At 70.6% G+C, this 56,279-nt stretch carries 51 protein-coding genes and 1 pseudogene (1 of these 52 running past the window's edge); 25 read left to right on the top strand and 27 right to left on the bottom strand.

Going from position 1 to position 56,279, the window contains the following annotated elements:
* On the bottom strand, positions 1–206 hold the start of the coding sequence (locus ACN6LB_RS12530; RefSeq protein ID WP_445025874.1) for a DinB family protein. It extends 307 nt beyond the left edge of the window; only the first 206 of its 513 coding nucleotides appear in the window; its start codon is at positions 204–206; its stop codon lies off the left edge, out of view.
* A gap of 134 nt (positions 207–340) precedes the next feature.
* Between ACN6LB_RS12530 and ACN6LB_RS12525 the strand changes: the two genes are divergently transcribed.
* Positions 341–1,114, top strand: a complete 774-nt coding sequence (locus ACN6LB_RS12525) for a class I SAM-dependent methyltransferase (RefSeq protein WP_445025873.1) — start codon at positions 341–343, stop codon at positions 1,112–1,114.
* A gap of 38 nt (positions 1,115–1,152) precedes the next feature.
* Here the strand turns inward: ACN6LB_RS12525 and ACN6LB_RS12520 are convergent, their stop codons facing one another.
* From ACN6LB_RS12520 to mgrA, 3 genes are all read right to left on the bottom strand, one after another.
* A complete protein-coding gene (locus ACN6LB_RS12520; RefSeq protein ID WP_445025872.1) occupies positions 1,153–2,325 on the bottom strand; it encodes a winged helix DNA-binding domain-containing protein in 1,173 nt (390 codons plus the stop codon).
* A gap of 356 nt (positions 2,326–2,681) precedes the next feature.
* Entirely contained in the window at positions 2,682–3,017 is a 336-nt protein-coding gene (locus tag ACN6LB_RS12515) for a DUF192 domain-containing protein (RefSeq protein WP_445025871.1), read from the bottom strand.
* Positions 3,018–3,401: 384 nt separating this feature from the next.
* Entirely contained in the window at positions 3,402–4,442 is a 1,041-nt protein-coding gene (mgrA, locus tag ACN6LB_RS12510) for an L-glyceraldehyde 3-phosphate reductase (RefSeq protein WP_445025870.1), read from the bottom strand.
* A gap of 168 nt (positions 4,443–4,610) precedes the next feature.
* On the opposite strand from mgrA, the gene ACN6LB_RS12505 reads away from it, so the two are divergent.
* The 4 genes from ACN6LB_RS12505 to ACN6LB_RS12490 all read left to right on the top strand — a co-directional run bounded on the left by ACN6LB_RS12505 (position 4,611) and on the right by ACN6LB_RS12490 (position 9,748).
* Positions 4,611–5,384, top strand: coding sequence for an isoprenyl transferase (locus ACN6LB_RS12505; protein ID WP_356147178.1), 774 nt, complete (start codon positions 4,611–4,613; stop codon positions 5,382–5,384).
* A 333-nt stretch (positions 5,385–5,717) separates the two neighbouring features.
* Positions 5,718–7,043 carry a PhoH family protein gene (locus ACN6LB_RS12500; RefSeq protein WP_445025869.1) on the top strand — a complete coding sequence of 442 codons (1,326 nt, stop codon included), beginning with the start codon at positions 5,718–5,720 and terminating at the stop codon, positions 7,041–7,043.
* 436 nt (positions 7,044–7,479) lie between these two features.
* Positions 7,480–8,193 carry an aggregation-promoting factor C-terminal-like domain-containing protein gene (locus ACN6LB_RS12495; RefSeq protein WP_458576039.1) on the top strand — a complete coding sequence of 238 codons (714 nt, stop codon included), beginning with the start codon at positions 7,480–7,482 and terminating at the stop codon, positions 8,191–8,193.
* Positions 8,194–8,338: 145 nt separating this feature from the next.
* A complete protein-coding gene (locus ACN6LB_RS12490; protein ID WP_445025868.1) occupies positions 8,339–9,748 on the top strand; it encodes an AI-2E family transporter in 1,410 nt (469 codons plus the stop codon).
* 76 nt (positions 9,749–9,824) lie between these two features.
* On the opposite strand, the gene ACN6LB_RS12485 is transcribed toward ACN6LB_RS12490, so the two are convergent.
* Together ACN6LB_RS12485 and ACN6LB_RS12480 are read right to left on the bottom strand one after the other, a co-directional pair.
* Entirely contained in the window at positions 9,825–10,358 is a 534-nt protein-coding gene (locus ACN6LB_RS12485; protein ID WP_356147166.1) for an alkyl hydroperoxide reductase, read from the bottom strand.
* A gap of 3 nt (positions 10,359–10,361) precedes the next feature.
* Positions 10,362–10,916 carry a peroxiredoxin gene (locus ACN6LB_RS12480; protein ID WP_445025867.1) on the bottom strand — a complete coding sequence of 185 codons (555 nt, stop codon included), beginning with the start codon at positions 10,914–10,916 and terminating at the stop codon, positions 10,362–10,364.
* 159 nt (positions 10,917–11,075) lie between these two features.
* On the opposite strand from ACN6LB_RS12480, the gene ACN6LB_RS12475 reads away from it, so the two are divergent.
* From ACN6LB_RS12475 to ACN6LB_RS12460, 4 genes and pseudogenes are all read left to right on the top strand, one after another.
* Positions 11,076–12,044: a LysR substrate-binding domain-containing protein gene (locus ACN6LB_RS12475; RefSeq protein ID WP_445025866.1), complete on the top strand. Its 969-nt coding sequence runs from the start codon at positions 11,076–11,078 to the stop codon at positions 12,042–12,044.
* A gap of 206 nt (positions 12,045–12,250) precedes the next feature.
* Positions 12,251–13,309 (top strand): MarR family transcriptional regulator, encoded by a 1,059-nt coding sequence (locus tag ACN6LB_RS12470; RefSeq protein ID WP_445025865.1) that lies wholly within the window; start codon positions 12,251–12,253, stop codon positions 13,307–13,309.
* A gap of 83 nt (positions 13,310–13,392) precedes the next feature.
* Positions 13,393–13,755 (top strand): annotated as a pseudogene (locus ACN6LB_RS12465) (roadblock/LC7 domain-containing protein); the annotation flags it as partial.
* A gap of 172 nt (positions 13,756–13,927) precedes the next feature.
* The gene (locus ACN6LB_RS12460) at positions 13,928–14,356 is read left to right on the top strand and encodes a hypothetical protein (protein WP_356147152.1); all 429 of its coding nucleotides are present in this window, start codon (positions 13,928–13,930) and stop codon (positions 14,354–14,356) included.
* A 49-nt stretch (positions 14,357–14,405) separates the two neighbouring features.
* On the opposite strand, the gene ACN6LB_RS12455 is transcribed toward ACN6LB_RS12460, so the two are convergent.
* The 5 genes from ACN6LB_RS12455 to ACN6LB_RS12435 form a co-directional block, all read right to left on the bottom strand.
* On the bottom strand, positions 14,406–16,736 hold the full coding sequence (locus ACN6LB_RS12455; protein ID WP_445025864.1) for an ABC transporter permease: 2,331 nt from the start codon (positions 16,734–16,736) through the stop codon (positions 14,406–14,408).
* Complete coding sequence (locus ACN6LB_RS12450) at positions 16,733–17,425, bottom strand: ABC transporter ATP-binding protein (RefSeq protein ID WP_445025863.1); 693 nt, start codon at positions 17,423–17,425, stop codon at positions 16,733–16,735. Before ACN6LB_RS12450 ends, ACN6LB_RS12455 begins: the two co-directional genes overlap by 4 nt.
* Positions 17,422–17,946, bottom strand: a complete 525-nt coding sequence (locus ACN6LB_RS12445; RefSeq protein ID WP_356136740.1) for a PadR family transcriptional regulator — start codon at positions 17,944–17,946, stop codon at positions 17,422–17,424. The genes ACN6LB_RS12450 and ACN6LB_RS12445 overlap by 4 nt, the downstream gene beginning before the upstream one ends.
* A gap of 231 nt (positions 17,947–18,177) precedes the next feature.
* Positions 18,178–18,432, bottom strand: a complete 255-nt coding sequence (locus ACN6LB_RS12440) for a type II toxin-antitoxin system antitoxin (RefSeq protein WP_356136742.1) — start codon at positions 18,430–18,432, stop codon at positions 18,178–18,180.
* Positions 18,429–19,364 carry an SPFH domain-containing protein gene (locus tag ACN6LB_RS12435; protein WP_356136744.1) on the bottom strand — a complete coding sequence of 312 codons (936 nt, stop codon included), beginning with the start codon at positions 19,362–19,364 and terminating at the stop codon, positions 18,429–18,431. Before ACN6LB_RS12435 ends, ACN6LB_RS12440 begins: the two co-directional genes overlap by 4 nt.
* Before the next feature lie 291 nt (positions 19,365–19,655).
* On the opposite strand from ACN6LB_RS12435, the gene ACN6LB_RS12430 reads away from it, so the two are divergent.
* The gene (locus ACN6LB_RS12430; RefSeq protein ID WP_445025862.1) at positions 19,656–22,061 is read left to right on the top strand and encodes a transglycosylase domain-containing protein; all 2,406 of its coding nucleotides are present in this window, start codon (positions 19,656–19,658) and stop codon (positions 22,059–22,061) included.
* A gap of 91 nt (positions 22,062–22,152) precedes the next feature.
* Here the strand turns inward: ACN6LB_RS12430 and ACN6LB_RS12425 are convergent, their stop codons facing one another.
* The 4 genes from ACN6LB_RS12425 to ACN6LB_RS12410 all read right to left on the bottom strand — a co-directional run bounded on the left by ACN6LB_RS12425 (position 22,153) and on the right by ACN6LB_RS12410 (position 28,661).
* Complete coding sequence (locus tag ACN6LB_RS12425) at positions 22,153–24,327, bottom strand: SpoIIE family protein phosphatase (protein ID WP_445025861.1); 2,175 nt, start codon at positions 24,325–24,327, stop codon at positions 22,153–22,155.
* A 439-nt stretch (positions 24,328–24,766) separates the two neighbouring features.
* Positions 24,767–25,459 (bottom strand): cytidylyl-2-hydroxypropylphosphonate hydrolase, encoded by a 693-nt coding sequence (fomD, locus tag ACN6LB_RS12420; protein ID WP_445025860.1) that lies wholly within the window; start codon positions 25,457–25,459, stop codon positions 24,767–24,769.
* Between the two features lie 73 nt (positions 25,460–25,532).
* Entirely contained in the window at positions 25,533–26,918 is a 1,386-nt protein-coding gene (locus ACN6LB_RS12415) for a class II fumarate hydratase (RefSeq protein ID WP_356136752.1), read from the bottom strand.
* A gap of 75 nt (positions 26,919–26,993) precedes the next feature.
* Positions 26,994–28,661, bottom strand: coding sequence for a fumarate hydratase (locus ACN6LB_RS12410; RefSeq protein ID WP_445025859.1), 1,668 nt, complete (start codon positions 28,659–28,661; stop codon positions 26,994–26,996).
* 233 nt (positions 28,662–28,894) lie between these two features.
* Here ACN6LB_RS12410 and ACN6LB_RS12405 point away from each other — a divergent pair, with 233 nt between their 5' ends.
* Positions 28,895–29,632, top strand: coding sequence for a DUF1707 SHOCT-like domain-containing protein (locus ACN6LB_RS12405; protein ID WP_445025858.1), 738 nt, complete (start codon positions 28,895–28,897; stop codon positions 29,630–29,632).
* A 243-nt stretch (positions 29,633–29,875) separates the two neighbouring features.
* Positions 29,876–30,250 carry a WhiB family transcriptional regulator gene (locus tag ACN6LB_RS12400; RefSeq protein ID WP_356136756.1) on the top strand — a complete coding sequence of 125 codons (375 nt, stop codon included), beginning with the start codon at positions 29,876–29,878 and terminating at the stop codon, positions 30,248–30,250.
* Between the two features lie 85 nt (positions 30,251–30,335).
* Here ACN6LB_RS12400 and glpX read toward each other — a convergent pair whose 3' ends face one another.
* The gene (gene glpX, locus ACN6LB_RS12395; protein WP_445025857.1) at positions 30,336–31,370 is read right to left on the bottom strand and encodes a class II fructose-bisphosphatase; all 1,035 of its coding nucleotides are present in this window, start codon (positions 31,368–31,370) and stop codon (positions 30,336–30,338) included.
* A 127-nt stretch (positions 31,371–31,497) separates the two neighbouring features.
* Here glpX and ACN6LB_RS12390 point away from each other — a divergent pair, with 127 nt between their 5' ends.
* Positions 31,498–32,034, top strand: coding sequence for a DUF4245 domain-containing protein (locus tag ACN6LB_RS12390; RefSeq protein WP_445025856.1), 537 nt, complete (start codon positions 31,498–31,500; stop codon positions 32,032–32,034).
* 74 nt (positions 32,035–32,108) lie between these two features.
* Here ACN6LB_RS12390 and ACN6LB_RS12385 read toward each other — a convergent pair whose 3' ends face one another.
* From ACN6LB_RS12385 to ACN6LB_RS12370, 4 genes are all read right to left on the bottom strand, one after another.
* Positions 32,109–32,699 carry a malonic semialdehyde reductase gene (locus tag ACN6LB_RS12385; RefSeq protein ID WP_356136762.1) on the bottom strand — a complete coding sequence of 197 codons (591 nt, stop codon included), beginning with the start codon at positions 32,697–32,699 and terminating at the stop codon, positions 32,109–32,111.
* Between the two features lie 199 nt (positions 32,700–32,898).
* Positions 32,899–33,132 carry an exodeoxyribonuclease VII small subunit gene (locus tag ACN6LB_RS12380; RefSeq protein WP_445025855.1) on the bottom strand — a complete coding sequence of 78 codons (234 nt, stop codon included), beginning with the start codon at positions 33,130–33,132 and terminating at the stop codon, positions 32,899–32,901.
* 9 nt (positions 33,133–33,141) lie between these two features.
* Entirely contained in the window at positions 33,142–34,350 is a 1,209-nt protein-coding gene (gene xseA / locus ACN6LB_RS12375; RefSeq protein WP_445025854.1) for an exodeoxyribonuclease VII large subunit, read from the bottom strand.
* A 70-nt stretch (positions 34,351–34,420) separates the two neighbouring features.
* On the bottom strand, positions 34,421–35,806 hold the full coding sequence (locus ACN6LB_RS12370) for an APC family permease (RefSeq protein ID WP_445025853.1): 1,386 nt from the start codon (positions 35,804–35,806) through the stop codon (positions 34,421–34,423).
* A gap of 96 nt (positions 35,807–35,902) precedes the next feature.
* On the opposite strand from ACN6LB_RS12370, the gene ACN6LB_RS12365 reads away from it, so the two are divergent.
* Both ACN6LB_RS12365 and ppgK read left to right on the top strand, forming a co-directional pair.
* Complete coding sequence (locus ACN6LB_RS12365; protein WP_445025852.1) at positions 35,903–36,919, top strand: 4-hydroxy-3-methylbut-2-enyl diphosphate reductase; 1,017 nt, start codon at positions 35,903–35,905, stop codon at positions 36,917–36,919.
* A gap of 29 nt (positions 36,920–36,948) precedes the next feature.
* Positions 36,949–37,695 (top strand): polyphosphate--glucose phosphotransferase, encoded by a 747-nt coding sequence (gene ppgK, locus ACN6LB_RS12360; RefSeq protein ID WP_445025851.1) that lies wholly within the window; start codon positions 36,949–36,951, stop codon positions 37,693–37,695.
* 30 nt (positions 37,696–37,725) lie between these two features.
* Here ppgK and ACN6LB_RS12355 read toward each other — a convergent pair whose 3' ends face one another.
* Complete coding sequence (locus ACN6LB_RS12355) at positions 37,726–38,148, bottom strand: DUF6542 domain-containing protein (protein WP_445025850.1); 423 nt, start codon at positions 38,146–38,148, stop codon at positions 37,726–37,728.
* Positions 38,149–38,509: 361 nt separating this feature from the next.
* On the opposite strand from ACN6LB_RS12355, the gene ychF reads away from it, so the two are divergent.
* Together ychF and ACN6LB_RS12345 are read left to right on the top strand one after the other, a co-directional pair.
* Positions 38,510–39,598, top strand: coding sequence for a redox-regulated ATPase YchF (gene ychF, locus ACN6LB_RS12350; RefSeq protein WP_356136777.1), 1,089 nt, complete (start codon positions 38,510–38,512; stop codon positions 39,596–39,598).
* Between the two features lie 122 nt (positions 39,599–39,720).
* Positions 39,721–40,449 carry a carbon-nitrogen hydrolase family protein gene (locus tag ACN6LB_RS12345; RefSeq protein WP_445025849.1) on the top strand — a complete coding sequence of 243 codons (729 nt, stop codon included), beginning with the start codon at positions 39,721–39,723 and terminating at the stop codon, positions 40,447–40,449.
* Between the two features lie 53 nt (positions 40,450–40,502).
* On the opposite strand, the gene ACN6LB_RS12340 is transcribed toward ACN6LB_RS12345, so the two are convergent.
* Positions 40,503–41,609 carry a threonine synthase gene (locus ACN6LB_RS12340; protein WP_445025848.1) on the bottom strand — a complete coding sequence of 369 codons (1,107 nt, stop codon included), beginning with the start codon at positions 41,607–41,609 and terminating at the stop codon, positions 40,503–40,505.
* 178 nt (positions 41,610–41,787) lie between these two features.
* On the opposite strand from ACN6LB_RS12340, the gene ACN6LB_RS12335 reads away from it, so the two are divergent.
* The 6 genes from ACN6LB_RS12335 to ACN6LB_RS12310 all read left to right on the top strand — a co-directional run bounded on the left by ACN6LB_RS12335 (position 41,788) and on the right by ACN6LB_RS12310 (position 48,475).
* The gene (locus ACN6LB_RS12335) at positions 41,788–43,029 is read left to right on the top strand and encodes a DUF4190 domain-containing protein (RefSeq protein WP_445025847.1); all 1,242 of its coding nucleotides are present in this window, start codon (positions 41,788–41,790) and stop codon (positions 43,027–43,029) included.
* Positions 43,030–43,176: 147 nt separating this feature from the next.
* Positions 43,177–43,929, top strand: a complete 753-nt coding sequence (locus tag ACN6LB_RS12330) for a GntR family transcriptional regulator (protein ID WP_356136785.1) — start codon at positions 43,177–43,179, stop codon at positions 43,927–43,929.
* 351 nt (positions 43,930–44,280) lie between these two features.
* A complete protein-coding gene (locus tag ACN6LB_RS12325) occupies positions 44,281–44,472 on the top strand; it encodes an SPOR domain-containing protein (protein WP_356136787.1) in 192 nt (63 codons plus the stop codon).
* A gap of 45 nt (positions 44,473–44,517) precedes the next feature.
* A complete protein-coding gene (locus ACN6LB_RS12320) occupies positions 44,518–44,919 on the top strand; it encodes a (deoxy)nucleoside triphosphate pyrophosphohydrolase (protein ID WP_356136789.1) in 402 nt (133 codons plus the stop codon).
* A gap of 212 nt (positions 44,920–45,131) precedes the next feature.
* The gene (locus ACN6LB_RS12315) at positions 45,132–45,575 is read left to right on the top strand and encodes an ATP-binding protein (protein ID WP_356136792.1); all 444 of its coding nucleotides are present in this window, start codon (positions 45,132–45,134) and stop codon (positions 45,573–45,575) included.
* A 305-nt stretch (positions 45,576–45,880) separates the two neighbouring features.
* The gene (locus ACN6LB_RS12310; protein WP_445025846.1) at positions 45,881–48,475 is read left to right on the top strand and encodes a SpoIIE family protein phosphatase; all 2,595 of its coding nucleotides are present in this window, start codon (positions 45,881–45,883) and stop codon (positions 48,473–48,475) included.
* 78 nt (positions 48,476–48,553) lie between these two features.
* On the opposite strand, the gene ACN6LB_RS12305 is transcribed toward ACN6LB_RS12310, so the two are convergent.
* A complete protein-coding gene (locus tag ACN6LB_RS12305) occupies positions 48,554–50,350 on the bottom strand; it encodes a TPM domain-containing protein (RefSeq protein WP_445025845.1) in 1,797 nt (598 codons plus the stop codon).
* Between the two features lie 292 nt (positions 50,351–50,642).
* Between ACN6LB_RS12305 and ACN6LB_RS12300 the strand changes: the two genes are divergently transcribed.
* Together ACN6LB_RS12300 and ACN6LB_RS12295 are read left to right on the top strand one after the other, a co-directional pair.
* Positions 50,643–51,884 carry a hypothetical protein gene (locus tag ACN6LB_RS12300; protein WP_445025844.1) on the top strand — a complete coding sequence of 414 codons (1,242 nt, stop codon included), beginning with the start codon at positions 50,643–50,645 and terminating at the stop codon, positions 51,882–51,884.
* A gap of 88 nt (positions 51,885–51,972) precedes the next feature.
* Complete coding sequence (locus ACN6LB_RS12295) at positions 51,973–52,293, top strand: hypothetical protein (RefSeq protein ID WP_445025843.1); 321 nt, start codon at positions 51,973–51,975, stop codon at positions 52,291–52,293.
* Here ACN6LB_RS12295 and ACN6LB_RS12290 read toward each other — a convergent pair.
* The 4 genes from ACN6LB_RS12290 to ACN6LB_RS12275 are packed head-to-tail and all read right to left on the bottom strand — an operon-like array spanning position 52,277 to position 56,115.
* Positions 52,277–53,044: a succinate dehydrogenase/fumarate reductase iron-sulfur subunit gene (locus ACN6LB_RS12290; protein ID WP_445025842.1), complete on the bottom strand. Its 768-nt coding sequence runs from the start codon at positions 53,042–53,044 to the stop codon at positions 52,277–52,279. The genes ACN6LB_RS12295 and ACN6LB_RS12290 overlap by 17 nt on opposite strands.
* Complete coding sequence (locus tag ACN6LB_RS12285) at positions 53,041–54,987, bottom strand: fumarate reductase/succinate dehydrogenase flavoprotein subunit (RefSeq protein ID WP_445025841.1); 1,947 nt, start codon at positions 54,985–54,987, stop codon at positions 53,041–53,043. The genes ACN6LB_RS12290 and ACN6LB_RS12285 overlap by 4 nt, the downstream gene beginning before the upstream one ends.
* Positions 54,987–55,808, bottom strand: a complete 822-nt coding sequence (locus tag ACN6LB_RS12280; protein WP_445025840.1) for a hypothetical protein — start codon at positions 55,806–55,808, stop codon at positions 54,987–54,989. The genes ACN6LB_RS12285 and ACN6LB_RS12280 overlap by 1 nt, the downstream gene beginning before the upstream one ends.
* Positions 55,809–55,827: 19 nt before the next feature.
* Positions 55,828–56,115: a hypothetical protein gene (locus ACN6LB_RS12275; protein WP_356136804.1), complete on the bottom strand. Its 288-nt coding sequence runs from the start codon at positions 56,113–56,115 to the stop codon at positions 55,828–55,830.
* Between the last annotated feature and the right edge of the window lie 164 nt (positions 56,116–56,279).

The following is a 56,279-nucleotide window of genomic DNA, read 5'->3' as shown; positions in this document are numbered from 1 at the left end:
AACCAGCCGTACTCGACGGACGCGAGGTGCTTCACCAGGCCCAGCAGGTTGGTGCCCGACGGGGTCATCACCCGCCGCACCTGTTCGTCGTCCAGGCCGTCCAGCTTCCACAGCACGGCGTCCCGGTGCCGCTGCAGACTCGCGTGCAGGATTTCCTTCTCGCCGCCGATGTACGGCACCGCGACCTGCCCTGGATTCGTGGTCATGCCCGGAACGTAGCAGCGGGCACTGACAGCCGGCACTGACAGCGCACCGCAGCGGAGCCGCCCCCGACCCGCAGCGGAGCCGCGCCGGGAAATCTCGGTCGCGAGCCCGTTCATCTCTTGGCAGGATCCCTGCCATGACCGCCACCAGCCGTACCTTCGACGACCTCGTCGCCGAGGCCGACGCCGCGCCCGTCGAGGGCTGGGACTTCTCCTGGTTCGAGGGCCGGGCCACCGAGGAGCGCCCGTCCTGGGGGTACGCGCGGGCGATGGGGGAGCGGATGTCCCGGGTGGCGGCCGCGCTCGACATCCAGACCGGCGGCGGTGAAGTCCTCGCCTCGGTACCGGAGTTGCCCCCGCTGACCGCGGCCACCGAGGGCTGGCCGCCGAACGTCGCCAAGGCCACCGCGCTGCTCCACCCGCGCGGCGCCGTGGTCGTCGCCGCAGCGGAGGACGCGCCGCTGCCCTTCGCGGACGGCGCCTTCGACCTGGTCGTCAGCAGGCACCCCGTCCACACGTACTGGGACGAGGTCGCCCGCGTCCTGCGGCCGGGCGGTACGTACTTCGCCCAGCACGTCGGGCCCGCCAGCGTCTTCGAGCTCGTCGAGCACTTCCTCGGCCCGCAGCCCGAGGCGGTGAGGAACGGCCGCCACCCCGCCCGCGCCCGCGCCGCCGCCGCAGCCGCCGGCCTCGGCGTCGTCGACCTGCGCTCCGAACGGCTGCGCATCGAGTTCCACGACATCGGAGCCGTCGTCCACTTCCTGCGCAAGGTGATCTGGATGGTCCCGGGCTTCACCGTCGACCAGTACCGACCCCAACTCCGCGCCCTGCACGAGAAGATCGAGGCGGACGGCCCCTTCGTCGCCCACAGCACCCGCTTCCTGATCGAGGCCCGCAAGCCGCAGGAGTAGGCCGTGGACACATGCGTGAGTCGAGGCGGACTCGCGACTCACGCATGGGGCCCCGCCGTCACCTTCCCCACCACCAACTCGGGCACGGCCTCCAGGACTTCGCCCACCCGCTCCACCTGCGCGGCCAGCCCCCGCTCCTCGGCGGCCGTCAGCCGTCGCAGCGGTTCCACCGTGACCGTCGTACGGCGCCCCTGGCGTCGCTGGTGCCAGACACCGGCGACCACGCCGTCGAGCAGGAGCACCGGATGGTTCCCGGCCTGGCCACCCGCCAGGGCGCGTTCGTACGCCGGACCGGGGAACAGCGTCTCGCGGGGCTGTGCGGCGATACCGTAGGCGTCGAAGTACGGCAGCAGCCGCACCCCGCGCACGGGCTCGTCCGGGAACTCCGTGTCGCCCGCCGCCACCCACGCCGGTCCCACGCCCGCGAAGTCGACCTCCTCGATCCCGCCCGCCGCCGCGAGTGCCGAGAAGAGGGCGACGGCCCAACCCCGCGGCGCCGCCGCCCATTTGGCGAAGTGCTGAGGCGTCGCCGGTCCGTACGCGCGCAGGTAGCGGCGCACGAGGTCGGCCGCCGCCTCGTCCGGGGCGAGGGGCTCGAACCGCGGGGGCCGGGTGTAGGTGACCTTCCGGCCCCGGTTGGGGCCGAAGCACAGTGCGCCGCGCAGGCCCGCCCGGTGCATGACCTGACGCCAGCGCGGCCACATGCCCTGGAAGGCGGGCATCACCAGGTCGCCGGCCCAGGGCCCGGTGCGGGCCATGACCTCGTCGTGCAGCTCGTCGATGGTCAGAAGGGTGCCGTCGAGCGCGTCGGCGATCGCCGCCACCACCTCGTCGGCCTGCTCGTCGCTGAGCCGGGTGTCGGGTGGGAGGGGGCTGCGGCCGGACGGGATCGCGGTCAACGCGGCGGTCCAGAGGGGGAGTTCGCGGACAGGCAGGAGGTGGATCGTCCCGCGCGGACCGTGTGTCTTCACCAGCGACGCGGGTTCCTCCTCGCCCCACAGCGCCGCCCGCACATCCAGCCGTGTCACCGCCACCGCCCGCACTCCCACGGACACCTCGGCCGCCGACAGCACCTGCGCGTGCGCGCCGAGCATCGTGGCGACGACGTCGGCGACCGGTGTGCCGGCCTGGGCGGGCTCGGTCAGGAACTGCCGCCGCATCCGGCGTGCGCTCGCCTCGTCCCATGTGACGGTTCTGGTTGTCAGGGTCATGGGGCCGACGCTAGCCAGGAAAGAGGTCAGTTTCTGTCCCATGAGCCACTCTCGGGTCCCTGTTGCGCGTTTGTCGAACTCCTGTTGGCCGCGCCCGACGTGGGGTGAATGGTGCGATCGACTCATGCACGGACCGATTGACCGAAAACCCCCGGATGTCGTGTGCGCTGGGTGAGATGCCGGTCCACATTCCGGACCGATTTACAGGGTTTCCACATCGTTATCGGAGGTGGGTCGCCTCCGATGGGGCTGCTCACGTAAGTTCAGACCAAGGTAATTCGCGTGAGCAAAGCTGCGCGGTCGGCACCGCGCGGTGGAGGGGGCTGCGCGGTGCCGCGCCCTCGGCTGACGGGACCTCACCAGTCGTGGATCACGACCACTTCCCCGCGGCGCACCCCCCACCCGTCCAAGGCGCCCGCCTCCGCCTCCAGGACGTACCGGGCCCGCGGACGCGGCAGCCCCACCCGGCCCGGGCGCATCGTCCGTACGGTCAGGACCCGTAGTTTCCGGTCCAGATAAGCGACATCGATCGCGAAACGCATCCCCAGGGTGTGCACCGCACTCGCCGGACTCAGGAGCAGCGCACCCTCGGTCCCGTCGCGCCCGAGCAGTCCGCGGCGCCGGGCCCGGGCCGACTCCGCGAGCTCCAGCGGTATCGGATCGGCGCTCTCTCGCGTGGTGAACGTGGCCATGGCTGCGAAGTTAGCGGGGACGTCAAGGGGGCGTCCCGGGGGCGCGTCACCCGCCTGGAGTAGCGCGGAACATGTCGGCTAGGTGATCACAAGCGGGTGCAAATCCTCTGGTTCTCTGCGGATCCCCCGCGATTGCCTTTGAATCCGCTGTGATTCAGCCATGATCACACCCTGAATCGGGGTCTTTATGGCCATCGCGGTGCTGTCGGGCGACTGCGGAGAGTAGTTGTGGCACGCCGATGCGCGCAGCATCACTTACGAAGGGTTATGGTGGAAACCCCCCCTCGGGCCGGTCCGTCTCCCCCCCACGGACCGGCCCGTTTTTTGTGCCCACGCGCATCGGGCGACCGCTCCGGCCCAGCCGAAACAGCCCGCCCGCCGGCCTCAGCGCCGCCCGGCCCAGATGTTCGTGCCCGGCGTCGACACCGCGAACGTGTCGATCTCCTTCAGCTCCTCGGCCGTGAGTTTCGGCGCCGCCAGTGCCGCCACGTTCTCCTCCAGCTGCCGCACGCTGGACGCGCCGATCAGCGCGGAGGTCATCCGCTCATCACGCAGCACCCACGTCAGCGCGAGCTGGGCGAGCGACTGACCGCGGCGGGCCGCGATGTCGTTCAGCCCGTTCAGCCTGCGGACGACCTCGGCGTCTCCCGCGAGGCCCGGGTCCAGTGACTTGCCCTGGGTGGCACGCGAACCCTCCGGGATGCCCTTCAGGTATTTGCCCGTCAACAGGCCCTGCGCCAGCGGCACGAAGGAGATGCAGCCCATGCCGGCCGCCTCCAGCGTGTCCAGCAGACCGTCGTCCTCGGTCCAGCGGTTGATCATCGAGTACGAGGGCTGGTGGATGAGCGGACGCACGCCCATCCCGCGCAGGATCCGGGCGGCCTCGGCGGTCTGCTCACTCGTGTACGAGGAGACGCCGACGTACAGCGCCTTGCCCTGCTGGACCGCGGACGCCAGCGCGCCCATCGTCTCCTCCAGCGGGGTGTCCGGATCGAAGCGGTGCGAATAGAAGATGTCCACGTAGTCGACGCCCATCCGCTTCAGCGACGCGTCCAGGGACGACAGCAGGTACTTCCGCGAACCCCACTCGCCGTACGGGCCGGGGTGCATGAGGTAGCCCGCCTTGGTGGAGAGGACCAGCTCGTCGCGGTACGGCGCGAAGTCCTGCTTCAGGAGCTTGCCGAAGTTGAGCTCGGCGGAACCGGGCGGCGGTCCGTAGTTGTTGGCGAGGTCGAAGTGCGTCACGCCCAGGTCGAAGGCGCGGCGCAGCAGCGCCCGCTGGGCGTCCAGCCCGCGGTCGTCGCCGAAGTTGTGCCACAGGCCGAGGGAGACCGCGGGAAGCTTGAGGCCGCTGCGGCCGGTGCGGCGGTACTCCATGGAGTCGTACCGCTCACTCGCCGCACGGTATACAGACGTGTCGTTCATGAATACGAAGCTACGTCAGCCCACTGTCAGTCCAGGCACCCCATGGCGGAAGCCGCGATTTCCGGGGGTAGGCTTCGCCCCCGGGGGCCGCCATACGGACAGGGCCTGCGCCGGGCCGACAGCGCCGGGCCGCACCTGTTCCGATCCGCACGGAGGGGCTGACAACAAGTGAACCTGCGCGACAACCTGCGCCGTCTGCTGGTCAGGTTCTATGCACGCAGGGTGGAAGGCCACCTCGACCACGATCAGGTGCCCAAGCACATCGGCGTCATCATGGACGGCAACCGCCGCTGGGCCAAGGCGGCGGGTTCCACCACCGCCCAGGGCCACCGGGCCGGCGCCGACAAGATCGAGGAATTCCTCGGCTGGTGCTCCGAGACCGATGTCGAGGTCGTCACCCTCTGGCTGCTGTCGACGGACAACTTCGACCGTCCCAAGGAAGAGCTCGTACCGCTCCTGGGGATCATCGAGAACACCGTCCGCGCCCTCGCCGCCGACGGCCGCTGGCGTGTGCACCATGTCGGCACGCCGGACATACTGCCCGCGCATGTACAGACGGCCCTCAAGGAGGCCGAGGAGTCCACGGCGCACATCAAGGGGATAGTCGTCAACGTCGCCATCGGCTACGGCGGCCGCCAGGAGATCGCCGACGCCGTACGCTCCATGATCCTCGACGCCGCCGACAAGGGCGCCTCGATCGAGGACATCGCCGAGTCCGTCGACGTCGACCTCATCGGCAAGCACCTCTACACCAGCGACCAGCCCGACCCCGATCTCGTCATCCGCACGAGCGGTGAGCAGCGGCTGTCCGGATTCATGCTGTGGCAGACGGCCCACTCCGAGTACTACTTCTGCGAGGTCTTCTGGCCGGCCTTCCGGAAGGTCGACTTCCTGCGCGCCCTGCGCGACTACGCGGCGCGACATCGCCGTTACGGAGGCTGACCTTCGGTGCCCCCAGGGGCGTACGAAGGGTGCATGAGGAACGTACGAGGGGCGCACGACACCAGGAGTTAACGAACGCGCCGTCATATGCCGTGGCATGGCGGCGCCTGTTCGAGGGCATAAGCCTTCCAGGTCGACACCCGAACCACGGGTGTCGTATCTCAGCGGGCGGCACGGGGCCGTCCGCCCGGGAGGCCCTTTGCACCAGTTCGATCGTGCGGTCACAGCACGGACGAAGCGGAGGGCCGGTCACCGGCTCGCGCAGAGCGGCCGTCGACCGGTCCAGATCTCCTTCGTCGCTCCCCGACCTCATCCGAGGGGGTACGTCCTTCCGTGGTGACCAGCACAAAGCGCCACCAGCCAGACCGGCGCACCTATGTTCTCGACACCAGCGTCCTGCTGGCCGACCCGAGCGCCCTGACCCGATTCGACGAGCACGAGGTAGTGCTCCCGATCGTCGTGGTCACGGAACTGGAGGCCAAGAGGCACCATCCCGAACTCGGCTACTTCGCCCGGCAGGCCCTTCGCCTGCTCGACGACTTCCGGGTGCGGCACGGCCGCCTCGACGCCCCCATCCCCATCGGGGATCTCGGCGGGACCGTACGCGTCGAGCTCAATCACTCGGACCCCAGTGTGCTGCCGAGCGGCTACCGCCTGGGGGACAACGACTCCCGGATTCTCGCGGTCGCCCGCAATCTGCAGGCCGAGGGGTTCGACGTCACGGTGGTGTCGAAGGACCTGCCGCTCAGGATCAAGGCCTCGTCCGTCGGTCTCCTCGCCGAGGAGTACCGCGCGGAACTGGCCATCACGGACTCCTCCGGCTGGACCGGAATGTCCGAACTGACCCTGGCCGGTGAACAGGTGGACATCCTCTTCGAGGAAGGCCACGCGTACGTCCCGGAGGCCGCCGAGCTCCCCGTGCACACGGGCCTGACGATCCAGTCCGAGCGCGGCAAGGCCCTCGGCCGGGTCACGCCCGACGGCAACGTCCGTCTCGTGCGCGGCGATCGGGAGGTGTTCGGCATCAAGGGCCGCAGCGCGGAGCAGCGCATCGCGCTGGATCTGCTGCTCGACCCGGATGTCGGGATCGTGTCCATGGGCGGCCGGGCCGGCACCGGAAAGTCGGCGCTGGCGCTGTGCGCGGGGCTGGAGGCCGTGCTCGAACGGCGCCAGCACCAGAAGGTGATGGTCTTCCGTCCGCTGTACGCGGTGGGCGGGCAGGAGCTCGGCTATCTGCCCGGTTCCGAGGCCGAGAAGATGAGCCCGTGGGCGCAGGCGGTGTTCGACACCCTGTCGGCCGTCACCTCCCGCGAGGTCATCGAGGAGGTCACCGCGCGCGGGATGCTGGAGGTCCTCCCTCTCACCCACATCCGCGGGCGTTCGCTCCACGACGCCTTCGTGATCGTGGACGAGGCGCAGTCGCTCGAACGGAACGTACTCCTGACCGTTCTGTCACGAATCGGCGCCAATTCGCGGGTCGTTCTGACCCACGATGTCGCACAAAGGGACAACCTGCGTGTCGGCCGGTACGACGGAGTGGTCGCCGTCGTAGAGAAACTGAAGGGGCATCCGCTCTTCGCGCATGTCACCCTGACCCGCTCCGAGAGGTCCCAGATTGCGGCCCTTGTGACCGAAATGCTGGAGGACGGGCAGATCTGACCGCCCTGGGGCCCACCTGACCCCATCTGTTCAAAGGGTGGCGAATACACGGTAGTTGGCGCCGTCCGGCAAAGGCGAAGAGCCTAGCCGGGCGGCGTCTTGGCGTGTGCTCGTTTCCTGGAAACTCTCGGGCCAAACAAGGTGTGAGCTTTCACACGCAACACAGAATTGCCTTGCGGCGCCGGGTTACGGCAGAGTCTCACTCCTGTCAGGCCCCGCATACGACACATCTGTACCCCCAGCGGTACGGCACCACAGGAACTTCAGAACTTCATAGAGTCGTCGTATGCCGCCCGCGCACCACGCGGCGCTCCCCGCAAGGGAGTTGCCCACCGGGCCCGTGCCTCCCGTGACCCCGCAGTTGGGAGGCCAGCGTTCAGGGGCACGATTGCGTCCGCCAGGGTCACCGAAGCGGGCGATGCTGGAAGGAAACCGTGTGAGCCGGATTTCGGTCCGGGGATTCGCAGTGGCTTCGGCCACCGCGGTCACCGCTGTCGGAAGCGTCGTCGGAGTTGCCTCGGGCAGCACCGCCCAGCCCAGCAACGACGCCGAGGCGACGGCAAGCGACCTGACGCTCCTCGCGGACATACCCGCGGGCCAGCAGGCCCAGGTACAGACCGCGTCCCTGACGCAGCAGGCCGACGCCCAGGCCATCGCCGCTGACTCGAGCGCGAAGAAGGATGCCGAGGAGTCTGCCCGCAAGCAGGCGGCCGAGAGCGCGGTGGCCAAGCAGAAGGCAGCCGAGAAGGCGGCGGCGAAGGCCGAGAAGGAAGCCAAGGAGCGCGCGGAGGCCAAGGCAGCGGCCAGCCGTAGCTCCGACCGGACTCCCTCCAGCTTCCCCGTCCAGTCCTCTTACACCGTCGCGCAGATCCAGGCGATGGCGCGCCAGATGGTGCCGAGCGACCAGTTCCAGTGCTTCAGCAACATCGTGGACCACGAGTCGAGCTGGAACTACCGGGCGGTCAACGCCTCCTCCGGTGCCTACGGTCTCTTCCAGGCCCTCCCCGGTTCCAAGATGTCGTCGGTCGGCTCCGACTGGCAGACGAACCCGGCCACCCAGATCAAGTGGGGCCTCGACTACATGAACAGCAGCCGCTACGGCAGCCCGTGCGCGGCCTGGTCGTTCTGGCAAGCCAACCACTGGTACTAGAGCCCGCGCCGCACGCGGCCGCTCAACCTTCCAGAGCCCCTCACCGTCCTACGGTGAGGGGCTTCGGCCATGTACGGTCGGATACGGTCGGAACCGACGACTCCAGGGGGGAGTGGTGGGGCGCAACGGGGAAAAGGGACGAATGATGTCGCGAGTGCCAGGATTGCTCGGTCGGCTCGGCGCCGGACTGACCGAGATGGGGGCGCGGTTGGACGAACGCCGCGCGGAGGTGGAGCGAGAGTCCCAGGGCCCCGCCGACCCGGTGGACGCCGAGGCCGTACCGTCCGCCGGCGGACGACCGCCCCAGGCTTCCGCCTCCGAGGCCCCCGTCTCCGAGGCCCGTGCCTCCGAGACTCCCGTCTCCGACGTCCCCGTCTCCGAGGCCTCCGTCTCCGAGGCCTCCGTCTCCGACCGACCGTCGGCCCCTGCCGGGCACGCGCCCGCCGCCACCCCCACCGCCGCGCTTCCCGACCCCGCCGCCGCCGTGCCGTGGGGTGTACGGGTCGCCGCCGAGGCCGGCTGGCGGCTGCTCGTTCTCGCAGGCACCGTCTGGGTGTTGATGCGGGTCATCAGCGCCGTACAGCTGGTGGTGCTCGCGTTCGTCGCGGCGCTGCTCATCACGGCGCTGCTGCACCCCGCGGTGGCGCGGCTGACGAAGTGGGGCTTCCCGCGCGGGCTCGCGACAGCGCTCACCGCGATCCTCGGCTTCGTCGTCATGGGCCTGGTCGGCTGGTTCGTGGTGTGGCAGGTCATGGAGAACATCGACAATCTCTCCGACCAAGTCCAGGACGGCATCGACGAGTTGCGCAAGTGGCTCCTCAACAGCCCGTTCCACGTCACGGACAAGCAGATCAACGACATCGCCAAGAACCTGCGCGAGGCGATCGGCGCCAACACCGACCAGATCACCTCCACCGGCCTGGAGGGCGTCACGGTCATCGTCGAAGCCCTCACCGGCATCCTGCTGACGATGTTCTCGACGCTGTTCCTGCTCTACGACGGCAAGCGCATCTGGCAGTGGACGCTCAAGCTCGTCCCGGCGGCGGCCCGTCCGGGTGTTGCGGGCGCGGGTCCGCGGGCCTGGCGGACGCTCACGGCGTACGTCCGCGGCACGGTGATAGTGGCCATGATCGACGCGATCTTCATCGGCCTCGGCATCTACTTCCTGGACGTCCCGATGGCCGTCCCCCTCGCCGTCTTCATCTTCCTGTTCTCCTTCATCCCGCTGGTCGGCGCGGTGGCCTCGGGAGCGCTGGCGGTGGTGGTGGCGCTGGTGACTCAGGGCGTGTTCACCGCCGTGATGACCCTCGCGGTCGTCCTTGCCGTCCAGCAGATCGAGGGCCACATTCTGCAGCCGTTCATCCTCGGACGGGCCGTACGCGTCCACCCGCTGGCGGTGGTGCTGTCGGTCGCGGCCGGGGGCATGATCGCGGGCATCGGGGGCGCGGTGGTCGCCGTACCGCTGGTGGCGGTCACCAACACGGTGGTGGGGTACCTGCGGGCGCGGCAGTCCGGCGGGGTCGGCGCGTCCGGCGACCTGGCCGAGAGGGTCTGACAGCGCCTGCTCGGCCGCACATGCCGAGGCCCCGTCCACCGCAGGGTGGACGGGGCCTCGGCGTCTGCCGTGGGTACTACTCCGCGAGGACCGCCTCGGCGTCCAGCGTGGTGCCCACCGCCTGGATCACCGAAGCGATCTTGAACGCTTCCTGGATCGTCTCGCGGTCGACGCCGGCCTTGCGGAGCACCTGCTCGTGGGAGTCGAGGCACTGTCCGCAGCCGTTGATCGCCGAGACCGCCAGCGACCACAGCTCGAAGTCGACCTTCTCGACACCGGGGTTGCCGATGACGTTCATCCGCAGACCGGCCCGCAGCGTCCCGTACTCCGGGTCGGAGAGCAGGTGGCGGGTGCGGTAGAAGACGTTGTTCATCGCCATGACGGCCGCGGCCGACTTGGCGGCGGTGTACGCCTCGGGGGAGAGGTTCGCCTTCGCCTCGGGCGCCAGCTCACGCAGCACCCGCGGGGAGCGGGACGCGATCGCGCAGGCCAGCACCGTGCCCCACAACTGCTGCTGCGGAAGGTCGCTGTTGCCGATGACCGAGCTCAGGTTGAGGCGCAGGTCCTTCGCGAAGTCCGGTACGGCCGACTTCAGTTCGTCGAGGGCCATGGGTCACTCACCCGCGAGCAGGGCGACCGGGTCGAGCGTGGTCTCGCCCTTGGTCCAGTTGCACGGGCAGAGCTCGTCCGTCTGCAGCGCGTCCAGCACCCGCAGCACCTCCTTGGGGTTACGGCCGACGGAGCCGGCGGTCACCATGGAGAACTGGATCTCGTTGTTCTGGTCGACGATGAAGACGGCGCGCTTGGCGAAGCCGTCCTCGCCCTCGATGCCGAGGTCGCGCATGAGCTCGTGCTTGGAGTCGGCCAGCATCGGGAAGGGCAGGTCACGCAGGTCGTCGTGGTCCTTGCGCCAGGCGTGGTGCACGAACTCGGAGTCACCGGAGAAGCCGAGGACCTGGGCGTCACGGTCGGCGAACTCGTCGTTCAGCTTGCCGAAGGCGGCGATCTCGGTCGGGCACACGAAGGTGAAGTCCTTGGGCCACGCGAAGACGACCTTCCACTGACCCTCGTAGGTCTTGTGGTCGATCTGCTGGAACTCCTTACCCTTCTCCAGCGAGACACAGGCGGTCAGATCGAACGGGGGGAACTTGTCACCAACAGTGAGCACACGCTCTCCTTGCAGCGAGGAAACTCCCCTTTTGAGGGATTTTCCTATGGGTTGGACGTTCGCCGATGGTGGCACAAGGTGCATTGATTAGAGAAATCGCTACACTCGTTGGTGTTGATCGAGTGTGGCTATCAGTCACTGTAGGCAAGGAGTACGGCCATGGGCAGCGCCAAGGGCATCAAGGCGAACGGGCGGCGCCGGCCCAGCCTCGCCCAGCTGCGCGCCTTCGCCGCCGTCGCCGAGCATCTGCACTTTCGGGATGCCGCCGCCGCGATCGGGATGAGTCAGCCCGCGCTGTCCGGGGCGGTGTCGGCGCTGGAGGAGACGCTCGGGGTCACGCTGCTCGAGCGGACGACACGGAAGGTGCTGCTCTCGCCCGCCGGCGAGCGGCTCGCCGTACGGGCGAAGGCGGTGCTGGCGGAGGTCGGGGCGCTGATGGAGGAGGCCGAGGCGGTGCGGGCGCCGTTCACCGGGGTTCTGCGGCTCGGGGTGATCCCGACCGTGGCGCCGTATCTGCTGCCCACGGTCCTCAAGCTCGTCCACGACCGCTACCCTGACCTCGACCTCCAGGTGCACGAGGAGCAGACCGCGAACCTCCTCGACGGGCTGACCAGCGGTCGCCTGGACCTGCTGCTGCTCGCGGTGCCGCTCGGTATGCCCGGAGTCGTCGAACTCCCACTGTTCGACGAGGACTTCGTGCTCGTGACGCCGCTGGACCACCGGCTCGGCGGCCGCGAGGGCATCCCGCGCGAGGCGCTGCGCGAGCTGAACCTGCTGCTCCTCGACGAGGGGCACTGCCTGCGCGACCAGGCCCTCGACATCTGCCGCGAGGCGGGTCGCGCGGACGCGCCCGTCACCACCACCGCGGCCGGGCTCTCCACCCTCGTCCAGCTCGTCGCGGGCGGCCTCGGCGTGACCCTGCTGCCGCGCACCGCCGTCAAGGTCGAGACGACCCGCAGCAACCAGCTCCTCACCGGGTACTTCGCGGACCCGGCGCCGACCCGGCGGATCGCCCTGGCGATGCGCACCGGCGCCGCGCGCGGAGCGGAGTACGAGGAGCTGGCGGCGGCCCTGCGCGAGGCCCTGCGGCCGCTGCCCGTGCGGGTGTTGGGGTCGATGAGTGAATGACGATGCCTCAACGGCCGTACCAATACGGTCGGTTGAGGATCGGAAAGGCCCCGGTTGAACCGACGGGTATTTCATATTCCGTCAACTGAGGCCAGGTACGGCACCCTTGGCTGAAATATGCGCCTGGACTGATACACCTACTCCCTCAGTGCTACGCGTCGGGCGTATGTACGGAATGGCACCTGCGTGTCCTGCCAAGGGGAGTGATGTCGGGCATTCGCGATTCCCTGGGCCGGGTCGGATACGACCTGCTGTCCCGCGCGCTCGCCGAGTGCGGGCGCGAGGCGGCCACCGGGGAGCTGCGGGTGTCCGGGAAACCCGGCGGGCTCTTCCATCTGCGCGGCGGGCTCGTCGTCGCCGTCGAGAGCCCGGGCGCCCCCGGCCCCGAGGTGCTGCTCCTGCGCTCCGGCCGGATCAGCGCAGAGCAGTGGGCCGGGCTGCTGGGCGAGGCGCGGGGGGCCCGCTGGCCGGAGGCCGCGATGATCGCGCACGGCTACGCGGGCGCGGCCCAGCTCAGGGTCATCTGCATGATGGCGATGCAGGACGCCGCCTTCGCGGTGGTCGCCGGCCGGGTGGACGGCTGTGCAGCGCTCGGCCCGTCCGTGCCCCGCGCGCCGGTCGAGGTGGGTGAGTCGCCGGGGCGGCTGCTCCAGGGCGCGGTGCGGAAACTGACCGCCGTCGCCGCCCTGCCGGGCCCCGTGCGGCCCGACCGCGAACGGCCTGTGCTCGCCCCGGGTGTCGATCCGGACTCCGATCAACTCCCTTTGGCTCAGCGAGAGTTGCTGTCACACATCGACGGACGCCGTACCGCTCGCGACCTCGCCTTCCTGGTCGGCCGGGGCGTCTACACCGTGACCGTCGAGCTCGCCCGGATGCTCGGCGAGGGCCTGCTGGAGTGTGCCGAGGGGGCGGCGGGCGAGGAGAGGGGCGCGGCGCCTGTCGTGATCCCTGTCCGGGCTCGGGAGACAGGGGTGCGCCGCCGCGTGACGCGGCCCGGCGGCGCGGCACAGGGCGGCGCGGCACAGGGCGGCGCGACCCACGGTGGCGCGGCCGCGCCTGCCGACAAGGCCGTATCTCCGTCCCCGGCACCCGATGCCCCCGATGCCCCCGAGATCCCCGAACCCCCCAGTGCCTCGCAGCTCCCTCGGCGGGACCCCGGGGCGAGTGGGATCACCGAAACTCTCGCCCCGGAAAAGAACGGGGCGAGTTGGAAAGGGTTCTTCCGTCTGCGCCACCGGATCTGGACTCCGGATTCCGGTACCTGACATTCCTGGAGAACCACGAAATGAATCAGCGCTCTTGAGTGCGAGAACGAACACATGTGATCAGGCGTCAGGGAGTTCAGTACATGGATCACGAGGCATTGGCCATGGAAATGAGAGGCCTGCGCGAGCAGGTGACGGGAATTACCGATACGGCGGTGGCGGCCGCCGACGGACTGCTCATAGCGGCCGACACCGCCGACACGATCGACCCGGAGGGACTCGCCGCGATCGCCGCGGCGGGCCTGGGCATCGCCCGCCGTACCGCCGAGGCGACGGGCCGGGGAACCCTGCGGCGGACGGTGGCGTACGGCAGCCACGGCTGCGCCGCCTTCTACGCGGTCGGCGACACCGCGCTGATGGTGGTCCTGGGCGACGAGGGCATCGACCTCGACCGGCTCCACCAGGAGACCCAGCCGACGCTGCAACGCATCGGCTCGATCCTCACCGCGCCCGACGCCACCCCACCCGATGCCCTGAGGCCGGACCTCGCCGCCCCCGATCCCACCGCCGCCCATCTCGACGCAACAGGCCTCACGGGCACCGAGCTCACGGCCACCGATCTCAGCGCCACCGATCCCACCGCCACCGATCTCAGTGCAACCGAAGGAGCGTGACCGCATGGCGACGAAACGAATGACGTCGGGGTTCTCGGACCAGGTGATGGCCCTGGTCAAGTCGCTCCGCACCGAGGCGCCGGACTGTGTGGCCACGGGCGTGGTCGACATGTCGACCGGCATGCTGCTGGCCTACGAAACCCTGGACAACCACCCGCCGGAGGTCATGGACCTCCTCGCGGGCGCCACGCTCGATCTGTTCCAGGGCCGTACGGTCGTGATGATCGAGGACGTCTTCAAGGAGCGCCGGGGCGTCACCGACGACCAGCACTTCTTCCAGGAGATCCTGGTGAACAGCGACAACCTGACCCACCTGTTCGTCCGGCTGAACGAACGCCAGGACGTCGTCGCGGTGTGCGTCTGCCGTAAGTCGGTGAACGTGGGCATGCTCTTCGCCCAGGTCAGGCGGGTCGTGAGGGAGTACAGCATCTGAGGGACGAGCGGTCGGCCTCTCCCCGTCCGGGAGAGGCCGACCGGCCCTGCTACTCCGTGCGCAGCCCTTCCGGCCGCATCAGCCGCAGCAGCGGCGGCAGGCTGAGGGCCGTCACCAGCAGGACGACGCCGGCGCCGATGCCGGTCATCGCCAGCACGCTCGACCAGTCCACCCGCACGGGTGTGCTCGTCATCTTCAACAGGACCGAACCAAGGGTCAGCCCCACCGCCAACGCCAGAGCGAGGCCGAGCGCGACGGGGATCGCTGTCTGCCAGAACACCGACAACCCCAGCGTGCTGCGCCGGGTGCCGAAGGCGACCAGGGCCGACAGGAGCTTTTTGCGCTCGCGCAGTTGCTCCAGCTGGGAGACCAGCAGGCTCGCCCCGATCAGCACGAGGACGCAGGTGGCGCCGACGAACAGGCCGGTACGGATGGAGGTGAACCGCTGGGACTCCTCGCTCGGCGTCCAGGTCATGGGATCGACCATGGGATTGATGCGGGCCGCCGTGTTGCGTACGTACTCGCTCGCGTCCGCCACCGAGTCGTCGAGCCGGAGATAGACCTGCCCGTACAGGGTCGGCTTCACCTTCGCCGGCAGCGCGCTCGGTGTGACGAGGACGCCCCAGGTCTCGCCGCCCGTGGGTGAGGTGCGGGTCTGCGCCTGCTTCACGCCGTGCGGCACCGTCCAGGCGACTTCCGCGCCCTTGGGCTGGTCCTTGTAGGACGGGTCGAAGTAGACCGTCCGGCCCGCCCGGAAGATCTTCGGGGTGTCGGTGTCGTCGAGTGCCTGTACGGCGAAGACGTCACCGTCGTGACAGGTGGGCAGCTTCGCCACCTCCAGCAGCGCCTCGCAGGTGCCGACGGAGACGTGCGCGGTGGATCCGGGGTCCTTGCGCCGGTTGCTCAGCTCGCCGTAGGACACCGTGGTCGCGCTGCGCACGCCCTTGGTCCGGCTGAACTGCGCTCCGGCATCGGTCGGGGACATGCCCTGCGGTACGTAGACCTCCATCTGGGCGCGTGTGAGGTCGTTCGCCGAATCCTTGGAGTAGTCGCCCTCGACCCCGGCGAACAGCATCTGCAGGGCGATGGCGCCGGCCACCGCGACCGCGATGCCATTGACCATGCGGGCCGCCGAGCCGCTGCTCAACTGGAGTCTGCGGATGGCGAGTTGACCGGCGACGCCACCGGGGTTCAGCCGGGCGACCACCGCTTCGACCACCCACGGCAGCAGTGCGGTGACGCCGATCAGCAGCAGGATGACACCACCGGTGACCATGTACTGGTTGAAGTCCCCGTTGTCCCGGCCCATGCCGATCATCGGGTACAGCAGCCCCAGCCCGCCGAGCGGCAGCAGCAGCCGCCACCACAGCCGGCGCCGCGAGGGCTTGGCGGTGCGCACCACGCCGAGCGGTTCGATGACGACTCCGCGCAGCGCGAAGAGCGTCACCGCGACGGCGGCGGCCGGCACGGCGAGGACGATCAGCGCGGCCAGCGCGGGCGTCGGGTTGAGGTCGCTGGGGAACACGCTGATCTGGAACAGCGTGATCTGCCCGGCGAGTTGACGTCCCAGTAGGAAGAATCCGGCGCCCAGCACAAGGCCCAGCACCGCTCCTGCCATCGCCTCGCCGGCCGCGATCCGCCGCGCCATCCCCCCGTCGGCCCCGACCAGCCGCAGCGCGGCGAGCCTGCGGTCGCGCCGCTCGCCGCCGAAGCGGACGGCCGCGGCGATGTAGACGCCGACCGGCATCAGCAGCACCACGAAGACGATGAGGATCAGCAGCACCAGGATCGGGTCCATCGCCTCGGACTCGCGCTTGACGCCGAAGGAGCCGATGCGTTCGATCCGCCCGGTGCTGTTCGCGGTTGCCTGGAGATCCTGGTTGCCCGCGTAATAGGCGAGTTCGTGCGGGCCCACCAGACCGGCGTCGGCGATGGTGCCGGTCACGCGGTAGGGCAGCCGGTCACGCAGCAGCTTGCCGTCGTCGGACTTCAGCAGCCGGTCGAGCGCGGGGGAGACGAGCATCTCGCCGGGCGCCGGGAGCTTCGCCACGCCGGGCGGCAGCGGCGGTCGGCTTCCGTCGGCCCGCAACAGACGCCCGCGGACGTCCTTGTCGCGGAAGGTGGTCTGGGCGTCGGCGACGAGCAGTGTGCGGTCCGACTTCTGCTCGTGCTTCGTGCCGTACGTGAAGTCGTTGCGGCCGGTCTCGCGGTCGTGCCGCGACTGCAGCGCGCTCGGTATCGCCGTGGTGAGCAGCAGCAGCGCCACGCCGAGGCCGACGCCGACCGCCGTGAGTACGGCCCGCACCCAGCCCTCGCGGCCGCCGGTGAACGCGAACCGCACGCCCATGGCCAGATCGCGAGCCCCCTGAGGAACGTTCATACGACGCGCTCCATGTCCCGGGACTTCCCGTCGCGTACGACGATCTCGCGGTCGGAGTAGGCGGCCACCCGCGCCTCGTGCGTGACGAGCACGACGGCGGCGTTGGTGGACCGGGCGGCCTCCGTGAGCAGTTCCATCACCCGCTCGCCGTTGAGCGAGTCGAGGGCGCCGGTGGGCTCGTCGGCGAACAGCACCCGCGGCGCGGTGACCAGCGAGCGGGCCACGGCCACGCGCTGCCCCTGACCGCCGGAGACCTCACCGGGCCGCTTGCCCTTGAGGTCGTCGACCTCCAGGCGCTCCATCCACGACAGGGCGGTGCGCTCGGCCTCCTTGCGCCCGGTCCCGTTCAGCCGCAGCGGCAGCGCGACGTTCTCGACGCAGGTCAACTCCGGGACCAGCTGGCCGAACTGGAAGACGAACCCGAAGTCGCTGCGCCGCAGGGCACTGCGCTCCCGGTCGCTCATCCCGGCCATCTCCCGGTCGGCGTACGTGATCGAGCCCGAGTCGGGCGGCACGATCCCGGCGAGACAGTGCAGCAGGGTCGACTTCCCGGAGCCCGAGGGGCCCATCACCGCGACGACCTCGCCGGGGTGGATGGAGAACTCGGCACCGTCGAGTGCGACCGTCGGTCCGTAGACCTTGCGCAGACCCGAGGCGGCGAGCAGGGAACCAGCGGGATGTGTCGTCATCGGACCACCACCTCGGCGAGCTTGTCGAGACGGGCGGCGGTCAGTTCGAGCCAGCGCAGGTCGGCCTCCAGGTGGAACAGGGCGTGGTCGCAGATCAGTTGGTCCGCGAGATCGCCCTTGCGCTTGCGGTCGGTGAGGATGCGCATCATGCGCAGGTGCTCGGAGCGCTGCGTGTCGAGGATCCCGGACGCGTCGCGGTGCGTGAGCAGCGCGAGGACGACCTTGGTGTAGAGCGTCGACTGCAGGTAGGGCTCGGGCTTCTCCGGGGTGGCCAGCCACCGCTGTACGTCGGTGATGCCGGCCTCGGTGATGGCGTACCGCTTGCGCTCGGGTCCGCCCCCTGCCTCGATCCCGTCGACCTCGACGAGACCGTTCTTCAGCAGCCGGGACATGGTCGAGTAGACCTGGCCGTAGTGCAGCGGCCGGTCGTGACCGAACTTTTCGTCGAAGGCCCGCTTCAGGTCGTAACCGTGCCGGGGCCCGGACTCCAGGAGCCCGAGAAGAGTGTGACCGATGGACATGGGAGCACTGTACATACGGCGTATACACCTGGCGTATACACAGCGCGGATAGACGGGAGCGGGGAGTACGGGCCCGCAGGTCAGACCCGTTTGTCACAGGTGAGCAACAGCCGTTCAACCCGTCCGGCGCTTGAGGACGAGGCCGTCCAGGCCGAAAGCGGGGGGAAGGGGGCGCAGCCCCCAGGACAACGGGACGGGAAGGGGCGGAGGGGCGAAAAACCCGCCGGCCCCCTACTCCCCGGGTTCCTCGGAAGCCGGCGGCCGCCCCCGCCGGGGAATCGGCCCGGCCCCGCCGGGAAGGCGCCCGGCGTCGCCGAGGGCCCGCCGCAGCAGGAACTCGATCTGCGCGTTGGCGGACCGCAGCTCGTCCCCCGCCCAGCGGGCCAACGCGTCGTAGACGAGCGGATCCAGCCGCAGCAACACCTGCTTGCGCTGCTGCGGCCGCCGCTGGGGCCGGGAGTCCGGCCCCTCGGAGGGAGCCGTCACTGGTAGAGGGAGCCCGTGTTCAGGACGGGCTGCGGCGCGCGGTCCCCGCACAGCACCACCATCAGGTTCGACACCATGGCCGCCTTCCGCTCGTTGTCCAGCTCCACGATGTCCTGCTCGGTGATCCGGGCGAGCGCCGCCTCGACCATCCCGACCGCGCCGTCCACGATCTGCCGCCGTGCTGCCACGACCGCCCCGGCCTGCTGCCGCTGGAGCATCGCGGAGGCGATCTCGGGAGCGTACGCGAGATGCGTGAAGCGCGACTCGATGATCTGCACACCGGCGGCCTCCACGCGCGCGTGCAGTTCGAGGGCGAGCTTCTCGGTGATCTCCTCGGCGTTGCCGCGCAGCGAGAGACCGCCCTCGTCGTGGGCGTCGTAGGGGTACTCGATGGCGATGTGCCGTACGGCCGCCTCCGTCTGCGTGGCGACGAACTCCAGGAAGTCGTCGACCTCGAAGGTGGCCTGCGCGGTGTCCTCGACCTTCCACACCACGACCGCGGCGAGCTCGATCGGGTTGCCGTAGGCGTCGTTGACCTTGAGAACGGCGGTCTCGTGGTTGCGGACGCGGGTCGAGACCTTGGTGCGCGAGGTGAAGGGGTTCACCCAGCGCAGGCCGTCCTGCCGGATCGTCCCCCGGTAGCGCCCGAAGAGCTGGACGACGCGGGCCTCGCCCGGGGCCACGGTGTTGAGCCCGCGCATGGCGATGACGGCGGCGAGGAAGACCAGGATGCCGCCGACGATCAGCGCGGCCTTGGCGCCGGGTGCCGTGACCGCGGAGGCGGTCGCGAGCAGTCCGACGGTGGCCAGCAGCCCGAGCAGGCCGAGGAAGAGCGCGAGCCCGCCGCCGATGCTGTGCGCGGCGAACTCCCGCACACGTGGGGCGGGCATCTCGGGTACGTCGGCGGCGGGTGCGGAGTCGTGCGTGGTCATGGTGATGATCCCCCGGTTCGTTGGCTATCAAGCATCTATCTTAGTGATATCACTTTACCCGCCTCGGCAACCTTCGATGCCTTTCGATCGTCGATTTCGTAGGGGCAGGAGTGGGTTGCCCTGACGACAGGTGCTGATTCTCACGTCCGTAAAAGACCGGATCGGCGGCCCTTTGTCATATCGCGCGGTGTTAGTTTTCTGAGCTGACCTGAGCGACGAACCTGTGTGACGCACAAGTACGAACGCGACACGTGATCGCGACACGAGGACGAAGCGGAGCGGATCGGACCCATGGGACGAGCGGAAGAGAGACGAGCGCGGCAGCGCGGTGGCCGCCGCGCGGCGCCCAAGCGCTCGTCCGGAGCCGGAACCGCAGCCGGAAGCACGACCGCAACCGGAACCGGGCCCGCAGCGGGAACCGGAACCGCCGCCGGCAGCGGAACGCGAGCCGGAACCCGGGCCGAGTCCCGTGCGGCGGCGGCCGGCGGCAAGGCCGGGGCGAAGAAGGGCATACGCCGGTTCTTCACCTGGAAGAAGATCCTCGGCACGTTCTTCGGCATGCTCCTGCTCGGCATGGGCGCCTTCGTCGCGCTGTACCTGTGGATCGACATACCCCCCGGCAACGCGGCCGCGCAGCTGCAGAGCAACGTCTACAAGTACAGCGACGGCTCCACCCTCACCCGCGAGGGCGACGTCAACCGCGAGATCGTCGACCTGGACAAGGTCCCGAAGAAGGTCCAGCTGACCTTCGTCGCCGCCGAGAACAAGTCCTTCTACAAGGACGCCGGCATCGACTTCAGGGGCACGGCCCGCGGTCTGCTCAACACCCTGTCCGGCAAGGGCAAGCAGGGTGGCTCGACGATCACCCAGCAGTACGTCAAGAACTACTACCTGACCCAGAACCAGACCGTCACGCGCAAGCTGAAGGAACTGGTCATCTCGCTCAAGGTGGACCGCCAGAAGTCCAAGGACTACATCCTCGCGGGCTACATCAACACCAGCTACTACGGCCGCGGCGCGTACGGCATCCAGGCCGCCGCGCAGGCGTACTACCAGGTCGACGCGAAGAAGCTCAGCGTCTCGCAGGGCGCCTACCTCGCGGCGCTCCTCCAGGCCCCCAGCCAGTACGACTATTCCTCCGCCACTCCCACCGGCAAGCGGCTGGTGAAGAACCGCTGGAACTACGTACTGAACAACATGGTCGAGGAGGGCTGGCTCGACTCGGCCAAGCGCCAGGCCATGACGTTCCCGAAGCCCAAGGACCCCAAGGGCTCCGCCGGTATGGGCGGTCAGATCGGCTACATGGTCGAGGCGGCCAACAACGCGCTGGCGAAGCAGCTCGTCACTCAGGGAACGGCCGCCAACATCAACGACGCCAAGGCCCTCGTCGACCAGGGTGGCTGGACCATCACCCTGAACATCGACAAGAAGAAGCAGGCGCAGCTCGAGAAGTCCGTCAAGGCGAAGCTGACGAGCAAGCTGAACGGCAAGAAGCGCAAGGTCGACGACGCGGTGCAGGCCGGAGCCGCCTCGGTGGACCCGAAGACCGGCAAGGTCGTGGCGTTGTACGGCGGCGTGGACTACCTGAAGCACTTCACGAACAACGCGACCCGGCGGGACTACCAGCCCGCGTCCACCTTCAAGCCGCTGATCTTCGCGGCGGCGCTGGACCAGGGAGCCAAGACGCAGGACGACCGGGCGATCACGGCGAACACGATTTACGACGGCACGAGCGGCCGCCCGGTCAAGGGCAGCGACATCGCCTTCTCCCCGCCCAACGAGGACGACACGGACTACGGCAACGTCACCGTCCAGCGGGCGATGAACGCGTCCATCAACTCCGTCTTCGCGCAGATGGGCGTCGACGTGGGCATGGACAACGTGCTGAAGACCGCGGGCGAGCTCGGTATGGACGTCGACGGACTGCAGGCGGTGCCCGCGCAGACCCTGGGCACCATGGGCGCGAGCCCCCTGGAGATGGCGGGCGTCTACGCGACCCTCGACAACCACGGCAGGAAGGTCACCCCGGCCGTCGTCGCGTCGGCGGAGCACAAGGACCACACGGTGACCTTCCCGTCCGCGGTCGGCGAGCAGGTCATCAGCAAGGAGGCCGCCGACACGGTCACCTCCGTGCTGACCGGTGTGGTCGACGACGGTACGGCCCGGGTGTCGGTGTCGCAGGCCGCCAACCGTGACGGCCAGCACGTCGCGGGCAAGACGGGTACGTCCGACAACAACAAGTCGGCCTGGTTCACCGGCTACACGCCGAACCTGGTCACCTCGGTCGGCCTGTTCGGCGAGAACCCCAAGTCGCACGCCCAGGTCTCGCTGCAGGGCGCGACAGGTCTGATCCCGGGTGTGGGCCGTATCAACGGTGGTGGCTACCCCGCCCAGATCTGGGCGGCGTACACCTTCAGCGCGGACACCAGGACCACCAAGTTCACGCTGGACACCACGCAGGGTGCGGCCGTCGAGCCCACCGAGACGCCGACGTTCACCCACAAGCCGAGCGAGACGCCGTCGTCGACGCCGACCTCGGAGGAACCGACGACGGAGCCGCCGTCGACGTCCGAGGCACCGTCGCCGTCCGAGACGCCGTCCAGAACGCCGACGCCCACCAGAACGCCGACGAGAACGCCGACGCCCACCCTGACCGACGGGCTGCCGGAGGATCCGGTCGAGCCGAACGATCAGTGAGCGCGTGAAGAGGGCGCCCGGTGCTTCACCGGGCGCCCTCTTCGTGTGTGCGGTTGCTGTGGCCGGAGCCGTTCCGGGGCCCTGCCCCTTGCTAGGGGCGTTCGTTGACCGCCGGGATCCGGTTCAGCTCGAACCAGACCACCTTGCCGGTGCTCAGCCGGGTCGCGCCCCACCGTCTGGCCAGCTTGTTCACCAGGTACAGCCCGCGCCCGCCCTCGTCCGTGGCACGCGCCTGGCGCAGCCGCGGCAGCTGCGGGACGTCGTCGCCGACCTCGCAGCGCAGCACGTCGGTGCGCAGCAGTCGCAGGGTGACCGGCCGGGTCGCGTAGCGCACGGCGTTGGTCACGACCTCGCTGACGAGCAGCTCCACGGAGTCACTCATCTCCTCGAGGCCCCAGCGGGACAGGGCACGCCGGGCCAGCTTCCGGGCCCGGCCGGGGGCCGCGTCCTCCGGCTCCAGGAACCAGTACGCGACATCGCTCGGCGCGATCCCGTCGAAGCGGGCGGCGAGCAGCGCGATGTCGTCGTCCCGGTCGCCCGGGCCGAGCATGTCGAGCACCTCGTCGCACAGCGCCTCCAGCGGCGGCGGATGGTCGGGCCCGGTCAACTGGGCGGTGGCGGCGAGCCGTTCGCGCAGCTGCTCTATGCCGGTCCACACGTCGCGCAGCCGGGACTCCACCAGACCGTCGGTGTAGAGGAGCAGGGTCGCCCCGGCGGGGGCGTCCAGCTCCACCGCCTCGAAGTCGACGCCGCCGACCCCGATGGGGGCGCCCGGCGGCACCCGCAGCACCTCGGCGCGGCCGCCCAGGTGGAGCAGGACCGGCGGTGGATGGCCGGCGTTGGCGATGGTGATGCGGTGCGAGACCGGGTCGTAGACGGCGTACAGGCAGGTGGCCATGCGGTCGGTGCCGAGGCGCTGGGCCTGCTCGTCGAGGTGGTGCAGCACCTCCTGCGGCGGCAGGTCGAGACCGGCGAGGGTCTGCGCGGTGGTGCGCAGCTGGCCCATGATCGCGGCCGAGGTCATGGAGTGGCCCATGACGTCGCCGACGACGAGGGCGACACGGCTGCCGGGCAGCGGGATCGCGTCGTACCAGTCGCCGCCCACCCGGGCCGTCTCGGCGGCCGGAAGGTAGCGCGAGGCGAGCCGCACGCCGGTCGGGCGCGGCAGCGTCTCGGGCAGCATCGTGCGCTGGAGCTCGTCGGCGATGTACGCCTCGCGGCCGTACAGCACCGCCTTGTCGATGCCGAGCGCGCTGTGCGTGGCGAGCTGGGCGGCGACCAGCAGGTCGTCGGTCTCGAAGGCGGGCCGCTCCGGGCGGCGCAGGAAGAGCGCCGCGCCGATCACCCGGCGGCGGCCGCGCAGCGGCGCGAGGATGGCGCGCTGGCCGTCCGGCACCGGCATCCGGTCGCCGAGCAGCTCGGGCAGCGCGGCCCGGGCGGCGGGCGCGTCCGCGAACACCGGCCGTACGCCGCGCAGCACCTCGTTGAGCGCCCCGCCGGGCCGCACCTCGCACAGCTCGGCGGTGAGCGCGGACAGCTCGGAGTGCTCGGGCTGGACCTGGAGCGCGGGCATGAAGCCGCCCTCGGTGTCCCGCTCCTCGGGGATCCGGTCGGTACGCCGCAGCCGCAGCACGACGGGGCCGGTGGGCCGCTCGTCGCCGACCGGCAGCGGGTCGCGCAGATAGACGAGGATCGCGTCCGAGAACGTCGGCACGGTGGCCCGGCACAGACCCATCACGATCTCGTCGAGGTCGATGCCGCGGGCGATCCGCCGGGTCGCCGCGCCCACGAAGCGCAGCCGGTCCCCGTCGCGGCGCATCGGCATCGGGCCGGCGGGCGGCAGCCCCTGACCGGTGCGCCGGTCCGTGCCGGCGGGCGTGGCCGTCGGCCGCTCCTTCTCGGCGCCCTGCTGGAGCGGGATGCTCTCCGGCGCCGGACGCGGACGGTGCGGGTCGGGCTCGGTCGCCGAGGGCTGGGAGTGCTCCGCGCCCGCGGCGGGAGCGGGCGTTGCCGCGCCGGTGTCGGAGGAGCGCTTGCCGCAGGGCATGGCGGTGCCCGGGCCGTTGGGTGCGTCGCCGGTACGGGCCCCCGGGGCCGGGGGCGTCACGCCGTCACCGGTGCGGGCCTGATGGGGTAACGCGGCGGCCCCGGTGACCCGAGGCGGCTGTTCAGGGGGACGCAGGAGCGCCCCGCGGGGGTCCGCGGGGGCAGCGGGTCGGCCGGCGCCGGGTTGCGGGCGCTCATGCGCTGTGGGGTGCTCCGTCACGCGTGTCGAATCCGTCCGTCCGGGGCTGCGCGCCGGGCGCGCAGTTCGTCCCGCAGCCCCGATACCCGGAATGTGTGCCCCAGGAACGGAATCTGCGCCTCGACAGGTCCGCGGCCGGCTCTCGGCAGCGCGGACGCCGTCGTCGGACCGGTCGCCCGGCCGGCCGTCGGACCCGACTGCGGGCCCGACTTGGGACCGGTCGCCCTGCCCGATGCCGGGCCGGTCGCCGTCCCCGGCCTCGGACCGGACACCGGCGCGGGCCGGTGCGGCCCGCCCGGCCGTGTGCGGGCCGCACCGCCGTGGCCCTCGTACCCCTCGCTCACGTCCTGCCGCCCCTCGGTGACATATGGTCAAGCTCAGCGCATGCTGCGGGAGTTACTCCTGTGCGCCCTTGCGGAGGACGATCCTACGGTTGTCCCACGGGGGCGCATCAAGGGTCTCATGAGGACACGTGCGCGGGCGTACGGTCCCAGTCGTCCGGCAGGGACGGTACAGGCCAGGCGGGATCCGGGCGCCAGTGCTGCCAGCCCTCCGAGAAGGGCGGGCCCCAGGCGCGGATCACCTCCACGGCCGACTGCCCCGCCTCCCTTACCCGCCGGGCCAGTTGAGTATCCATCAGTCCGGCCCGCTGCGCCTGCGCGAACTCGTCCTCGTCGAGCCAGTGCCAACTCCGGTCGGGGGCCACGGCGATGTCCAGAAAGTGATCCTCGGAGTCGACGCCGCCCTCCCAACGCAGGCGCGGCGCCTCAAGGTTCACGTACCAGTTCTTGAAACGCCAGCCCGGCTCCCAGAACAGCCACACCGACCACGGCTCGCCGGGCCGCGCCAACTTCAGTACGCCGGTGCCGAACCAGCGGCCCCGCTGCACGGTGCGAGCCTTCGTGTAGCGGGACTCCAGCGGCTCCCCGTGCACCGGTGTACCGTCGGCGAGCACCGGCTTGACGCACTCGGTGCCGGGGGCCATCCACACCGCGAGCAGTTCGTCGTCGTCCCGGACCACGGTCACGGGGCGGCAGATATGGAAGCGCGCACCGGCGTTCTCCCGGTACCGCCACAGGATCTGGCTTCCGGGGGCCCAGTACGCCGCCGCCCCGCCCGCTTCCACTCGACTCACCGCTCCACCGTCTGTCATGGCCAGATATTAGGTGCCACAGGCATACGACGCTGCAGTGCGCGTCATGGTTCGCACCCGGGGACGAATGACGTTACGGGTGCGTCATCCGCAGGACATCAAGAGCCTCGTCCAGTTGCTCCGACGTCAGGTCGCCGCGGTCCACGTACCCGCCCTCCAGGACGACTTGACGGATGGTCTTCCGCTCCGCGAGCGCCTTCTTGGCGACCTTGGCGGCCTCCTCGTACCCGATGTACTTGTTGAGCGGCGTGACCACGGAAGGCGACGACTCGGCGTACTCGCGCGCCCGTTCGCGGTGCGCGACGATCCCGTCGACGGTCCGGTCGGCGAGCAGCCGCGAGACGTTGGCGAGCAGCCGGATGCTCTCCAGCACGTTCTTCGCGATGACCGGCAGCATCACGTTGAGCTCGAAGTTCCCGGCGGCTCCGGCGGCGGCCACGGTCGCGTCGTTCCCGGTCACCTGGGCCGCGACCATCAGCACGGCCTCCGGGATGACGGGGTTCACCTTGCCGGGCATGATCGACGAACCCGGCTGGAGGTCGGGCAGGGAGATCTCCGCGAGGCCGGTCCGCGGCCCGGAGGCCATCCAGCGCAGATCGTTGGCGATCTTGGTCAGCCCGACCCCGATGGTCCGCAGCTGCCCGCTGGTCTCCACGATCCCGTCCCGGGCCCCCTGCGCCTCGAAGTGGTCGCGGGCCTCGGTGAGCGGCAGCCCGGTGGCCCGGGCGACCTCGGCGATGACGGCCGCGGAGAACCCGACCGGGGTGTTGATCCCGGTCCCGACCGCCGTCCCCCCGAGCGGCAGTTCGGCCAGCCGCGGCAGCGAGGCGTTCAGCCGCTCCACCCCGTACCGCACCTGCGCCGCGTATCCGCCGAACTCCTGCCCCAGCGTCACGGGCGTGGCATCCATCAGATGCGTACGCCCCGACTTCACGACGTCCGCGAACTCCTCCGCCTTGCGCTCCAGGGAGGCCGCGAGGTGCTCCAGCGCGGGAATGAGGTCCCGGGTGACGGCCGCGGTGGCCGCGATGTGCAGCGAGGACGGGAACACGTCATTGCTCGACTGAGAGGCGTTCACATGGTCGTTGGGGTGTACGTCCCGGCCGAGCCGCTCGGTGGCGAGCGTGGCGATGACCTCGTTCGTGTTCATGTTGGACGAGGTCCCGGAGCCGGTCTGGAACACGTCCACGGGGAACTGCGTGTCCCACCGTCCCTCGGCGACCTCTCCGGCCGCCTCCTGCACGGCCTCGGCGACGTCCTTGTCGAGCACCCCCAGTTCGGCGTTCACCCTGGCGGCGGCGCCCTTGATCCGCGCGAGCGCCTCGATGTGCGCCCGTTCCAGGTGCTGACCGGAAATGGGAAAGTTCTCCACGGCCCGCTGCGTCTGCGCCCGCCACTTGGCGTCGGCGGGGACGCGGACCTCGCCCATGGAGTCGTGCTCGATGCGGTAGTCGCTCATGACGGATACAGCACACCCCCGGGCTGATGTATTTCAACCCGGGGGAGCGGCTGTGACGCGACCGGAGCAGCCCGACTAGGCCAGTCCGGGTCCGCGCACCGGAATGTGCGTGAACGTCGGCTCGGGCGCCGGGTTCTGGAAGAAGTCGTTGCCCTTGTCGTCGACGACGACGAACGCCGGGAAGTCCTCGACCTCGATCTTCCAGACGGCCTCCATGCCGAGCTCCTCGTACTCGACGACCTCGACCTTCTTGATGCAGTCCTGGGCGAGCCGGGCGGCGGGTCCGCCAATGGAGCCCAGGTAGAAGCCGCCGTGCGTGTCGCAGGCGTCCGTGACCTGCTTGCTGCGGTTGCCCTTCGCCAGCATCACCTTGGAGCCGCCCGCGGCCTGGAACTGCTCCACGTAGGAGTCCATGCGCCCGGCTGTCGTCGGGCCGAAGGAGCCGGAGGCGTAGCCCTCGGGGGTCTTGGCGGGGCCGGCGTAGTACACGGGGTGGTCCTTCAGGTACTGCGGCATCTCCTCGCCCGCGTCGAGGCGTTCCTTGATCTTGGCGTGGGCGATGTCGCGGGCCACCACCAGCGGCCCGTTCAGCGACAGCCGCGTCTTGACCGGGTACTTGGTCAGCTCGGCGAGGATGGCGTCCATCGGCTGGTTGAGGTCGATCCTGACGACGTCACCCGCCTCGTCGAGGTGCTCGTCCGTGGTCTCGGGGAGGAAGTGCGCGGGGTCCGTCTCCAGCTGCTCCAGGAAGACGCCCTCGGCCGTGATCTTCGCGACCGCCTGACGGTCGGCGGAGCACGACACCGCGATCGCCACCGGGCAGGACGCGCCGTGCCGCGGAAGACGGACGACACGTACGTCGTGGCAGAAGTACTTGCCGCCGAACTGCGCGCCGATGCCGATCTTCTGCGTCAGCTCGAAGACCTTCTCCTCCAGGTCCTTGTCCCGGAAGCCGTGGCCCAGCTCCGAGCCCTCGGACGGGATCTCGTCCAGGTAGTGCGCGGAGGCGTACTTCGCGGTCTTCAGGGCGTACTCGGCGCTGGTACCGCCGACGACGATCGCCAGGTGGTACGGCGGGCAGGCGGCCGTGCCCAGCGAACGGATCTTCTCCTCCAGGAACTTCATCATGGAGGACTCGTTGAGCACCGCCTTCGTCTCCTGGTAGAGGAAGGACTTGTTGGCGGAGCCGCCGCCCTTGGCCATGAAGAGGAACTTGTAGGCGCCGCCGTCGGTCGCGTACAGCTCGATCTGCGCCGGCAGGTTGGAGCCGGTGTTCTTCTCGTCCCACATGGTGAGGGGAGCCATCTGCGAGTAGCGCAGGTTCAGGTTCTTGTACGCGTCGTGGATGCCCTGGGACAGGGCCTTCTCGTCCTCACCTTCGGTGAGGACGTTCTGTCCGCGCTTGCCCATGACGATCGCCGTGCCGGTGTCCTGGCACATGGGGAGCACGCCCGCCGCCGCGATGTTCGCGTTCTTCAGCAGGTCCAGCGCGACGAACTTGTCGTTGCCGGACGCCTCGGGGTCGTCGATGATGCGGCGCAGCTGGGCGAGGTGCGCCGGGCGCAGGTAGTGCTGGATGTCGTGGATGGCCTCGGCGGCGAGCTTGCGCAGCGCCTCCGGGTCGACCTTGAGGAACGTCCGCCCGTCGGCCTCGAAGGTGGAGACACCCTCGGAGGTCACCAGCCGGTAAGGGGTGGTGTCCTCTCCCTGGGGGAGCAGATCGGTGTACGCGAACTCAGGCATCTCGCCCATTCCTCACTCTGACAGACAGCTTTTTCGGGCTCGGTTCGCCTCCGGAGCGCAGAAGCCTGTGCTCTCTCGCCGGTGGCCGGCACCCATTGGCAGCGCTCACCAGCGTAGAACCTGCGACGGACGGGGAGCTTGTGAGGTAAGGCTCAGTTCGCCGTCCGGGGCCTGCGCGGTTTCGTCGCCCACACCCCTAGTCGCGATCTATCGCGTTTGGGTACGCTGCTGCCGTGGACCTTCACAAGAGCCCCGCCCCGACCGACAGCCGGACCGACCCGTCGACCGGCGGCCGGCCCGCCGTGCCGGCCGAGCCCGCCGACTGGCGCTGCTCCGACGCCGACCGCGACCGCGTCGCGGACATCCTGCGCGACGCCCTCGCGGAGGGCAGGCTCACCGCGGAGGAGCACGCCGAGCGGGTCGAGGGCGTGCTGGCGGCCAAGACCGTGGGCGAGCTGGAGCCGTTCGTACGGGACCTGCCCGCCGCCCACGCGGGCCGCGCGACACCCGCCTACGGAGCCGTGCCCAACCGCCCCAGCCCGGGCGCGATCCCGGTGGAGGCCGACGAGAACGTGGTGGCGGTCTTCAGCACGGCGATGCGCAAGGGCCGCTATCGCGCCGGACGCCGTATCCACGCGTACGCCGTCTTCGGCAATGTCGAGATAGACCTCAGCGAGGCGATCTTCGAGTACCAGCAGGTCGTCATCAAGGCGATCTCGGTCTTCGGCAACATCGAGGTGCGCGTCCCGGAGAACGTCTCGCTGCGCGGCAGCGGCGGCGGCGTCCTCGGCAACTTCGAGGTGGACACGCTGGACTCGGGCGACCCCGAGGCCCCCGTGGTGTACGTGGACGGGCTGGCCGTCCTCGGCAACGTGGAGGCGAAGCCCAAGCGGGGCAAGCTCGTCGCGGACATCCTCGACCGGGTCGCGGACCGTGTGGACCGGAGTTTGCGCAAACACCTCGACCGTTGACGCTTGTGAATCCGAACGGTGTTCGGACGGCATCCTGACGTCGTCCCGGCGGCCGAAGCGGCGCGCGGAGCCGGCTCAGGTCCGGTCCAACGGGCCCGGATTCGAATGAGTCGCTCCGCTCTTCGGAACTCAGTGCATAGGCGCGCGCACAGCGGGTAGGGCTTGCTGCATCGTCTCTTGGAGGGCGCTGTGGACTTCCCGCGGCGCCCGGCACGCTCGCTAAGCCGTCGTCAGGAGTAGACCGTGCTGCAACCGCCGCATCAGTCCCTGCAGGTAGCTGCCGTTCCGGCCCAGCGGGCGCCAGTGCGGGACAGGGATCAGGAAGCGCCATGGCACACGGAGGCCGTGTGCCGGCGTGATGAGGCCGGCCTGTTCTTCGCCCCTTCGAAGGAGCCCACCGCGGCCCGTCTGTCCCGCGAGGAGGCGGCGAAGCGCGTCTGCGCCCGCTGCCCGGTGATGGTCGAGTGCCGCGAACACGCGCTGCTGCAACCTGAGCCCTACGGCGTGTGGGGCGGCCTCACCGCCGCCGAGCGCCGCGTGGTGCTCGCCAGGCGCCGTCGCCGCGAACTGGAAATGCAGAAGGCCCGCACCTCGGGCCAGATAGCAGCCGCCGGATAGTCCGTACGCGAGTGGGGGGCCCTCTCCGCACAGGGGGCGCCCCACTCGTGTACGACCACGGCCTCGAACCCGGCCGTGCCCGCGCCTACTTGGCGCGGTCGAAGTCGATCGCGCTGTACGCGCGCAGCTTGCTCAGCCGGTGCTCCGAGGTGATCTGGCGCACCGTGCCCGACTTGGAGCGCATCACGATCGAGTCGGTCGTGGCGGTCTCGGCGCGGTAGCGCACGCCGCGCAGCAGTTCGCCGTCCGTGATGCCGGTCGCGACGAAGAACACGTTCTCGCCGGAGACCAGGTCGTCCGTGAACAGGACCCGGTCGAGGTCATGGCCCGCGTCGACGGCGCGCCGGCGCTCCTCGTCGTCCTTGGGCCACAGCTTGCCCTGGATGGTGCCGCCCAGGCACTTCACGGCGCACGCCGAGATGATGCCCTCGGGCGTACCGCCGATGCCGAGCAGCAGGTCGATGCCCGTGCCCTCGCGCAGCGCCAGGATCGAGCCCGCGACATCGCCGTCGGAGATCAGCTTGATGCGGGCGCCCGTCTCGCGGATCTCCTTGATGATCCCGTCGTGGCGCGGCCGGTCGAGGATGACGACGGTGACGTCCTCGGGGGAGGAGTTCTTGGCCTTGGCGACCCGGCGGATGTTCACCGCGACGGGCGCGTTGATGTCGACGAAGTCCGCGGCCTCGGGGCCGGTGACCAGCTTGTCCATGTAGAACACGGCGGACGGGTCGAACATGGTGCCGCGGTCGGCGGCCGCGAGCACGGCGATCGCGTTCGTCATGCCCTTCGCGGTGAGCGTGGTGCCGTCGATCGGGTCGACGGCGATGTCGCACTCGGCACCGGTCCCGTCGCCGACGCGCTCCCCGTTGAAGAGCATCGGGGCCTCGTCCTTCTCACCCTCGCCGATGACGACGACGCCGTTCATCGAGACGGTGGAGACGAGGGTCCGCATGGCCCGCACTGCGGCGCCGTCGGCGCCGTTCTTGTCCCCGCGGCCCACCCAGCGGCCCGCGGCCATGGCGGCGGCCTCGGTGACGCGGACGAGTTCCAGGGCGAGGTTGCGGTCGGGGGCCTCGGGGGAGACCTCGAGTTCGGACGGCAGCTGATGATGCTCGGTCATCGAGACGCACCTTTCTGATACGGCGACGGCCGGATGAGGGTGATGGCCCCGACTCTATCGTCAGGCAGACAAAATGAGCAGGGGGCCCCACGGATGAGCAGACCACTGCACCTGCGACGATAGGCGCGTGGCAGGTACGAAAGGCAAGCAGAGCGTCCGGAACATGATTCTCTCGCTGGGCGTCATCACGCTCATGGCGAGCGTCATCTACGTCTTCATTCCGCACGACGAGGGCGGTACCCCCGACGTCAAGCGCGTCGACTACCGCGTCGAACTGCTCACGGCACGCCGCGCCGCGGCCTATCCCGTGGCGGCGCCCGAAGGCCTGCCCGGCACGTGGAAGGCCACGTCCGTGCGGTTCGACGGCTCCGCGTTCGACGCCTGGCACCTCGGCTTCCACGCTCCCGACGGCGAGTACGTGGCGATCGAGCAGTCCACGCAGAAGCCGACCGTGTTCATCGACACGGCCAGCGGGGGCGCCAAGGAGACGAAGGTCACCGAGCGGATCGGCGACCGGACATGGCAGCGCTACGCGGGCGGCCGGTACGACGCCCTCGTCCTGAAGGCCAAGGGTTCCACCACGGTGGTGGCGGGCACGGGCTCGTTCGCGCAGCTGGCGAAGATGGCCGAGTCCCTGAAGGCGGAGTCCGCCAAGACGACGTGACACACCGCGTGGACGCAATGAGGAGGGCCCCCGGCGCGCTGCCGGGGGCCCTCCTCATGTGCCTGCGCGGTGACTCAGACCGTGGTGACGACCTGGTCGAAGTCCAGGCGCGGGGAGCGCGGGAACCAGGCGTCCTCGCCCGGCTTGCCGATGTTGATGACCATCAGCGGGGTGTGGTCGTCGTCCAGGAACTCCTTCTGCACACCGGCGAAGTCGAGGCCGGTCATCGGGCCGGCGGCGAGGCCGGCGGCGCGGACGCCGACGATGAAGTAGGCGGCCTGCAGCGCGGCGTTCAGCGAAGCGGCGCCCTCACGGGCCGGGCGCTCGGCGAAGAACATGTCCTTGGCCTGCGGGAAGTGCGGGAACAGCGCGGGGAGCTCCTCGTGGAACTCGTTGTCCGCGGAGAGGATCGCGACCAGCGGGGCGGTGGCGGTCTTCGGCTGGTTGCCCTCGGCCATGTGCTTCACCAGGCGCTCGCGGGCCTCGGCGGAGCGGACCAGGGTGATGCGCAGCGGCGACTGGTTGAAGGCGGTCGGGCCGTACTTGACCAGGTCGTAGATCGCCTGCACCTGCGCGTCGGTCACCGGCTCGTCGGTGAACGTGTTCGCGGTGCGGGCCTCGCGGAACAGCAGGTCCTGGGCGGCGGGGTCAAGAACGAGAGACATGAAGGAACCTTCTCCAGATGTGCGTCGGATCCGGGGGGATCGGCTGGCAGTACCGACATTACGGCGATGAGGTTTAAGGTTCAACCAAAATCGGCCGATGGTGATCCTCTTCACAGGCGACGGAGGTGGCGGGAACGACGAAAGGGACCCCGCAGGGCCCCTTTCTCGGCGTTCGTCCGGGCGAAGGCGACTCAGAGGGTCACTCGGAGTCGTCGTCCTCGCCGTCCGGCTCCTCCTCCGCCAGCGCCGCGTCGAGCCGCGCCCGCGCGCCCTCCAGCCAGCGCCGGCACACCTTCGCCAGTTCCTCGCCGCGCTCCCAGAGGGCGAGGGACTCCTCAAGAGTCGTGCCGCCCGCCTCCAGCCGGCGTACGACCTCGATCAGCTCGTCCCGCGCCTGCTCGTACCCGAGCGCCTCGTCCACCTTGCTGGTCATCCGCCCACCCTACGCATCTGCTCGTACTGTGAATTCACCCTCGGCGACCCGCGCCCTGAGCGTTTCGTCCGGTGCCACCTCGGCCGGGTCCCGGACCACGTGACCGTCGGCCTTCTGGAGCACCGCGTAACCCCGCTGGAGGGTCGCCGCGGGGGAGAGGGCCACCACGCGCGCGCGGGTGTGGGCCAGCTCGGAGTCGGCGCGGTCGAGAAGATGCCCGAGCGTGCGCCGCCCGCGGTCGACCAGCGAGGCGACATGGTCGGCCCGCTCGTCCACCATCCGGTGCGGATCCTCTATCGAGGGGCGGGCCAGCGCGTGCGCGAGACCACGCTCCTCGCGGTCGATGTACGACTGGACGCAGCGACGCGCCCGGTCCCGCAGGAACCGCACCCGCTCGAACTCCTCGCCGACGTCCGGCACGACCTTCTTGGCGGCGTCGGTCGGTGTGGACGCCCGCAGGTCCGCCACATGGTCGAGCAGCGGGTTGTCCGGCTCGTGCCCGATCGCCGAGACGACCGGCGTACGGCAGGACGCGACCGCCCTGACGAGCTGCTCGTCGGAGAACGGCAGCAGGTCCTCCACGCTGCCGCCGCCGCGCGCCACGACGATCACGTCGACCTCGTCGAGCGCGTCCAGCTCCTTCACCGCCTGCACGACCTGCGGCACCGCGTGCACACCCTGCACGGCGACGTTGCGCACCTCGAAGCGGACGGCGGGCCAACGGTGGCGCGCGTTCTCCAGCACGTCCCGCTCGGCCGCGGACGCCCGCCCGCAGACGAGCCCGATCAGCTGCGGCAGGAACGGCAGCGGCTTCTTGCGCTCGGGCGCGAAGAGCCCCTCGGCGGCCAGTGACTTCTTCAACTGCTCAAGCCGGGCGAGCAGTTCACCCACACCCACCGGCTTTATCTCGACGGCCCGCAGCGACAGCTGCCCCCGCGGCGCGTACCACTCCGGCTTCGCGTGGACGACGACCCGCGCGCCCTCGCTCACCACGTCGGCCACCGCGTCGAACACCTGGCGGTAGCAGGTCACGCTCACGGAGATGTCGTACGACGGGTCGCGCAGCGTCAGGAAGACGACGCCCGCGCCGGGGCGCCGCGACAACTGGGTGATCTGCCCCTCGACCCACACCGCGCCGAGCCGGTCGATCCATCCCCCGATGAGCCGCGACACCTCGCCGACGGGCAGCGGGGCGTCCGCGGACGTGTTGAGAGCCATGCGCCGAGCGTAGTGGCCGCCACCGACAGGAGGGGGCCACAGCCCGTCCGGCGTTCGGGCACGAGACCGTTCAGGCCGATACGGGGGGTGCCGGCCGCCCCCGCTGGACGACCAGCACCGCCAGCCCCACCGCGAGCCAGACCGCCCCGACCACCTGCGCGGTGCCCGACGCCTCCACGATCACGGCGACGGTGATCGCGGCGCCGACCACAGGAATCAGCACGTGCCGCCACCACACCACCGGCCCACCCCGGCGCCGTACCGCGAACCACCCCACCACGCTCGCGTGCAGCAGCGTGAAGGCCGTCAGCGCGCCGATGTCGACCACCGACACCAGGTGGTCCATGCCGTCGTCGCGCCGAGCCGCCCACACCGCGGCGACCAGCGTGATGACCGCCGCCGTCAGCAGCGCGGCCCGCGGCACCCCGGAGTCGGTCCTCGACAGGGCGCGCGGCAGCCGTCGGTCGCGGGCCATCGCGAAGACGAGGCGCCCGGCCGCGGCCTGTCCGGCGAGCGCCGCGAAGGCCGCGCCGATCGCCTTGCTCACGGCCACCAGGTCGTGCAGCCATGTGCCGACGGACGTGTTCACGGTGTCGTAGAACGCGGAACCCTGCCGGACCGGCTCGGCGGCGAGCCGCGCCGACGACACGGGCTCCAGAAGCGCGATCAGATACGTCTGCGCCACGAACAGCACACCGGCCATCGCCAGGCAGAACAACACCGCCCGCGCCACCTTCTGCGAACCGCCGGTGACCTCCTCGGCGAACGAGGCGATCGCGTCGAAGCCGAGATACGACAGAACGGCGACCGACACCGCGCCGAAGACCGCCGACAGCGCGAACGCCCCCTGCGAGCCGTCCCCCGACAGCGGCGACAGCCAGCCGCGCTCGGCCCCGTCGCGCGCGAGCACGACGACCGCCGACACGACGAAGACCACCAGGACGACGATCTCCATGGCCAGCACCAGAAAGCCCACCCGGGCGGCCGTCCGCACGCCCCACAGGTTCAGGGCCGTCGTGACGAGCACGGCGAGCGCGGTCCACACCCACCGCGAGACGTCCGGGACCAGGGAGTTCATCGCGATCCCGGAGAAGAGGTAGGCCACCGCCGGGATGAGGAGGTAGTCCAGCATCGCCATCCATCCCGCGACGAACCCGGCCTCCCTGCCGAGCGCCACGCGCGCGTAGGCGAACACCGAGCCGGCCTGGGGGACCACACGAACCATCTGCGCGTAGCTGAATGCGGTGAAAGCCATCGCCACCGTGGCGACGACGTAGACCAGCGCCACCGCGCCGTGCGACTTGGCGTCGAGCGTCCCGAAGACCCCGACCGGAGCCATCGGCGCGATGAACAGCAGCCCGTAGACGACCAGGTCCCGGAAGCCCAGACTGCGCCGCAGCCCGCCTGCGGCCCCGGTGGCGTCCGCGGTGCCGGGGGTGGTCTGCGTGTCGGACATCCTGCCTCCCGAGAGTCGTGCCTGACCCCACCCCTCCCAGCTCCTGCCCAGTCTCCCCAAGGAGGCGATCTTTGACCTGCCGGGCGCGGCCTTACGATGGTTCGCATGACTGCTTCGCCTGGCCGCCGTGTCCTGCTCGCCGCTCCCCGTGGCTACTGCGCGGGTGTGGACCGCGCCGTGATCGCCGTCGAGAAAGCCCTCGAGCAGTACGGGGCTCCGATCTACGTCCGCCACGAGATCGTGCACAACAAGTACGTCGTGCAGACCCTGGAGAAGAAGGGCGCCATCTTCGTCGAGCGGACGGCGGAGGTCCCCGAGGGGGCCATCGTGATGTTCTCGGCGCACGGTGTCGCCCCGGTCGTCCACGAGGAGGCCGCGGCAGGCAAGCTCGCCACCATCGACGCGACCTGCCCGCTGGTCACCAAGGTCCACAAGGAAGCCGTGCGCTTCGCGAACGAGGACTTCGACATCCTCCTCATCGGCCACGAGGGCCACGAGGAGGTCATCGGCACCTCCGGCGAGGCGCCCGACCACATCACCCTGGTCGACGGCCCCGAGGACGTCGCCAAGGTCGAGGTCCGCGACCCCTCCAAGGTCGTCTGGCTCTCCCAGACCACCCTCTCGGTCGACGAGACGATGGAGACGGTCGACGCGCTGAAGGAGAAGTTCCCCCAGCTCATCTCCCCGCCGAGCGACGACATCTGCTACGCCACGCAGAACCGTCAGCTCGCCGTGAAGAAGCTCGCCGAGGACGCCGAGCTGGTCATCGTGGTCGGCTCCAAGAACTCCTCGAACTCGATCCGCATGGTCGAGGTCGCCCTGGACGCGGGCGCCCCCGCCGCCCACCTGGTGGACTTCGCGGCCGAGATCGACGAGGCCTGGCTGGAGGGCGTCACCACGGTCGGCCTGACCTCCGGTGCCTCCGTCCCGGACGTCCTCGTCGAGGGCGTACTGGAATGGCTGGCCGAGCGCGGTTACGGCGACGTCGAGACGGTGAAGACGGCCGAGGAGTCCATCACCTTCTCGCTGCCCAAGGAACTGCGCCGCGATCTGCGCGCGGAGGCGGCGGCCCTGGTGGCGGAGCGCACGGGGACGGCACCCTCCGCGGAGTGACTGTCAGTCGTACGTCGTAACGTGGTGCCATGCAGATCTTCGGCGTGGACATCGGCGGATCCGGGATCAAGGGCGCCCCTGTGGACCTGGACCGCGGCGACCTGGCCCAGGAGCGCTTCAAGGTGCTCACCCCGCACCCGGCGACCCCGGACGCGGTGGCCGACGGCGTGAAGGAGGTCGTCGGCCACTTCGGCTGGACGGGCCCGGTCGGCATCACGTTCCCCGGAGTGGTCACCGGCGACTCCCACATCCGTACGGCCGCCAATGTCGACAAGGGCTGGATCGACACCGACGCGCGTGCCCTGCTGAGCGAGCGGATCGGCGGGCTCCCGGTGACGGTGCTCAACGACGCGGACGCGGCGGGCGTGGCCGAGATGCAGTTCGGCGCCGGCCAGGGCCGCAAGGGCACGGTCCTGCTGCTCACTTTCGGCACGGGCATCGGCAGCGCCCTCTTCGTCGACGGCGAGCTGGTCCCCAACACCGAACTGGGTCACCTGGAGCTGAACGGCCACGACGCGGAGACCCGCGCCTCCACCAAGGCCAAGGACGATCACGAGCTGACGTGGGAGCACTGGGCACGCCGCGTCACGAAGTATCTCGCCCATGTCGAGATGCTCTTCTCCCCGGAGCTCTTCATCATCGGCGGCGGCGTCAGCCGCAAGGCCCCGAAGTTCCTCCCCCTGATCGAGGGCATCAAGGCGGAGATCGTCCCGGCCCAGCTGCAGAACAACGCGGGGATCGTGGGAGCGGCGATGCGGGCGGCGCAGAAGGCGTAGCCGGCAGGGAGTGCTGCCGGCGGCCCTGTGTCACACCGGGCGCCGCCGCGGTTGCCCGGCGGCCTGCTGGGCCCGCCGCTGGGCCGCCCGGCGGCTCATCAGCCGCACCTTGCGCACGGTCGCGATGAGCCCGGTGACCAGCGTCCCGCCGTACAGCCAGCCCGCCTGTGTGGCGAGCGCGGTGGCCAGCCCCATGGCGCGGCCCCCGAGCCCGCCGCCCCCGTCGGCGACGGGCAGCAGTCCGAAGGCGAAGGCGATCGGGACGACGACTGGCGCCGTCACGAGGTCGCCGCGCCGCACCCACAGGCCGGTCAGCGCGCAGACCGGCAGGAACAGCACCCCGTACACCGTGAGCGAGGCCCCGAACAGCAGCTGGTCGAGGCAGCCGAGCGCGAACATCGCCGCACCGGCGAACAGCCCGCTGCCGAGCCCGGTCAGCCGGGGGTTCGGCATCCGCCGTACGGCCTGGACCAGCGGCGGCGCGGACCGTCGGGCAGCGGACGCACCCCGCCGTACGCCGACGGCCGCCCCTCGCCCGGCCTGTGCCGGAAAAGGCGTGCCGCGTCGAGGTCTCTGCTGAGGGGGACGCGTCCTGTGTTGCTCCACTGGACCAACTTAGGTCGGTTTATGTGTGGAATAGCCCTTCAGACACGCGGTTGGGCGCACCTTGGTCAACCTTGGCCAAGCGTTCGATACGCCGCCGGGGCGGGGCCGCGCACGCCGTAGACTGGGGGATCGGCCCGTACAAAGAACATGGATCCGGGCCCACGCAGTCCCAGCCCAGCCCCCATCCTCTCGTACGGGAAGTCGCAACGTGTCGCTCACGATCGGAATCGTCGGCCTGCCCAACGTCGGCAAGTCGACCCTGTTCAACGCCCTGACCAAGAACGACGTGCTGGCGGCCAACTACCCGTTCGCCACGATCGAGCCGAACGTCGGCGTGGTCGGCGTCCCGGACGCCCGCCTCACGAAGTTGGCCGAAATCTTCGCTTCGCAGAAGATCCTTCCCGCCACCGTCGACTTCGTCGACATCGCCGGCATCGTGCGCGGCGCCAGCGAGGGCGAGGGCCTGGGCAACAAGTTCCTCGCGAACATCCGCGAGTCCGACGCGATCTGCCAGGTCATCCGCGCCTTCAAGGACGAGAACGTCGTGCACGTCGACGGCAAGGTCTCGCCCAAGGACGACATCGAGACGATCAACACCGAGCTGATCCTCGCCGACCTCCAGACCATCGAGAAGGTCCTGCCGCGCCTCCAGAAGGAGTCGCGCATCAAGAAGGACGTGGTCCCGAAGGTCGCGGCGGTCGAGGCGGCCAAGGAGATCCTGGAGAAGGGCGACACGCTCTTCTCGATGGGCATCGCCCAGGGCTCCGGCAAGGAGGAGCTCCTCCACGACCTGCACCTCCTCACCACCAAGCCGTTCCTCTACGTCTTCAACGTGGACGAGGACGAGCTGACCGACGAGGAGTTCAAGGCCGAGCAGCGCGCGCTGGTCGCCCCCGGTGAGGCGATCTTCCTCAACGCCAAGCTGGAGCAGGACCTCGCCGAGCTCGACGAGGAGGACGCCATGGAGCTCCTGGAGTCGGTCGGCGCCGAGGAGCCGGGCCTCGCCACCCTCGCCCGCGTCGGCTTCAACACCCTCGGCCTCCAGACGTACCTGACGGCCGGCCCCAAGGAATCCCGCGCCTGGACGATCAAGAAGGGCGCGACCGCCCCCGAGGCCGCCGGAGTCATCCACACCGACTTCCAGAAGGGCTTCATCAAGGCCGAGGTCATCTCCTTCGCCGACCTCGTCGAGACCGGCTCGGTCGCCGAGGCCCGCGCGAAGGGCAAGGCCCGCATGGAGGGCAAGGAGTACGTGATGCAGGACGGCGATGTGGTGGAGTTCCGCTTCAACGTGTGACGGGCTGAGGACCTGATCGGCCGAGGTGCCGGTCAGGCAATAGAACTCCAGGTCAGGGGCCGGATCTTCGGATCCGGCCCCTGTCTGCGAGTACCGCCGCCCGGGCTGGCAGGCTGACCGCCATGAGGATCGCGGCAACCCAGTTCACCTGTGTCCCCGCGGACATCGGGGCCAATGTGCGGCAGATGGCTGCTCTCGCCGCCGAGGCGGGTGCGCAGGGCGCCGAAATGGTGGTGTTTCCCGAGCTGGCGCCGACCGGGTACGAACTCGAGGCACTGCGCGCCGACAGAGATCTCTGGGTGCAGCCGGACGATCCCCGCCTGGACCCGCTCAGGACGGGCGGCATCGCCACCGTCATCAACTGCGCCACCGCGACGGGCGGGAACCGGCCCGCCATCGAGACACTGGTCTTCGCAGCCGACGGCGAACTGGTCACCGCGTACCGCAAGCAGCATCTGTTCGAGCACGAGCAGGGTGTGTTCCTGGCAGGCCGGAACGACGGGCGGTTCGAGCTCGGCGGGCTGCGCTTCGCCCTGGCGACATGCTTCGACAACCACTTCCCGGATCTGGTCTCCCGGGGCGCCGCTGACGGGTGCCATGTGCATCTGGCGAGCTCGCTGTACGGCATCGGCGGTGGAGTGAGCGAACTGGAGTCGGTGTATCCGGGCATCGCCAAGGACTTCCCCCTGCATGTCGTCCTGGCCAACCATGTCGGTCCGGCCGGCGCGTGGACGGGCTGCGGCCGCGCCGCGCTGTGGGCTCCGGGAGGCGCCGTCCTCGCTCAGGCCGACGCGGAGACCCCGACGGTGGTGACCGCCGAAGTCGGACCGGCCCCTGGGCCTCAAGGATGAACGTCACGGGTACTGCGGTACTGCCGAGCCCGAGATCGCGGGGCGTGACGGGCCTACGCCCGGGCCAGCCCCGTCTTCAACCCCGCCCCGCACAGCGGTACGACGGCGCTGCGTTCGCCGAGGGAGCCCTCCCGTACGGCTGCCCAGCAGGCGACCCCCGTCGACTCGACGTACAGTCCGCGCGAGGCCAAGTCCCGCTGGGCATGCCGGATCTGATCCTCCGTCACGGTCAGGAAGGCGCCGCCGGACTCGCGTACCGCGCGCAGGATCTGCCGGGCCCGCGGGGGACGCGGAATCGCGATGCCCTCCGCGAAGGTGGGCGCCATGGAGGTGACGCCGACCAGGTCGCCCGCTCCCGCGTCCCAGGCCCGTGCCAGCGGGGCGACCGCCGCGGCCTGGACGGCGTACAGGGCGGGCCGCCGGTCGATGAGCCCCGCCGTGTGCAGCTCGGCGACCGCCAGTGCCGCGCCCAGCAGCAGCGTGCCGTTGCCGACCGGCACGACGATCACGTCGGGGAGCCGTCCGCCGAGGTCCTCCCACAGTTCGTGGACGTACGTCTTCGTGCCGTGCAGGAAGTACGGGTTGAAGACGTGCGAGGCGTAGAACGTGCCCTCCTCGTCCGCCGCCTCCCGCGCCGCGGTCGCCGTCGCCTCGCGGTCGCCGTCCACGATGTGCAGCCGGGCCCCGTGCGCCCCGATCTGCTCCAGCTTCTTCGGCGACGTGCCGTCGGGGACGTAGACCGTGCAGGGCAGTGCGGCCCGTGCGCAGTACGCGGCGATCGCCGTGCCCGCGTTGCCGCTGCTGTCGGCGATCACCCGGCGGGGGCCCAGCCGCAGCGCCAGCTCGGCGAGCAGCACCGCGCCCCGGTCCTTGAACGACAGCGTCGGCATCAGGAAGTCGAGCTTGGCCGAGACGCCGTCCCTGAGCGGGACGAGCGGGGTGCGGCCCTCGCCGAGGCTGACCGTGGGGGCGGCGAGCGGCAGGCACTCCGCGTAGCGCCACAGGGAATTGACCCGTCCCGCAAGGGACTTGAGGGAGGCGGGCGTCGGCGAGAAGTCCAGGTCGAGCGGACCACGGCAGGCCGGGCAGCACCAGGCGAGCGAGCCGGCGGGGACGCGCGTGCCGTCCGTGGGGCAGAAGCAATCCGGCAAGGGAGTCATGAGCGCAGGGTAGATGCGCCGCGCGCCGCGGCTCCGGATCGGCGACCCGGCTCGCTGCGGGGAAAGGTCCCGTTTGCCGCCCGCATACCGTCCCTGCCGGCCGCGCGCTTACGATCTGCCCAGCAGTACGGCAGTCGTACGCCAGTTCTGCACCACCCGGACTAGGAGCAAGGTACCCGTGGCCATACCGCCGCCGCCCGGGCAGCAGCAGCCCGAAGGCTCGTACCCGCCGCCGTACCCGCACTACCCGCAGTACCCCCAGGGCGGCGGCCCCTACGACCAGGGCGGCCCGTACCAGCAGCCGTACGGAGGCACTCCTTACGCCCCCTGGGGGCAGGGCTACTCCCCGTTCAACCGGCCCGTGCCCGTCAACGGCCTCGCGATCTCCGCGCTCGTGCTCGGCATCCTCTGCTTCCTGCCCGCCGTCGGGCTGGTCCTCGGGGCCGTCGCGCTGCGCCAGATCAAGAAGCGGGGCGAGCGGGGCAAGGGGATGGCGGTGGGCGGCATGGTGATGTCGTCCGTCGGCGTCGTGCTGCTCGTCGTCGCGCTAGTCACCGGTGGCGCGCGCGACTTCTGGGACGGCTTCCGGGACGCGGCGGACGACTCGCGCGGCAGCGGCGGCTCCGCCTTCTCGCTCGACAAGGGCGACTGCATCGACGCACCGGGCGACGCCCTGGAGGGCATGGCGTACGACGTCGAGACGGTGCCGTGCAGCGGGCGGCACGACGCCGAGGTTTTCGCGAACTTCGAGATGGACGACGGGAGTTACCCCGGCGACAACGAGGTCACCGACGCCGCCGACGACAAGTGCTACACGCTCCAGGACACGTACGCGATGGACGTCTGGGCCCTCCCCGGCGACGTCGACGTCTACTACTTCACGCCCACCCGGCAGAGCTGGCGCCTCGGCGATCGCGAGGTCACCTGCATGTTCGGCAACACGGACGAGGCGGGCACGCTCACCGGCTCCCTGCGCAACGACGCCACGACGCTCGACGCGGACCAGGTCGCCTATCTGCAGGCCGCCCACCTCCTCAACTCGGCGATGAACTCGGCCCCCGACGAGGAGTACGTCGAGGACGACCTGCCCGGTCACAAGGAGTGGGCCGACCGGATGTCCCACGCGCTCACCGAGCAGACGGGCACCCTGCGCGGCCACACCTGGCCGGACGCCGTGGCCGGGCCGATGGCCGCCCTGGTGAAGAACATCGGCCTCTCGCAGGGGGAGTGGGCGAAGGCGGCCGACGCGAAGAACCCCGACGCCTTCTACGCCCACTACGAGAAGGCCATGAAGTACATCGACCCCCGAAAGACGGTCACCACACGCAAGGCTCTGGGCCTCGCCACCACCCCGCCGGCCTACGACGAGGACGGCGGTGACCAGAGCGGTGGTGGAGGCGACACCGGGATTGAGGTGTGACGGCGGCTATACCGGGGAGAAAGTGCCTGCGTAAAGCCCCCCGTGGGCACAAGTCATCACATCGAGTGATTCTCTGGCCTTTGCTTGCATGGCACAACCCACGGTTGCCAGGCTGTTGCTGTCTGTACAACCTGATGGGAGCGGCCAGTGACTTTCGGTGAGCAGCCGGCGTACCTGCGTGTCGCGGGTGATCTCCGCAAGAAGATCGTCGACGGCTCGCTGCCACCGCATACGCGGCTGCCTTCGCAGGCCCGCATCCGCGAGGAGTACAACGTCTCGGACACGGTCGCCCTGGAGGCGCGCAAGGTCCTGATGGCCGAGGGGCTGGTCGAGGGGCGCTCCGGCTCGGGGACGTATGTGCGGGAGCGGCCCGTGCCCCGCAGCGTCGCCCGTTCCGGGTTCCGGCCGGACAGCGGGGCCACCCCGTTCCGGCAGGAACAGGCGGACGTCGCCGCGCGCGGCACCTGGGAGTCGCACAGCAGGCAGGCCGAGGCGAGCGGCGCCATCGCCGAGCGGCTCGGCATCCAGCCCGGCGACCGGGTGATGTGCACGCAGTACGTCTTCCGGGACGGCGGCGAGGTGATGATGCTCTCCACCTCCTGGGAGCCGCTCGCGGTCACGGGGCGCACGCCGGTGATGCTCCCCGAGGAGGGTCCGCTCGGCGGCATGGGCGTGGTCGAGCGCATGGCCGCCATCGACGTCGTCGTGGACAACGTCACGGAGGAGGTCGGCGCCCGCCCGGGGCTCGCCGAGGAACTCCTCGCGCTGGGCGGCGTACCCGGGCATGTGGTCGTCGTCATCCAGCGGACGTTCTTCGCGTCCGGGCGACCGGTCGAGACGGCCGACATCGTCGTCCCGGCGGACCGCTACCGGATCGCGTACCACCTGCCGGTGAAGTAACCCGTCTCCGGGCTCATCTACCCGGTAAGCAGCCCGTATCCGGGCCAACCTGCCGGTAAGCAGCCCGTATCCGGGCCAACCTGCCGGTGAAGCAGCCCAGCTGTGCGGGTGAAGCAGTTCGCCCGCGCCTGAAGTCCCTTTCCCGCGCCCGCTGTTCGAAACCGACGGCACGCCTTGGCTTGTTGCGTACCTCTTTGTGAAAAGCCGTATTCGCTGCGTGAAGGTTAGGCGTAGGCTCGGGCATATGCGGATTGCGGTTTCCTTAGAGGGCGGGGCACTGGGGGTCCCTCCTGCTCGAACCCCGTGCGGAGCACGGGGCAGCGGGCCGGGGACGGGAAGTGGAGGGGCGCGATGAACGACGGCACGATCACTCTTCCCTGGCTCGTCATACGGCAGGACGACAACGGCAATCGCTACCGCGTCGGCAGGTACGCGACCAGGGCCGAGGCCCAGAAGATCGCGGACAGCCTCGACGACCGCGGACACAAGCAGCTCTACTGGGTCGAGAGGATCGCCCAGAACGGCAACGGCGCGGCCCGGTGATCGACCGAGCCCGGAGCCGGGCGGCGCTCCCGTAGGCTCCGGCGCATGACGGAACCGATCGTGGTGGTCGCGGCCGCCCTGCTCCACGGCGGACGCCTGCTGGCGGCCCGCCGCAGCGCACCTCCCGAACTGGCCGGACGCTGGGAACTGCCGGGCGGCAAGGTCGAACCCGGCGAGGCCCCCGAGGACGCCCTCGTGCGCGAGCTGCGCGAGGAACTGGGCATCGAGGCGGCGCCGATGGAACGCGTCGAGGGCGAATGGCCCCTCAGGCCCGGGTACGTCCTGCGGGTGTGGACCGCCCGGCTGCTCGCCGGCGAGCCCCGCCCTCTTGAGGACCACGACGAACTCCGCTGGCTGACCCCCGGTGAGATCTGGGACGTGGACTGGCTCGACCAGGACGTGCCGGCGGTGAAGAGCGTGCTGTCGGCGCTGGGTGCGCAGGCGTAGGAGCCGCGGTCGGGGCAGCAGGGGCAGGGGCCTGTGCGGGAACGCGGGCAGGTCCTGCGCGGGAACGCGGGCAGGTGGGGTGCGCGCAGGCGTGCGACGCGTGGCGCTCTCGTATGCGGGCAGGCGAGGGCATCTCGTACGCCGTTCGTGCCACAGTGCGCCCTCACGCGCGGTAAAGCGTCGTGCATATCGGGTATGTGCCCATTAACCCCATGAAACCGGGCGTGGGTGTGCTTCTGGCCTGGGAAGTGATCGGCGTGCCCTACACCGAAGGCGATCGCGCCGAGTGGACCTTTCCCGCGGAGCCCGGAGCCGTCCGCACCGCCCGTGCCGTCGTCCGGGGGCAACTGCGCGCCTGGGGCCTCGATGGCCTCGGTGACGTCACCGCGCTGCTGGTCAGTGAGTTGGTGACCAACTCCCTGCGGCATGCCTCAGGCCCCATCGGCGTACGGCTGATTCGGCCCGCGGCAGTGCCGGACGCCCTGCTGGTGGAGGTCTCCGACCCGCTGCCCGACCCGCCGCGCGAACGCGCTGCCCACCCCGACGACGAGAGCGGCCGCGGCCTCCAGCTCGTGGCGTGCTCGTCGCGGCGTTGGGGCACCCGGCCCGGCGACACCGGGAAGACGGTCTGGTTCGAGCTGGCCCTGCCCGGCTGAACGCCCCCCGCAGGCAGGGCAGCCGCGCGGGCGTCACGGCGGGGGCGCGAGGAGCGCAGGGGGGCGTCGGTCCGGGGCGGGCGGCGACCGAGCGGTTTCAAGCCAGCAGGGGCAGCCGGAGTCTTTGGTTCGACTGGGCGTCACCTGGTTAGAAGACTGGGAGTATGTCGCGGCCGGTCCAAAAATGATCGGGACCGTGCTGTGATCGTGAACACCGTGTTGTGCGGCACCGTAGTGCTGGATACTGCGGGCAGCCGCCCCCGGTGACCGGTGCCGGACGCGGTGAGCTGGAGGGGACGGTTCGCGTGAGCGAGATACCAGCGAAGGCCACGGAGTCCGAGGACCCGTCGGACGGCGCGAGGGCTGACGCCGTGGTGGATTCCACCGCGGACGGCTCCGGGGATGCCGTGGGCGGGGCGGTGTGGCAGAGCAGCCCGCCCGGCTCGATCTACGACTACATCAAGGTCGCGTCCTTCTCCATCGGCGCGGACGGCCTCGTCGACCAGTGGAGCCTGCGGGCCGCGCAGGTCTTCGGCATTTCTGCCGAGCGCGCCGTCGGCATGGACCCCATCGAGGCGTTCGTCGCTCCGGATCTGCGCGAGCGCGGACAGCGCAAGATGGCGGAGATCCTCGACGGCCGGGAGTGGACCGGTGTGGTCCCCTTCCGCCAGCCCACCCCCGAAAGGGGGGAGGGGCTCGCCGAGGTCTATGTGATGCCGACCACAACGGCGGACGGTGAACGGGGTGCTGTGTGCATCGTCGTCGACGTCCGCACGCTGCGCTCGATCGAGACCGACCTGGCCGCCTCGCAGGCGATTTTCGGTCAATCTCCTTTCGGTTTCCTGCTGATCGACGCCGACCTGCGGATCCGCCGCGCCAACGAACGGTTCGCCTCGGTCTTCGGAGGGACCGTCGAGGACCACCGCGGCCACTCCGTTCACGACTATCTGCCGCGCCCCGAGGCCGAGCGCGTCCGCGCCACGCTCCGCCGCGTCCTGGAGACCGGCGACTCCATCACGGACATGCACGTCACGGGCTTCGTGCCCGGCTCCGAGGAGCGCCGCCACTGGTCCGTCAACCTCTACCGCGTGCACAGCGGCACCGGCCGCCCCATCGGGATCGCCTGGCTCGGCACCGACATCACCGCCCGCCGCGCCGCCGCCCGCGAAGCGGCCTCCGCCCGGCGCAATCTCGCCCTTCTGAACGAGGCGGGCGCCCGCATAGGCAACTCCCTCGACCTGGAGACCACCGCCCGCGAACTCCTCGACGTGGTCGTCCCGGGTTTCTGCGACCTCGCCACCGTCGACCTCTACCAGGGACTCCTGGCCGGCGACGAGGCACCGCCCGGGCTCGCCGACGGCAGCGCCGAACTGCGCCGCGTCGCGTTCGCCAGCGCCGTCTCCGACGCGCCCTTCGTCGGCGGGCCCGCGCCCGTCGCCCCGGGCGCCGTCCACCACTTCCCGTTCAACTCCCCCTGCGCGGACGCCCTGCGCACCGCCCGCCCCCAGCATCTGCCCGCCGAAGAAGGCGGCCTCATCCAGTCCACGCTCGCCGTGCCCATGGTCGCGCACGACACCGTCGTGGGCCTTGCCCAGTTCTCCCGTACGAAGGGCAGCGAGCCGTTCGGCGACCGCGACCGCGCCCTCGCGGTGGAGCTGGCGGCGCGCGCAGCGGTCTGTATCGACAACGCCCGCCTCTACCGCCGTGAGCACGAGCGCGCGCTGATCCTCCAGCGCTCCCTGCTGCCCCCGGGCGACCCGGAGGCCTCCGGCCTGGACATCGCCTGCCGCTACCTCCCCGGCAACGCGGCCACCGAGGTCGGCGGCGACTGGTTCGACGTCATCGAACTGCCCGGCCACCGCACGGCGTTGGTCGTCGGCGACGTGATGGGCCGCGGCCTGCGCGCCGCCGTCGCCATGGGCGAACTCCGCACGGCGGTGCGCACCCTGGCCCTGCTGGACCTCGAACCGGCGGAAGTCCTCTCCGCGTTGGACGAGATCGCCCGCGGCCTCGGCACCCCCGGCGGCGTCCAGCAGGCCACCCGCACCGCCCGCCAGCCCCGCGACGCCGACCTCTCCGAGGTGTACCTCGCGACGTGCGTGTACGCGGTCTACGACTCGGTGACCCGGCGGTGCACCTTCGCCAACGCCGGCCATCTGCCGCCCGTCCTCGTCGAGCCCGGCGAGAGCGCGCTGATGCTCGACGTGCCGCCGGGCATGCCGCTCGGCGTCGGCGGTGAGCCGTTCGAGGAGGTGGAGGTGGAGCTGCCGGAGGGTGCGCTTCTCGCCCTCTACACGGACGGCCTCGTCGAATCCCGCGACCACCCGCTGGACGAGGGCCTGCAAGCGTTCGTCGGCGCCCTGACCGACCCCTCCCAGCCGCTGGAGGACGTCTGCGACCACATCCTGAGCACGCTCGACACACACCACGGCGAGGACGACATCGCGCTGCTGATGGCACGTGTACAGGGGCTGCCCGTCGACTCGGTCGGCGACTGGACGCTCCCGCGCGAGCCGCGCAGCGTGGGCCGGGCCCGCGAGTACGCGCGAACGCGGCTGCAGTCCTGGGACCTCGAACCACTCATCGACACCACGGAGTTGCTCGTCAGCGAGCTGGTCACCAACGCGCTGCGCTACGGCGAGGGCGAGATCAGACTCCGGCTGCTCCTGGACCGCACGCTGGTGTGCGAGGTCTGGGACGCGGGGCTCGTCCAGCCGCGCCGGCGCCGGGCGCGCGACACCGACGAGGGCGGTCGCGGCCTCCAGCTCGTCGGGCTGCTCTCCGCGGCCTGGGGCTCACGGCGTACGCCCCGCGGCAAGACGGTCTGGTTCGAACTCCCGCTCCCTGACGGGGGGACGGGACTGACGGACCCGGCGGAGGCGTTGCTGAGCCTGTTCTAGGAGGCGTTGCCTTGAGGGCGAGGGGCGAGGGGCGAGGGGCGAGGGGCGAGGGGCGAGGGTGCTCGGGGGCTGTGCCGATCAGAAGCGTCCGCCGCCGCCCCTGCGTCCACGGGTCCCGGCCCCGCCGAAGCTTCCGGGCCCGCCTCCCTGCCGGGCGTGACCTGCGACTCCGGCTCCGGATCCGGCTTCGCCGAGAATGATTCCGCCGAGGACGGCTCCGCTCATGCCCCCGCCGCCGTGCCCTCCGGCCACCGTCCCGCCGTCGTACGGATTCCCGTACGCCCGCACATCCCGCTCGGCGAGCCGCAGCGCTTCCCGGGCCAGACCGCCGGCCTGCCGGGCGTCGGCGAGGGCGGCAGAGGCGTCGGGGGTCTCGGGGACGGTCGCAGCGGTTTCCGCCCGGGCCAGCCGCCGTTCCGCCTCCGCCAGCCGGGTGCGGGCCTCGCTCCCCACCGCCCCCCGGTGCGTCATGACGAAGTCCGACGCCGTGGCGACCGCACTGCCGGTGGTGACGAGGGAATGGCCGAGGAGGGCGAGCGCGCGCCGGCCGGCGTCCTCGCGGGCGCGGGCACCGGCGAGGGCCTCGTCGAGCGCGATGTCGGCCTGCTCGACGCGGCGAAGGGCGTCGATGGGGTCGTAGGGGCCCGAGTCCGTCTCCCGGCGTACCTCGGCGGTGACGGACTCGGCGCGGGCGATACGACCCTGGAGATCGCCCGGGGGTACGGCCGCTGCCGTGCCCTGGAGCAGGCCGCGGGCGTCCGCGAGGTCGGTCTCCGTACCGGTGAGCGCGGCGGGGAGTTTCGCCGCGGCCGTCGCGAGGTCGGCGGCCAGCCGGTCGACGGCGTCCAGGAAGGTGCCCGCCTGGTCGACGGCGCCCTCCGCGGCGCGCAGATGGACGGCGGCCTGCCCGTGGTCGTCCAGGTCGAGGGACTGCCGGGCCTGGTTGAGGTGCGTGGTGGCGAACACCAGCCGGTCCTTGGCCTGTTCGACATGGCCCGCGACGGACAGTGCCGCGGAAGGGGAGTACCGCTTGCCCAGGTCGGCCGGCGTCGCGGCGATGGCTCCGGCGCGCGTCGCCAGCTCACGGAACCGGGTCTCCGCCTGCTCCAGCGCCTGTGGCATGTCCCGTTCCAGGGCGCGCAGTTGGTCGAAGCCGGGGGCCTCCGCGTCCAGCCGCCGCTGCGCCTGCGCGCAGCGCGCGACGATCTCCTCCAGCATCCGCCGCCTGTCCGCGTCGTCCTCGGGGAGGGCGTCGTCGAGCCGCTGCCGCAGCCGGAAGGCGGCTGACAGCTCGGACTTCGCGTACGCGAGGGCCTCCGCGTACGGCGTGACGGCCTCCTCACCGAACTGAGCCGTGGCGAAACCGAGTTCCTCGGCGCTGGTGCGGATCGCGTCGTCGGTCTCGACCAGCGCCATTCCGGCTTGCCGGTCGAGTTCGGGAAGCGAGGCGACCGGTGGGATGCGGAGGTCCCCGCCCGGCGTCGTCCGCGTGCGCGCACGCCGCCTGCGCCGCAGATACGTGAACGCCGCGACGGCTCCCGCGGCGGCCACCACGCCCACAGGCAGAACGAGGTCGGAGGCGGCGGTCTCGTCCTCGCCGGGGTCGGCCTCGGCCGGTGTGACCGACTGCGTCGGCACGGGCTGTCCGGCGGCGACGGCGTCGATGCCGACGGGTTTCCGGTCGCCGAGCGCCCCGACCTTGCCGTAGACCTGGCCGTTGCGCGCGGGCGCCACCGGGTCGTCGGCTCCGGCTTCCGCGACGGGCAGCACCAGCCAGCCCACGGCCACGAGCCCCCCGAGCACGGCATGCGCCACCCGCACGGCTATGTGCGACGGGGCTCGGCGTGACCGGCTTCGGCTCAGGGGCGACGTCACATTTGGGAGCGTATGACCGCATGCGCGGCCGCGCGAGCGGGGTGCGCTGTCGGTGGGGACGCCTAATGTACGAGGGGAACGGGGGACGCGGGAGGACGTACGGGGGATGGACGTGGAGCGGATGGACGCCGGGGCGGGCACGGGGACGGGCGGCGGGACGCGCGCGACGGGGGAGGGGACGGAAGAACCGTCAGGGGCCACGGTGGCCTCTGACGCCCCCGACGCCCCCGACGTCACGGGGGCCGTTGGGACCAGCGAGACCGATCGGGCCGCTGCGACCGCAGAGACTGCTGTGCCCACAGAGGCCGCCGAGACCGCTGTAACCACAGAGATCACCGAGGCCACGGCGGCTACGGAGACAGCCGAGGCCACGGCGGCCACGGAATCCGCCGAGGTCACTGTGACCACGGACTCCGCCGAGGCTGCCGCGGCCACAAACGCCACCGAGCCCCGCACGGACACGCAGGCACCGGCGCGCCCCACCCGCACCCCCGCCTGGCTCCGCCCCCTGGCCCGTGTCTGGCGGGACCCCCGCCTCCGCTGGCCTCGGCGTGTCGCGCTCGTTCTCGTCCTGATCCTGGTCGTGCCGCTGCTCGCCGCCGGGATCGCCCTGCGCGTGAACTACGCGGGGGACCCGGCCCCCGGCACCCACACCAGGAACCGTGACGCCCTCTGGCTCGGGCACGCCTGGGTCGACGGGCGCAAAAGGGACGCGGACGTGAAGGCGCTCGGCACGCGGCTGCGGAGCACCGGCATACGCGACCTCTACGTGCACGCGGGCCCGCTGGAGCACAACGGCACGCTGCCCGAGTCGGCCTATCCGAAGGCGCGTTGGCTGATCGAAGCCCTGCGCACGGAGCTGCCCGGGGTAAGGGTGCAGGCGTGGCTCGGGGACGAACTCGCGAGCGAGGGGCCGACCGGGCTGCGCCTGGAGCGGGCGGCGACCCGGGCGGCCGTCGTCCGCTCCACCCGGCAGATCCTGGCCGCGGGCTTCGCCGGCGCCCACTTCGACCTGGAGCCCCTGCACTCGGGCAACCGCGACTACCTCTCCCTCCTCGACGACCTGCGCCGCGTCACCCGGGCCGCCGGAGCGCAACTCTCCGTCGCCGCCCACCAGATCGACCCCCTCCCGGCCGCGAACTCGATTCGTGGCGCGCTCAGCGGACACCCCAAGTGGTGGTCCCAGTCGTACTTCGGCCAGGTCGCGCGCCGTGTCGACCAGATAGCCGTGATGTCGTACGACACCGCGATGCCACTGGAGAGCCTGTACGGCGGATACGTCGCCCAGCAGACCTCCCTCGCCCTCGAGGTCACCCCGAAGTCGACGGACCTGCTGATGGGCCTGCCCTTCTACTACGAGGACAACCTGAGCCACCACGGGAACGCGGAGACGGTCGGCGCAGCCGTCCGCGGCGCCCGCCTCGGCCTCTCCCGCACGGACCGCACCCGCGAACACTTCGGCCTCGCGCTCTACGTCGACTTCGCGGCCAGGGAGTCGGACTGGGCGGCGTACCGGGCGGGCTGGGTGTCGTGACCGGGCCTCGGGCGCGACGGACAGCTTCGTGTGTCATCATCCGTCCCACGAGCGTGCCCTTTCGGCGCGCGGGGGAACGGGGGGCCTGATGAACTGGCTCGCGGTGGCAGGGGCATTGGTCTTCACGGTGCTGGGGGCACTGGGCGTGGTGACCCTCACGACGGGCCGGGTGGCGCCATGGGGGCGCGGCCGGGTCGTGCGGCCGAGGCTGTGGGGTTACGGTTCGCTGGTCGCCGCGGTCGGCGGCGCGCTGTTCCTGTTCCTCGGTCCGCTCTCGGGACCGCCGCACGGCGTGCGCGGCGCCGTCGCATGGGGCGGCTGGGCCGTGTTCATGGCGGGCCTGATACTCCAGTACCTCGCCCAGCGCCCCGGCCGCCGCACCCCGCGACCCGCTAGGACCGCCTCCTGATCTTCGACCCCAGCCACACCAGTGGGTCGTACTTGCGGTCGACCGCCCGTTCCTTCAAGGGGATCAGGGCGTTGTCCGTGATCTTGATGTTCTCGGGGCAGACCTCCGTGCAGCACTTGGTGATGTTGCAGTAGCCGAGGCCGTGTTCGTCCTGGGCGGTCTTCTTGCGGTCGAGGCCGTCCTCGGCCGCCGCGTCCAGGGGGTGCATGTCCAGTTCGGCCACCCGCATCAGGAAGCGTGGCCCCGCGAACGCGCCCTTGTTCTCCTCGTGGTCACGTACGACATGGCAGGTGTCCTGGCACAGGAAGCACTCGATGCACTTGCGGAACTCCTGGGAGCGGTCCACGTCCTCCTGCATCATCCGGTACTCGCCGGGCCCCAGATCGGCGGGCGGCACGAAGGCCGGGACCTCGCGCGCCTTCGTGTAGTTGAAGCCGACGTCCGTCACGAGATCGCGTACGACCGGGAAGGCGCGCAGCGGTGTGACGGTGATCGTCTCCGCTTGGGTGAACACCGACATGCGCGTCATGCACATCAGCCGCGGCCGCCCGTTGATCTCCGCCGAACACGAACCGCACTTGCCCGCCTTGCAGTTCCAGCGCACCGCGAGGTCGGGGGCCTGGGTCGCCTGGAGACGGTGGATGATGTCGAGGACGACCTCCCCGTCGTTCACCTCGACCGCGAAGTCCTCCAGGCCACCGCCCTTGACGTCGCCCCGCCACACCTTGAAGCGGGCCTCGTAGCTGCTCACTCGTAGAGCTCCTCTTCGGCGAGGTACTTGACCAGCTCCTCCTTCTCGAAGAGGGCAAGCAGGTCGGGGCGGATGGGGTCGGTGGTCTCCCGTACGAGGTCGATCTGCCCGCGTACCGGGTCGGTGGCCGCCAACCCGCCGGTCGGGTCGGTCAGTTGGCACAGCAGGTTGACGCGGCGCCAGGCGCGGTCCATCGCCGGATGGTCCTCGCGGGTGTGGCCGCCCCGCGACTCGGTGCGCTCCAGCGCGGCGCGCGCCACGCACTCGCTCACGAGCAGCATGTTGCGCAGGTCGAGGGCCAGATGCCAGCCCGGGTTGAACTGACGGTGGCCCTCCACCCCCGCCCGGCGCGCCCGCACGCGCAGGTCGGCGAGTTTCTCCAGGGCCTGCGCCACCTCGGCCTCGCGGCGGATGATGCCGACCAGGTCGTTCATGGTCTGCTGGAGTTCCTGGTGGAGGGTGTACGGGTTCTCGGGCGGGCGTCCGTTCTCGGCGCCGGGTTCCGGACCCTCGGCCGAGAAGGGCCGCAGCGCCTCCGCCGCCGCCGTGTCGACCTGGGTTTCGTCCACACCGGGGCGGTCCGTGGCGGCGACCCCCGCCGCGTACTCGGCCGCGTGCCACCCGGCCCGCCGCCCGAACACCAGCAGGTCGGAGAGCGAGTTGCCGCCGAGCCGGTTGGAGCCGTGCATGCCGCCCGCTACCTCACCGGCCGCGAACAGGCCGGGCACGCCGCGTGCGGCCGCCGTGTCCGAGTCGACCGCGATGCCGCCCATCACGTAGTGGCAGGTCGGCCCGACCTCCATCGCCTCCGCGGTGATGTCGACGTCCGCCAGCTCCTTGAACTGGTGGTACATGGACGGCAGCCGGCGCCGGATGACCTCGGCGGGCATTCGCGTGGACACGTCCAGGAAGACACCGCCGTGCGGGGTGCCGCGGCCCGCCTTGACCTCGGAGTTGATGGCGCGGGCGACCTCGTCGCGGGGGAGCAGCTCCGGGGGACGCCGGTTGTGGTCCGGGTCCTCGTACCAGCGGTCTCCCTCCTCCTCCGACTGCGCGTACTTCTCCTTGAAGACGTCGGGGATGTAGTCGAACATGAACCGCTTGCCCTCGGAGTTGCGCAGCACCCCGCCGTCGCCGCGCACCGACTCGGTGACGAGGATGCCCTTCACCGACGGCGGCCAGACCATGCCCGTCGGGTGGAACTGCACGAACTCCATGTTCAGCAGCGGCGCCCCGGCGAGCAGCGCCAGCGCGTGCCCGTCGCCCGTGTACTCCCACGAGTTCGACGTCACCTTGAACGACTTGCCGATGCCGCCGGTGGCGATCACGACCGAGGGCGCTTCGAGGACGAAGAACCGGCCGGATTCCCGCTCGTAGCCGAAGGCGCCCGAGACCTGTCGCCCGTCCTTCAGGATCCGTGTGACGGTGCACTCCTGATACACCTTCAGGCGGCTCTCGTACTCGCCCGTCTCCCGATAGTCCTCCTGCTGCAGCGAGACGATCTTCTGCTGGAGCGTGCGGATGAGTTCGAGTCCGGTGCGGTCGCCGACGTGCGCCAGCCGGGGGAACTCATGGCCGCCGAAGTTGCGCTGCGAGATCCGCCCGTCCTTCGTACGGTCGAAGAGCGCGCCCCAGGTCTCCAGCTCCCAGACCCGGTCCGGGGCCTCCTGCGCGTGCAGTTCGGCCATCCGCCACTGGTTGAGGAACTTGCCGCCCCGCATGGTGTCGCGGAAGTGGACCTGCCAGTTGTCCCCGGAGTGCACATTGGCCATGGCGGCCGCGATGCCGCCCTCGGCCATCACCGTGTGCGCCTTGCCGAACAGCGACTTGCAGATCACCGCCGTACGGGCGCCGCGCTCCCGCGCCTCGATGGCCGCGCGCAGTCCGGCGCCCCCGGCGCCGACCACGACGACATCCCACTCCTGACGGTCGACCACGGACATCAGAACAACCTCGGATCGTCAAAGGCGCCGGACGCGACCAGGTACACGTAGAAGTCGGCGAGCGCCACGCTCACCAACGACGCCCAGGCCAGCAGCATGTGACGGGCATTCAGCTTCCCGACCCACTGCCACATCCGGTAGCGCACAGGGTGCTTGGAGAAGTGCTTCAGCTTGCCGCCGACGATGTGCCGGCAGGAGTGGCAGGAGAGGGTGTACGCCCAGATCAGCGTGATGTTGACCAGGAACACCAGGGTGCCGAGACCCATGTGGCCCCAGTTGTAGTGCTCGTCGCGGAAGGAGAGCACGGTGTCGTACGACAGCACGCAGGCGACCAGGATCGCCGCGTAGAAGAAGTACCGGTGGATGTTCTGCAGGATCAGCGGGAAGCGGGTCTCGCCGCTGTACTTCTTGTGCGGCTCGGCCACCGCGCAGGCGGGCGGGGACGCCCAGAAGCCCCGGTAGTAGGCCTTGCGGTAGTAGTAGCAGGTCAGCCGGAAGCCGAGCGGGAAGATCAGGATGATGATCGCTGGGGAGATGCCCCACCAGCTCCCGAAGAGGTCCGCGTTGGGCCCGGCGTGCATGGTCCGGCAGCGCTCGGCCAGACAGGGCGAGTAGAACGGTGAGACGTAGGGCGCCGCGTAGTAGTTCGTGTCCGCGAAGGCCCGCCACGTCGAGTACACGACGAAGGCCAGCAGCCCGGCCGCGGTGACGGCGGGCGCCAGCCACCAGCGGTCCGTCCGCAGATGCGGGGCGGCGATCGCGGCACGCGTACCGGACCGTACGCCGCCGCTGTTCAGATGGGGTTCCGTACCAGTGGCCAACGGGAGACTCCGGTCGGGTTCAGGGGGCGTGCCGGTCTCGGGCGCCGAGTCCCTCGTCGTCCGAGTCCGTCCACAGGCTGTTGTCGTACGGGGTGTCGGGGATGGACAGGAGGTCGGGGCGCCGGGGCTGGGCCGGCACCGGGGCGCCCTCGCGCAGCAGCGCGACGCTCTCCCGCAGGTGATCGGCGTCTGCGCGCACCCGCCGCATCTCCAGGCTCGCGCCCAACTGCTGTTCCAGGCGCCCCACGGACCTCGCCAGGTCGTCGAGACAGCGCTGGACTGATGTCAATTCGTCGTGCACGGACATGACTTGCCCTCACTTCCGCGGACCCCTCGGTCCAAGGCGGCAACGTTCATGCGCCTGCGAGTGTCGCGCGTCACACCTGCCGGTGGGAAGCGGTGTGCACGGATTGGCCGGGAGCGTTGGTGCGCGCCCCCGGCCCCTGTACCGGGGGGCTGCGCCCCCAGGCC

The sequence above is a fragment of the Streptomyces sp. SAS_270 genome (genome assembly GCF_052543295.1).
This window is presented reverse-complemented; position numbering and strand designations above follow the sequence as displayed.

Bases quoted from the DNA above. Each gene is read 5' to 3' on its own strand.
- ACN6LB_RS12525 (WP_445025873.1), top strand. From the start codon at position 341: ATGACCGCCACCAGCCGTACCTTCGACGACCTCGTCGCCGAGGCCGAC.
- ACN6LB_RS12520 (WP_445025872.1), bottom strand. From the start codon at position 2,325: ATGACCCTGACAACCAGAACCGTCACATGGGACGAGGCGAGCGCACGC.
- ACN6LB_RS12515 (WP_445025871.1), bottom strand. From the start codon at position 3,017: ATGGCCACGTTCACCACGCGAGAGAGCGCCGATCCGATACCGCTGGAG.
- mgrA (WP_445025870.1), bottom strand. From the start codon at position 4,442: ATGAACGACACGTCTGTATACCGTGCGGCGAGTGAGCGGTACGACTCC.
- ACN6LB_RS12490 (WP_445025868.1), top strand. From the start codon at position 8,339: ATGTCGCGAGTGCCAGGATTGCTCGGTCGGCTCGGCGCCGGACTGACC.
- ACN6LB_RS12485 (WP_356147166.1), bottom strand. From the start codon at position 10,358: ATGGCCCTCGACGAACTGAAGTCGGCCGTACCGGACTTCGCGAAGGAC.
- ACN6LB_RS12475 (WP_445025866.1), top strand. From the start codon at position 11,076: ATGGGCAGCGCCAAGGGCATCAAGGCGAACGGGCGGCGCCGGCCCAGC.
- ACN6LB_RS12470 (WP_445025865.1), top strand. From the start codon at position 12,251: ATGTCGGGCATTCGCGATTCCCTGGGCCGGGTCGGATACGACCTGCTG.
- ACN6LB_RS12460 (WP_356147152.1), top strand. From the start codon at position 13,928: ATGGCGACGAAACGAATGACGTCGGGGTTCTCGGACCAGGTGATGGCC.
- ACN6LB_RS12455 (WP_445025864.1), bottom strand. From the start codon at position 16,736: ATGAACGTTCCTCAGGGGGCTCGCGATCTGGCCATGGGCGTGCGGTTC.
- ACN6LB_RS12450 (WP_445025863.1), bottom strand. From the start codon at position 17,425: ATGACGACACATCCCGCTGGTTCCCTGCTCGCCGCCTCGGGTCTGCGC.
- ACN6LB_RS12445 (WP_356136740.1), bottom strand. From the start codon at position 17,946: ATGTCCATCGGTCACACTCTTCTCGGGCTCCTGGAGTCCGGGCCCCGG.
- ACN6LB_RS12435 (WP_356136744.1), bottom strand. From the start codon at position 19,364: ATGACCACGCACGACTCCGCACCCGCCGCCGACGTACCCGAGATGCCC.
- ACN6LB_RS12430 (WP_445025862.1), top strand. From the start codon at position 19,656: ATGGGACGAGCGGAAGAGAGACGAGCGCGGCAGCGCGGTGGCCGCCGC.
- fomD (WP_445025860.1), bottom strand. From the start codon at position 25,459: ATGACAGACGGTGGAGCGGTGAGTCGAGTGGAAGCGGGCGGGGCGGCG.
- ACN6LB_RS12415 (WP_356136752.1), bottom strand. From the start codon at position 26,918: ATGAGCGACTACCGCATCGAGCACGACTCCATGGGCGAGGTCCGCGTC.
- ACN6LB_RS12410 (WP_445025859.1), bottom strand. From the start codon at position 28,661: ATGCCTGAGTTCGCGTACACCGATCTGCTCCCCCAGGGAGAGGACACC.
- glpX (WP_445025857.1), bottom strand. From the start codon at position 31,370: ATGACCGAGCATCATCAGCTGCCGTCCGAACTCGAGGTCTCCCCCGAG.
- ACN6LB_RS12385 (WP_356136762.1), bottom strand. From the start codon at position 32,699: ATGTCTCTCGTTCTTGACCCCGCCGCCCAGGACCTGCTGTTCCGCGAG.
- ACN6LB_RS12380 (WP_445025855.1), bottom strand. From the start codon at position 33,132: ATGACCAGCAAGGTGGACGAGGCGCTCGGGTACGAGCAGGCGCGGGAC.
- xseA (WP_445025854.1), bottom strand. From the start codon at position 34,350: ATGGCTCTCAACACGTCCGCGGACGCCCCGCTGCCCGTCGGCGAGGTG.
- ACN6LB_RS12370 (WP_445025853.1), bottom strand. From the start codon at position 35,806: ATGTCCGACACGCAGACCACCCCCGGCACCGCGGACGCCACCGGGGCC.
- ACN6LB_RS12365 (WP_445025852.1), top strand. From the start codon at position 35,903: ATGGTTCGCATGACTGCTTCGCCTGGCCGCCGTGTCCTGCTCGCCGCT.
- ppgK (WP_445025851.1), top strand. From the start codon at position 36,949: ATGCAGATCTTCGGCGTGGACATCGGCGGATCCGGGATCAAGGGCGCC.
- ACN6LB_RS12355 (WP_445025850.1), bottom strand. From the start codon at position 38,148: ATGCCGAACCCCCGGCTGACCGGGCTCGGCAGCGGGCTGTTCGCCGGT.
- ACN6LB_RS12345 (WP_445025849.1), top strand. From the start codon at position 39,721: ATGAGGATCGCGGCAACCCAGTTCACCTGTGTCCCCGCGGACATCGGG.
- ACN6LB_RS12340 (WP_445025848.1), bottom strand. From the start codon at position 41,609: ATGACTCCCTTGCCGGATTGCTTCTGCCCCACGGACGGCACGCGCGTC.
- ACN6LB_RS12325 (WP_356136787.1), top strand. From the start codon at position 44,281: ATGAACGACGGCACGATCACTCTTCCCTGGCTCGTCATACGGCAGGAC.
- ACN6LB_RS12320 (WP_356136789.1), top strand. From the start codon at position 44,518: ATGACGGAACCGATCGTGGTGGTCGCGGCCGCCCTGCTCCACGGCGGA.
- ACN6LB_RS12315 (WP_356136792.1), top strand. From the start codon at position 45,132: ATGAAACCGGGCGTGGGTGTGCTTCTGGCCTGGGAAGTGATCGGCGTG.
- ACN6LB_RS12295 (WP_445025843.1), top strand. From the start codon at position 51,973: ATGAACTGGCTCGCGGTGGCAGGGGCATTGGTCTTCACGGTGCTGGGG.
- ACN6LB_RS12285 (WP_445025841.1), bottom strand. From the start codon at position 54,987: ATGTCCGTGGTCGACCGTCAGGAGTGGGATGTCGTCGTGGTCGGCGCC.
- ACN6LB_RS12275 (WP_356136804.1), bottom strand. From the start codon at position 56,115: ATGTCCGTGCACGACGAATTGACATCAGTCCAGCGCTGTCTCGACGAC.